This is a genomic window from Thaumasiovibrio subtropicus, assembly GCF_019703835.1.
GTDB classification, from domain to species: domain Bacteria; phylum Pseudomonadota; class Gammaproteobacteria; order Enterobacterales; family Vibrionaceae; genus Thaumasiovibrio; species Thaumasiovibrio subtropicus.
The window spans coordinates 3341217-3398887 of record NZ_AP023054.1 but is presented as its reverse complement, the minus strand read 5'-3'; the positions used below and the strand labels follow the sequence as shown (position 1 = coordinate 3398887).

Genomic DNA, 57671 nt, shown 5'->3' with positions numbered 1-57671 from the left:
GTATTTTGCAAGGTACAGCAACCAAATGGTACTTGGTGCCAGTGGTGGCAGGTATTTGGTTTGCAATGTACTACTTCATCTTCCGCTTCGCGATTATTCGCTTCAATCTGAAAACGCCAGGCCGTGAAGTGGAAACCGCGGAAGATGCGGGTGAAGCAGTTAAAGCGGCAACAACGGCAAGTGGCTACAACAGCGATGTGATTCTTGTTGCGCTGGGTGGGGCTGCAAACATCGTCGCGCTCGATAACTGCATCACACGTTTGCGCATGTCGGTTGAAGATATGTCAAAAGTGGATGATGCCAAACTGAAAGCCAATGGTGCTTTGGGTGTCGTGAAGTTGGATGAACATAACCTTCAGGTGGTGATTGGTCCACAGGTCCACTTAGTGAAAAATGAAATTCAAAATCTCATGCCTGCAACCGCTTAGCGTAGGGATTGAGACGCGAGGGAGCTGCGGCTCCCTCTTTGCGTTTCTTATTTTAGTCAGCCGCGAGATGGTTGCCTAAGCTAAGAGTCGCTTCAGACTGACTCAACTTGATGAGGTACAACAATGTTTGATTTTGATACGCCAATCGACCGCTTAGGCACATATTGCACCCAGTGGGATTATGTAGAAGACCGCTTCGGTAAAAAAGATTTGTTGCCCTTTACGATTTCAGACATGGATTTTGAAACCGCCCCTTGTATTCAGGCGGCGCTGCAAGCGCGCTTAGCGCATGGCGTGCTGGGCTACAGCCGCTGGAATCATGCTGACTTTAAGCAAGCGATCACTGGATGGTTTTTACGACGCTATGGTGCCGATCTCGATGCGGATCACCTCGTATACGGCCCCTCAGTGATCTACATTATTTCTCAACTGATTGAAGAATGGAGTGCGCGAGGGGAAGGTGTTTTGGTGCATACGCCTGCCTATGATGCCTTTGAGAAAATGATCACTGCCAATGGCCGCCACATGTTGGTGAGCCCATTAATCAAAACCGCACAGAGCTATGAAATCAACTGGCCGCAGTTTGAAGCCCAAGCGGCGCGCGAAGATTGCAAGGTTCTGCTCTTGTGTAGCCCTCAGAATCCGACTGGGCGAGTTTGGACCACGGCTGAGTTATTGAGAATGGCCGAGATTTGCCAGCGATACGGTGTAAAAGTGATCTCCGATGATATTCATATGGACATGGCGTTTGAACCGTATGTGCCGTGGTCTGAAGTGGCAGCCGACAACCAGTGGGCGCTTGTGAGCTCGGGGTCTAAATCCTTTAATATTCCTGCTTTGACTGGCGCTTATGCGTTTATTGCAGACCCGAGTGCGCGAGCACAGTACTTGACGCAATTAAAAGCCGCACATGGCCTTTCTTCGCCGAGTATTCTCGGCGTGATTGCACACATCAGCGCTTATACCGAGGGTGATGCATGGCTCGATAGTTTAAAAAGCTATCTGCAGGCTAACTTGCAGTATGTTGAAAAAACGCTAAATCAGGCCTTTCCAGAACTGAACTATCGAGCCCCACAAGGGACCTATTTGGCATGGATAGATTTGTCGCCTCTCCATATCGATATGGACGCGTTACAGCGCTGTTTGATCGATGACTACGAAGTGGCAATCATGCGTGGTGATACTTATGGCGATGAAGGTGAGGGATATGTTCGCCTCAATGTTGGTTGTCCACGGGTCAAGGTAGCGCGTGGTATGGAGGCGCTGATTGGGGCTCTGCAAAAACAGCGGTCACCACAATAAGCGATCTTGACTGGGGAGAGGTGTCACGGCGTGATATTTCTCGAAAATTCACAGGCTTCGCGGTCATCATGTCCCACTAAAGATTCGATTTGCTGCTGCGCTGACTACAATTAAGTGTTTGAGAACGAGATAGGTGAGAGATGGTCAGCTTTTTTTATGTGGCGTTGGTGGGGTGGTTGATCTGTTTTTTGGCGATTCAGGTGATAAAGGCACGGCGAAAAGCACAGGTGAAATATGCTGATGGGGGCGATGCTAGATTACAGCAAGCGCGCTCTGCACATGCTAACTGTATTGAGTATTCGCCAATCGCTCTGATGCTGTTATTCGGTTTGGAGTACAACGGTGGGCCCCTTTGGTTGGTACATGTGTTTGGACTGCTGTTTGTGATTGGGCGCTGCTACCATGCCAGTGGCATTCTCTCTGATCGTTTGCAAGGGCGTGTGATTGGCATGCATGCAACCCTCTGGCCCATCATTGCAATGGGGATATTGAACATGTGGTTACTGCCATGGACGCAGATGCTATAACCGAGGGTGTCATTGGCAGATGACGCGGTGTAGTAGTGGGGAACGGCTACACCGCGCAAGAGGGATTATCCAACCAGTTTTAAGTCACCTTTTTGAGAAGCAAAACGCCCTTCAAGAAACGCACTAAATGCTTCACCTAAACTGTCACTGCGCAAACCGTACTCGACAAATGCTTTCATGTAGCCAAGCTTGTCACCACAGTCGTGTGAGCGGCCTGTCATATGGAAAGCTTCTACCGTTTCATCTTCCATGAGCATCGCAATCGCATCAGTTAACTGAATCTCATCACCCGCGCCTGGAGGCGTGATGGCGAGCTTTTCCCAAATGGCGTCAGACAATATGTAGCGTCCCACTACCGCAAGGTTAGACGGCGCAGCTTCTTGGGCTGGCTTTTCAACCATGTCGACCATAGGGACCGCTTCACCTGGTGTCACCGAGATGCCTTGACAATCAACAACACCGTATTTCGATACTTCTTCCACCGGTACGGGCTCTACCATGATCTGGCTATGGCTGCTCTGGTCGTAGCGCTTCACCATTGCGGCGAGATTTTCACTGCTTTGATCAGCGGTATATTCATCCAAGATGACATCGGGGAGCACCACAGCAAAAGGTGCATTACCCACTAAAGGTTTGGCACACAGTACCGCGTGCCCTAAGCCCTTCGCTTGGCCTTGACGCACGTGCATGATAGTCACATCCGGTGGGCAAATCGATTTCACTTCATCGAGCAGTTGGCGTTTGACGCGTTTTTCTAAGGTAGCCTCTAGTTCAAATGAGGTATCAAAGTGGTTTTCAATGGCGTTTTTTGATGAATGCGTTACCAGAACAATTTCTTTGATTCCCGCCGCGACACACTCATTGACAATGTATTGAATCAGAGGTTTGTCAACGATGGGTAGCATCTCTTTGGGGATGGCTTTGGTCGCTGGTAGCATACGAGTGCCGAGGCCCGCGACAGGGATAACGGCTTTGCGAATCGCACTTTGGGGTGCAGGTTGTTTTTGATGTGGCATCTGAATTCCTTTCCTAGCTCTGGATGGCAAACGCATGTTTGCTTTTCTATTTTTAGTATGACTATTGCATTGCCGCGGCGTGGTTTTGGCACCAACTGCGGGATCTTAACCGCCAAAGGCAGATAGCCACTTTTATTCCTTCCTCTATCAGCATTAAGCTAAAGAGATAATAATGTGGGAGTGCTGTTAGACTGAGGAGCACGCTACACGGCAGTAAAAATGCCCACTGTGCAAATACATCAGTATACAGACAGAATTTTGCATCCCCACCGGCCCTGAGAATGCCAACTATCAACATCATGGCGGCACTTTTTAGTATCACGGATACAGCAACGATATCGAACAATTGTGACGTTAACGTATAGGCCACACTGTGCTGGTGGAAGAAGTGTCCAACGATACTCCCTTTAACCACTAATAATATAGCAAAAATGCTTATCCCTAAACCGCAACTTAAGCGCATCAATCTTGGGACAAGGTGATCAATTTCTTGTTGGGCACCGGCACCGACATGATTCCCGACCATAACGGATGCCGCACTCGCAATCCCGATTAAGAGTGCCATGGCGAGTGATTCTACTGGTGCCAGTACCCCTAATGCAATCAGCAAGTTATCATCTCTGCTGCCGAGTATAGCGTGGAAGGCAAACATGCCTAGCGCCCAAATCACGCTATTGAGTGCCGCAGTAAAGGCGAGTGACATGACAATCTGAATATCAACGCGTCTAATCTGTTTTAATGTTGTCAACGACAGGCCACAGAGTGGGTGGCGTTTGAACATGATATAGCCAATCAGTAGCCCTGTTTCCGCCAATGCACTGAAGAGTGTGCCGAGTGCTGCACCCTTGATGCCCATCGCGGGAATGTCACCAAAACCGAAAATGAACAGGTAATTAAGCACAACGTTTAAGCCGACGCCGACCATGCTGACAACCGTGGCTGGCATGGGTTGCTGCATGACTCGCATACCTGTTGCGAGGCTAGATGTGATGGCAAACAGAAACAAGCTCGGTGCAATCCAGATCAAATAGTCGCTGCCTCGCGCGATGATCTCACTGTTAGCGGTACCTAACGACATCAGTGCTGAACTACCCAGTATCAACGGCAAGAAGAACAGCAGTGAAGCAATCAGGCTGAGCAAGAGCGTTATCATGACTGAGCGCAAAAATTTGCTGTGACTTCTCTCGCCGAGACATTGTGCTGCGATTTGTCCCCCGCCAATGCTAATGCCAATCACGAAGAAGGTGATGACCAATTGAATTTTCGCAGCGAAACCTATTGCGGCCATGTCCTGTTCACCTAAACTGCCCAACATGGCGGTATCGACCATGCTTTTGCTAGAAAATATCGCAGTTTGTAATGCAATAGGCAGGGCAATTTTAAGCAGCGTTGGCAGCCACTGTGTTGTTGGTACAGACATTTTTCTCTTCCAGAACTTTCACAACGCGGGCCGGGTTACCAATGACAATGGCATTATCAGGTACATCCTCATACACCACACTATTGGCGCTGACGACCGCATTCTTTCCAATGGTCACCCCTTTCAAAATGGTCGCGCCGAGGCCAATCCATGCGCCCTGCTTGATAGTCACGGGTGAAGCATAGGTTCGTGCTGCCTCATTGGGTTCACCACGGCCGCGCACAGGATGTCCACTGCAATCCATGATGGTCACTTGAGGACCAAATGCGACCTCATCTTCAATCGTGACCGCTTGATAACAGACGATTGCGGTGCCTTGGAGCAAGACATTGTTGCCGATGGTGATACGGCCCGCAGGGCGGTCATTCGATTTACAGACAGTGAGTCGGACTGGGCGGTTTTCAAACCCCGCATTGTTCTCAGAGTAAAGCACGCTGTTTTCGCCAATGGTGATGTGTTGGAAAAAGTCTTCTGCATTGATGCACTGGCGTTGAACATCTAGTGCGTAGTTCTCGGTGTCACGTACTAATGTGAATCCTAGGTGCGGCTTACCTACCATTGAGCTTGCTGCACCCATAGGGAGGAAGTCCTGATATTCACGCTTGAATGTCGGTGTTGCTGCGTCTTCATCCAACAGCGAGATGTTTTCGTAGATACAAGGCATGATTTAGACTCCTACCGTACGTTGCGGCTGCTCACGGTACAACTGAATGATTTTGTTCAATGGGACGCCATCTTCGCGATGGTCAATGTTGTAGTAGCTGGTTTGCCATAGGTTGTATTTTTGATGAATGCGCTGTGCTGCATCATTGGAGTGATCATCATGATTATTGACTTCTTTCGGATGCGGCCAGTGGAATGAGCAGATCTCTTTTTTCATCACAAACTGATTGTTAGCCATGAAGAGGCGCACTCCCAAGTCGACATCCTCACCACCCCAAGTGTTAAAGTCTTCATCAAACATACCGACTTTCAGCAATTCACTGCGCTCAGCAGAGACATGGCATGTCCAGAAGAGGTCGAACGGTGCAGGCCAGTGGCTGATGTTCTCACCCATATCATCGTATTGGTGTTGACGAATATCGAAGGCTTTCTGCTGCTGAAGCTCGAACAAAATGGAGTCTACGTCATGGGCATCGATCACCGTGTTCATTTTCTTCACGCCTTCTTCGTCTAGGTCGAAGCCGTAAACGTAGCCGATAATGGCAATAGGGTGCGCTGCTGATTCGTGTTGGCGTAAGTGCTCTTCGAGTGTGGTCGTCGCCAGTAAAACGCCGGTATCGACGTAAACGATATACTTGCCTTGGGCAATAGCGGTGCCAATGTTGCGGGCTTTACCTGCGCGGAAGCCATTGTCCTCTTGCCAGAAATACTTCACGTTTATGCGATGAGAGAAACTTTCGACTACCGACTCACTGTGATCTTGTCCGCCATCGTCAACGACAATGATCTCAAACGCCGACTTATCGAGTGTTTGTGCTTCAAGAGATGTCAAAGTGTGTGAAAGTAATTCTGCACGATTGTAAGTTGGAATAACCACGCTGATTTTTGTCATTTTATTTATACCTTCCGAGCTGACTTGTTTGAAATGCATGTTAGTCATCAAAAAAATACAATCAAGATCACATTCGTTAATATTTTATTGCTCAAAAAAACCAAAAAACGACCCAACATCTTTCTAATCAACAGGTTACATATGTCAGGCGCATTTTCAGTGAGATCGTTTTTTTAGGGGAGCATCACAATTTAAAGTAAGCGACTGATTTGTAGTTAATTTTGTTGTGAATGAAAACCGTATTTTCCATCACTTGTACTAGATTTCCTTGTTCGATGAAGGGTGATGTTTACCACTCAACGGGTAAACATGATGAATTGGGGGTAGTTACCTCAGGATTAATTCCTCAAAAGGATATGTATATATTAAGTTAAGCTGTTGTTTTTATTTGTTAAATTGAGGGTGAAACAAAGGTGAATAGCAAAAATAGAGCATGAAATGGTCTGTATGGCAGGATCACTATTCCATTATTTGGCTTTTTAGCTGTTTGATTTCTCATAAGTGAGACTATACATATGTGAAGAAGGTCTATTTCGTGATAGATGAATACGTGAAGTTTTTTAGCGGCCACATACGAAAAAACGCGCAGCCATGCCTTCATGACTCGATTAGGCCACCTATGTTCACTGTTGCCTGTAACAGGCTGTTTTTGTGTGTAATGAGGGAGTAGGGTATAAGCTATGTGCTTAGGATGAGAGGGAAAGTGGCTCGGTCAGAGCAGGTAAACAGACTGATCAGCAGTGGGGGAATCACAAAAAAAAGCTGACATCATTTCTGATATCAGCCTTAAATTTGAATACGTTAAGAAACTGGGATTAGTTCATGCCGTATTTTTTAAGTTTCTTACGAAGCGTACCACGGTTGATACCCATCATGTTTGCAGCGCGAGTTTGGTTACCGCGAGTGTACTGCATGATGGTATCCAATAGTGGTTGCTCTACCTCTGCAAGGACAAGCTCATACAGGTCATTAACGTCCTGGCCATTCAATTGTGCTAGGTAGTTCTTCAACGACGCTTTCACTGAATCACGCAAAGGTTTCTGCGCAATTTGGTCTTGTGAAGTTACTGTGGTCACTGTCAATGGTTCAGACGTCAGGTTTTGTTCGAACATATTCTGTAAGCTCTTCTCAATTCTATGCAACGTTGTCGAAGTAGCCTTGCAGCGCAATTAGCTGCTCGTTGGCGTGCTCAATTGCGTTGAAGGTGCGACGAAAGGCTCTGTCGGTATCATGTGCTTGTAGGTACCAGGACACGTGTTTACGTGCGATTCGAGTACCTGAGTATTCACCATAAAACTGGTGAAGCTCAGCAACATGCGCCAACATAATTTCCCTTACCTCTTCAATTGAAGGGGCAGAAAGCGTTTCGCCAGTTGTTAAGTAATGTTGGATTTCCCGGAAAATCCATGGTCGCCCTTGTGCAGGGCGGCCTATCATCAAAGCGTCCGCACCAGTGTAATCCAGTACGAAGCGGGCTTTTTCTGGTGAATCAATATCACCATTGGCAATCACCGGGATCGATACAGCCTGCTTTACCGCTTTAATAAAATCGTATTCCGCTTCCCCTTTGTACATACAAGCTCGGGTTCGACCGTGAAGGGCGAGAGCTTGAATACCACAATGTTCCGCGATGTGTGCGATTTCGACACAGTTTCGGTTTTCAGTATCCCAACCAGTGCGTGTTTTCAATGTCACTGGTACATCTACTGCATTCACTACCGCGGTCAGAATTTCTTCTACCAAGGCCGGGTGCTGCAGCAGCGCGGAGCCTGCGAGTCTTTTGTTGACCTTCTTCGCTGGACAACCCATGTTGATATCGACCACTTGCGCGCCGTTTTCCACGGCAAAGCGCGCCGCATTTGCCATCTGCACGGGATCAGCACCTGCAATTTGAACCGAGCGGATACCCGATTCGCCTTCATGTACCATCCGTTGCATCGACTTCTGCGTTCCCCAACAATCTGGGTTCGCGGTCATCATTTCACTTACCGCCATCCCTGCACCGTAGCGCAGACACAGTTCGCGAAATGGTCTATCCGTTACACCCGCCATTGGGGCAACAATTAATGGGTTATCGAGTTGATATGAACCAATCTGCAAAAGACGTCACCTTACTATGTCAGCAAGGGCGCGCATTTTACGCATTTTTTTCCCGCCTGAAAAGACCAATTTTTGAGCATTTTGTACTTGACGGCTAAAAAGTGATAAAAATTAGCCAGTTGTATTCAAAAAAACTTCATCAAAGGCAATTTAGTCAGGGTTATCAGACTGTTACTTGTGTCCTGAAATTCGGCACCAGTCCTCTTTTACTGCGACGGGGTCGAGGTTCAGTTCGTCTGCGTAATAGGTCGCGACATCCTCTGCTTGTGTTGCCAGCACACCCGAAATGGCGAGTTTTCCGGCTGGTTTAATGAGGCCTTTAATCGGCGCCGAAAGCTCACGCAAAGGGCCTGCGAGAATATTAGCGACAACGATGTCAGCTTGCAGATCTTCTGGCTGGTCTTTAGGGAGATATAGGGCGAGTTTATCGGCGACGCCGTTGCGTTCAGCGTTATCTTTAGAGGCGATGATAGCTTGGGGATCGATATCGATGCCAATGACTTTGGCAGCACCAAGTTTGATGGCTGCAATGGCAAGAATCCCTGAACCACAACCAAAGTCGACAACGGTTTTACCTTCTAAATCTTGGCCGTCTAACCATTCGAGACATAGCGCGGTTGTCGGGTGTGTGCCAGTGCCAAAAGCCAGGCCTGGATCGAGCATCACGTTGACTGCATTTTCGTCAGGTACATCGCGCCAGCTTGGACAAATCCAGAGGCGCTGACCAAAACGCATTGGGTGGAAGTTATCCATCCATTCGCGCTCCCAGTCTTTGTCCTCGAGCTGTTCCACTTTGTAAGCGAAATCGCTTGCTAACAACGGGCTGGCTTTAAGTTGAGCCACCACCCACTCCATGTCGCTTTCCGCGTCGTAGAGGCCGACGATGTCTGTGTCGCCCCATAATCGGGTCTCACCAGGCAACGGTTCGAAAACCGGTGTGTCCTGTGCGTCGAGGAAGGTGACGGAAAGTGCACCAGACTCTTCCATAAGCATATCGCCAATGGCTTCGGCATTGTCTGCAGTAGCGTTCAGTTTGAGTTGGATCCAAGGCATGGTTAGCTTCTCTTGTTGAGGGCCCAAAAATGAATGGGGCGCAGTCTAGCATGAAAACTGACCTGCGCCCTGTGTTTCGTGTTGGAAAGTGCGAATGGTTAACGTGCGAAATCGGCCTCGGTTTTGGGCTGTGTCATTAGGCTCACAACCACAAAACTCACCAGTCCTAGGGCTAACGTTGGGACCACAATGTGCACACCACCAAAATCAGGTTTGAGTACTGAGCATAGAATATAGCTGCTCAGTCCGACGGTCATTGAGCATAATGCACCAGCCGCGTTAGCTTGCTTCCAATATAGCCCGAGCACCAGAGGCCATAAAAAGACGGTCTGCAATGCACCGATGGCCAGCAAGTTGAGCCAGATGATCATCTGTGGTGGATTGGTCGCGGCAACAAAGACAATGCAGGCAAAAATGGCGGTCGTCCATCGAGAAAGGCGACTGAGTTTGCGTTCGTCATTGACTGCTTGTGGATTGATATAGTTGATGTAGAGATCCTTGATCATGGTGGCTGAGGCTTGAATCAACTGCGAATCGATAGTCGACATGATGGCCGCCATGGGGCCGGCAAGGAAGATCCCGGCGATCACGGGTGGTAAAACCGTGATCATTAAGGTGGGCATGATCTGGTCGGGTGTCGCGATGTCGGGAATAATAGCGCGTCCCAGTGCGCCTGACAGGTGCATGCCTAACATGAGCACGGCCATGACGATCGTACTGATCACCATGCCTCGATGGAAAGCCCGGCTATCTCGATAGGTCATACATCGAAAGGCAGCGTGAGGAAGACCAACGACACCAAAACAGACAAGCACCCAAAAACTCAAAATGAATGGCTGACTGATAAAATTGTCTGGGCCATAAGGGGAAACAAGGCCGGGATCGATGCGATGTAACTCGGTCACTAAGTGGCCTAACCCGCCTCCTGCGATGACGACACCCGCAAAAAGAGCGAAGGTACCAATCAACATCATGATGCCTTGGAGGCTATCTGTCAGCGCGACCGCGCGAAAACCACCAATACTGGTGTAAAGGCCAACAGTAATCGCAAAGAGGGCGAGTGATGGGAGATAGTCGAGCCCTGTGACGGTTTGCAGTAGCCTTGCAGCGCCAACAAATTGCACGACCATGGTGCCCATAAAGGCCAGTAACAGCGCCAATGATGCAAAGATCACGACACCTCGGTGTTTAAAGCGAGCATAGAGCATATCGTTGATGGTTAGCGCATTGTGGCGTCTCGCTTCGATAGCAAATTTTTTACCTAGAACGCCAAGGGTGAGCCAGGCTGCAGGAAGCTGAATCATGGCCAACAGCACCCAACCAAGGCCAAACTGGTAGGCGGCACCCGGGCCGCCAATAAAGGAGCTGGCACTGGCATAAGTTGCGGCGAGTGTCATGGCTAGCATAAAGCCACCCATGGTACGGTTGCCGACTAGGTACTCTTGTAGAAAGCTGCCTTGATTGGCGCGGCGTGACCATATCGCAATAGCAAACATGGCCAAGAGATAGAAAAGAATGGGGATTAACATCGCTTTATTCATCGTCATTCTCCTGCTCTCCATCCATCACGACATTGAGAGGGATTGACTTATAGACGAATTTCACCATCAAAGCGCATGCGAGAGTGAAAATAAGTGGACCAAGGACACAGGCAAGGAGAAACCAAAGTGGCAGGCCAAAATAGAGTGTTGGTAAGCTGCTATCTTGCGGTGAAAAGTGATACGCGGAGATGTACCACCAAAGAAAATAGCCGATTGCAAGGGCGATAGCCCAACACGTTTCTTTGTGTGCTTGGCGAAAACGTTGTGTGAGTGTCTGCATGTAAACTCCTTTACCACGTATGCAGAGCGAACGTGGAGTGACATTCCCAAACTGGCTGAAATGAGACGTTATCCATTCAAGACACAGTGTGACTCGATGCTCGAGAGGGATGACAAGCAATGACTGAAAAGGCGCATTCTGGCAAAAGGGATAGCGGATGGCTACGGTTTCACCGTAAGGAGTTGTAGGTTTGTTGATTTGGAATAAAAAAAAGCAGCCGTTTAGGCTGCCTTTGACAAGATAATGCGACTGATCCGCGAGTATTGATGCTCAACTCAAGCCAAGCTTCTTCTCTAGATAGTGGATATTTGCGCCACCGTGTTGGAAGTTTTCATCTTTCATGATTTCCAATTGCAGTGGGATATTGGTTTTGATGCCGTCGATGATCATCTCACTCAGCGCATTCTTCATGCGAGAGATAGCCACATCGCGGTTCTCGCCGAAGCAGATCAACTTACCAATCATTGAATCGTAATGCGGTGGTACGGTATAGCCAGTGTAGATGTGAGATTCCCAGCGTACACCCATGCCGCCTGGAGCATGGAAACGCTCGATTTTACCCGGACAAGGTAGGAATCGCTCAGGATCTTCAGCATTGATACGACATTCAACCGCATGACCGCGGATTTGGATATCATCTTGGGTGAACGAAAGCGGTTGTCCTGCAGCGACACGCAGTTGCTCTTTGATTAAGTCAACGCCAGTCACCATTTCAGTAACTGGGTGCTCAACCTGAATACGGGTGTTCATTTCGATAAAGTAGAACTCGCCGTTTTCATACAAGAACTCAAACGTACCTGCACCACGATAGCCGATTTCTAGACATGCTCGGGTACAACGTTCGCCAATGTACTTGCGCATCTCTTCTGTGATGCCCGGCGCTGGCGCTTCTTCAACGACCTTCTGGTGACGACGTTGCATTGAGCAGTCACGCTCACCTAGGTGAATCGCACCACCTTGGCCGTCAGCAATCACTTGAACTTCAACGTGACGTGGGTTTTCTAGGAATTTCTCCATGTAAACCATATCGTTGTTGAAGGCCGCTTTTGCTTCAGCTCGGGTCATCGCGATAGCTTCAACCAGCTCTTGTTCGCTACGCACGACACGCATACCACGACCACCACCACCACCTGATGCTTTGATGATCACGGGGTAGCCGATGCGTTTCGCATGGGCTTTGTTTTTCGACTCGTCGTTATCAAGTGGACCATCAGAGCCTGGTACACAAGGGACGCCCGCTTTTTTCATTGCAGTGATGGCAGACACTTTGTCACCCATCATGCGGATCGTATCGGCTTTAGGGCCGACGAAGATAAAGCCAGAGCGTTCAACTTGCTCAGCAAAGTCGGCATTCTCTGAAAGGAAGCCGTAACCCGGGTGAATCGCGACTGCGCCCGTGATTTCTGCTGCAGCAATAATACGTGGAATGTTTAAGTAGCTTTCTAGACCACTTGCCGGACCAATACAGATCGCTTCATCGGCAAGTAATACGTGTTTTAAGTCGCGGTCAGCCGTAGAGTGTACAGCGACAGTTTTGATGCCTAGTTCTTTACAGGCACGCAAAATCCGCAGCGCAATCTCACCTCGGTTCGCGATGACTAATTTATCTAACATGGTCGTCCTCGCGATTATTCAATCACAAACAGTGGTTGATCAAATTCAATCGCGTCGCCGTCTGTTGCAAGAATCGCTTTCACCACACCCGCTTTGTCTGCTTCGATTTGGTTCATCATCTTCATTGCTTCAACGATACATAGCGTATCACCCACATTTACTTGCGAACCAATCTCGACAAATGAGCTCGCGTCTGGGCTTGGTGCACGGTAGAAAGTACCTACCATTGGTGAAAGGACTTGATGGCCCGATACGACTTCAGCAGCGGGTGCCTCTGTGGCTACCGCAGGTGCGGCTTCGACGGCAGGCGCTGCAACTGGCGCTGGTGCTGCTGCGTATTGAACAGGTGCCGCTGCTGCGACAACGTTAGAGGTACGGCTAATGCGTACTGACTCTTCACCTTCAGAAATTTCTAGCTCAGAAATGCCTGATTCCTCAACCAGTTCAATCAGCTTCTTGATTTTACGAATGTCCATGTCTTTATCTCTATAATTTTGTCATGTCAGGCTGACGCGTGTCAGCGGCGTTAATTGTTGGTTGTGTCGAGGTGGCGTACCGCCGCCTGCAACGCAAATTCATAGCCTTGCGCCCCTAAGCCACATATCACCCCCTTCGCTACATCAGAGAGGTAGGAGTGATGGCGGAATGGCTCGCGAGCGTGCACATTAGACAGGTGCACTTCAATAAATGGAATGGCGACACCCAACAAGGCATCACGAATCGCAACGCTGGTATGAGTGAACGCTGCTGGGTTAATCAGAATAAAATCGACCTTGCCATGGGCTTGGTGGATCGCATCAATAAGCGCGTGCTCTGCATTCGACTGAAGGTGATCCAGTGTGTAACCAGCGTGAGCTGCTTGCTCTGTTAATCGACTTACTATGCTCGCTAAGGTGTCACTGCCGTAGTGGCCGGGCTCTCGTAGACCGAGCAAGTTAAGATTTGGTCCATTCAGAAGTAAAATGCGCTTATTTGCTGTCATTTTCGCTTTATTCCATTTATCTGCGGTTAAATGTAGTGAAAATTCACTTTCATCGCGCTAACCCTGAAAGCAGGTTAGTGTTGCTCACTTACTTGTGTTTTCCTGCAATTATAGAGAAATCGCTGCAAATCGCAGCAAAATACTGGTCTTATCTCATCGGCAGGTGGTGTTTTCTATGTCAGTTTGTGAGGGGTAGCCATGTTTTGGCGATATGTTTAAGCATCTTGCGGACAAGCATTTGCCGATTGCAGGTCATTCTTAAGGTTTTCCTCAGCAACATGAGGATATAGGCACTCGATTAGACAGGAAATTCGGTAGAAGTGGAGAGTTCTGTAGCGTAATGAAGCAAACTTGGGCGGCTGGTCACAAAAAAGCCGCTCATTAAGAGCGGCAAAGGAGTCTATTACATTTACTACTAGGGTTTATAAACTGCTTATAGCAGCTGTTGCTTCTCTGCAATGAGTTTATCGACAACACTTGGGTCGGCGAGCGTTGAAGTATCACCTAAGTTGCTTGTGTCACCTGTGGCAATCTTACGCAAGATGCGACGCATGATTTTGCCTGAACGCGTCTTAGGCAATGCATCAGTCCAATGCAAAAAGTCAGGTGTCGCGATAGGGCCGATTTCTTTACGAACCCATTCTTTGACTTCTTTATGAAGCTCAGCACTCGGGACTTCGCCAGCATTTAGCGTGATGTAAGCGTAGATAGCCTGACCTTTAATATCGTGTGGCACACCGACAATGGCGGCTTCTGCAATTTTATCGAACGCGACCAGCGCGGACTCAATCTCTGCAGTACCCATGCGGTGACCAGAGACGTTAAGGACGTCATCAACACGGCCCGTAATCCAGAAGTAACCATCTTCGTCGCGACGTGCACCGTCACCCGTAAAGTACATGCCTTTAAAGGTTGAGAAGTAGGTTTGCTCGAAGCGGTCGTGGTCACCATAAACGGTTCGCATCTGTCCCGGCCATGAATCTAGAATGACGAGGTTACCATCGGTGGCGCCCTCTAGTAGATTACCCATGTTATCGACCAGTGCAGGTTGAACACCAAAGAATGGGCGTGTTGCAGAGCCGGGTTTCAAGGCTGTAGCGCCTGGCAGAGGAGTAATAAGAATACCGCCCGTTTCTGTTTGCCACCACGTATCAACAATCGGGCAGCGTTCGTCCCCAATCGTACGGTGGTACCATTCCCATGCTTCAGGGTTAATAGGTTCACCCACAGAGCCCATGATGCGAAGCGAGCTGCGTGATGTCTCTTTGACCGCTTCGTCGCCCTTCGCCATCAAGGCGCGGATAGCGGTTGGCGCCGTGTAGAGAATCGAAACTTGGTGTTTATCGACCACCTGACTCATGCGATTGACGTCTGGGTAATTCGGTACACCCTCAAAGAGAATGGTCGTTGCACCATTTGAAAGCGGGCCATATACAAGGTAGCTGTGGCCAGTGATCCAACCCACATCGGCAGTACACCAGTAAACATCGCCTTCTTGGTAGTCAAAGACATACTTAAAGGTCATGGTCGCGTAAACAAGGTATCCCCCAGTGGTGTGCATTACACCTTTCGGCTTACCTGTTGAGCCGGAAGTATAGAGAATGAATAAGGGGTCTTCGGCATTCATGGGCTCTGGTGCACAACTTGTTGATGCAACCGCCGTTGCTTCGTGCCACCAAACATCACGATGGCTATGCCATTCCACGTCGCCGCCTGTACGTTTAAATACCACGACTTTTTCAATCGTTTTAACGTCCGGGTTGGTCAATGCCTCATCGACATTTTTCTTCAGCGGCACAGCGCGCCCGCCTCGAATACCTTCGTCAGCGGTCACAACGATTTTGGCGTCGGAGTCGATAATACGACCTGCCAGCGCTTCTGGTGAGAAACCACCGAATACAATGGTGTGAACCGCGCCAATACGCGTACAAGCCAGCATAGCAATCGCCGCTTCAGCAACCATAGGCATGTAAAGGCAAACCACATCGCCTTTGCGAACCCCTTGGCTTTTTAGCGCGTTCGCAAATTGACAAACTTGCTCGTGAAGCTCGTTGTAAGTGAGGGTTGCGTCATCTGCTGGGTCATCGCCTTCCCAGATGATGGCTACTTGGTCGCCACGCTCTTCTAGATGTCGGTCGATACAGTTAACAGAGACATTCAGTTCGCCATCTTCAAACCATTTAATGCTGACATGGCCGGTATCGAATGAGGTTGATTTGACTTTGGTGAAGGGGGTCATCCAGTCGACAATCTGTCCGTGTTCACGCCAAAACCCTTCTGGGTTGACCACAGACTGTTGGTACATCTCACGATATTTTGCATCATCGACATGGGCATTTGCAGCAATCGCAGGTTGTACTGGGTAGATATGACCTTCGCTCATCCTGATCTCCTTTAGCGCCCGGTCCGGGCTGACATTCCTATCGGGTTTAAGATATAAGTTGGGCGATCATTGGCGTTTCGACAATTAGACTTTAGGATAACGAGGCTTAATGCAACTGGGTGATTATTAACCAGATTCCTTTCCGGTTGCAGCTGTTAAAGCAAAGAGACTCGGCATGATTGCCTTTATTGGCTTTGAATTGAAGGCATTCCACCGTGCTTTAGACGAACGTAGATAAGGGCCGCGGCAATCGCGTCTTCCATCGCATCATGACGGTCGGGTAGCGGTAAATTTAGCTGTTTACTCATGCTGTCTAAGCTCAAATCGCAGTAGGCATTGGGCAACATTCGCTCAAGCCGTTCTTGGTAGAGAAAACTCACCTCAACAATTTTGTTAGGCAAGGGAAACCCGAAGTAGCGCTGGAAGTAGCGATCAAGAATCTGTTTGTCATATTGGATGTGGTATCCCACCAGAGGCCGATTGCCAATGAAGTCGAGCAGTTGTGTTAAGGCGTCTTCAATGTCTTGGCCTTGATGTAAATCTTGGTGGCGCAAGCGATGTATGGTGACAGACCCAGCATCAAGACTCCCCGGCGGTCTCAACGTGAGGCTGAGCGATTGGCTGGTGAGGACGCGGTTTGCATGAATTTTCGTTGCAGCGATGGTGACGAGCTCGGCACTATCGGGATTTAGACTGGTGGTTTCGCAGTCGAGGGAAACCAGTTCACTGCCTTGATAGCGTTCGAAAAGCGCTGCATAGTCAGTCTCTTTGAGTTGGTGTCGATACCATAATCGCTGCAATATATTCATTCGGCCCCTTATTTATCTGGGTGTTAGGCAACACAAGTCTTTTGAGTCAGAGACTTAGGTGGGTTACTCACGAAGTTGATAGTGGAAGCCAAGCCACTGCTGAAACTTTTTGACCACATGTAAACTATGGCGCAGTAAATCCCGCTCTGTGCGGTTTAATGCTTCGGTATGGATGCTGGTTCCTGTCTCTGGATGCGTTAGCTGCTCTCGTAAGCGCAGTTTGATAAAGAGCTTCAGCGCTTCACTGAGGTTAGCGACCGTCTCCGGTTCTAAAAAACGTTGTTTTTCCAGTGCATTGAGGCGCGCAAAGGTGTTGTTGACTTCAATACCGGCCTCGAGTGCAATGGTGCGGACCCCATGAACGATGGGGAAGATCCCCCCTTTTTTAATATCTAAACCCGCTTTGCTTTTCTTCAGTTTGCCAAATAAGGTTAGCGGTACATTGAACTGCATAGCGGGGCGGACAAAGGTTGCGAGTAACAGTTGCTGTTCGTGCATCGCATCATGCAGGCATTGTGCAATTGGTTGAAACAGCCCTTTTTGGCCTGCGATTGGATGCGCATCTGCTAGCATCGCCAACGACATCAGGCTCTCTTCTGTGCCTTTGCGTTTATGCTGCAAAATGTGGTTTTGCCATTGTGTTTGTGTTTTCACCCAGTGCGGGTTGTTGACCATGACACTGCCGGGGCAAGGGGGGTAACCAAGCTGCAATAAGGTTTCAGAGAATCTTGCCATGACATCTGCGCAGTCTGGCCAGTCAAGATCATCAGCAAGGATCAGGGCGTTATCTTGATCCGTTTTCAGTATTTGCTCGCCTCGCCCTTCAGACCCCATCACGATAAGGCAGCAACGGGACTGCATCTCTAGCGGTACCACGAGCTGGAAGGCTTTCTCAATGATCTGTTCATTGACCGCCGCGATCAGTTCCATCACAAAGCGAGTGTGAATGCCATTGTTGAGCAAGGTTTCTATTAGCTTAGGCTGGCTATGCGCCGCCTGCGCGAGAGATTCAATGTCTTCGGCGCGGGCAATGCGCAGCGTCAAAACGTGCGAGTGGGTTGAGAATAGACTCAACACTTGGGTGAGATCAAGCATGCCAGCGATGCACCCTTGATCGAGCACCAATACCCGTTTGACCTTTTGTCGTGTCATTGCAATGGTCGCGTTAAACAGGTAGTCGCCTTTATTGACGCTTATCACCGGGGCTGTCGCGATACCGTGCACGGCACTTTCTGGGGCTTGCTTGTCGAGCAGTGTTGCGTGGAGGAGATCCGTCCGCGTAATAATGCCAATGGTATCGGTCGCCTCGGTGGGCATTTCAATGAACGCGCAGTCGATGTTACGTTCTTGCATTGTTAACGTCGCATCATAGAGTGACGTTTGAGCATCCAGCACAATACAAGGCTGAATATGCGCATCATCAATGCGAGTTAAAATAAACTCGGCCAAATTTTGTTGTTGATGTGCCGTTTCTAGCAGTTGGTTGCGATTGGCGAGGTTGGTATCGAAATAGCCCGCAAAGGCTTTGTTGGCGTGATACAAAGACAAAAACGTGTCGTTACTGAGTAGGTAACAGAGCGTGTCTTCAAGGGCGACATAGTGATGTTTGCTTTGAGACTCAAATTGCGCACGCACATCAAAGATATCGTCTTGGGTGTAATGACTGTAGAGTTCTTGATTCGCAGCATCTTGTTCTTCAACCACCCCTTTAATGATAATAAAGAGTGAGTGGCATGCGTCTCCCGCTCGAACAATGATGTCCCCTTCTCGGTAGTAAGCGACATCAAGCGCATGCCGCAGTTGTGTTTGCTGCGACGCGGTGAGGCGGTCAAAAGGCGGTAAGCTGGTATCAAATTTTTCTGGCATAGCATGTCCTCTTCACACGTACATCCTGTCCGCTGGCAAACTGCTTTGCTGGTATTGCGTTATCCTTTTAAGTCAGGGGCGAGGTGACTTAAGGGGCAATCTAAACCGTATTTTTTGCACCGTAGTTTTGTACTTAGATTAGTGTGAACGAGAGTGTGAAATGCCTCTAGGCGACTTTAGTCTATTTTTCTTTGCATGCAATGGAAGCTGCCTCGCACTGTTGGCGAATGAGCTCTTTTGGCGAGGAAATGAGCTCGCCCTAGCCGTTGTACCTAGCATAAAATGCGTTAAAATGTGATCGGTTAGGCAAAATGTGGCAATTAATTGCAATAACTACACACAAAAACGATATGGAAATCTATTTGTCACTGCGCAGGAAAGCGTGCTGAACCTCGATAACTTTTTTCACGTTAACGCTCTTTAGGCTTGCAGCAACAAGGAATGCATCATGCTTTCTCGTACACCATATGGGTGGACTTCCCAGTACCTTTTTGGCTATTTCTTTTCTTATGGCGTCTATTTGCCCTTCTGGGCTATTTGGCTCTCTTATATGGGCATGTCCCCCTCGGAAGTTGGCCTAATTACGGGGGCCGGGTTTGTGACGCGTGCTTTGTGTAACCTTCTTGTCACACCCAAGATCCACCGCCCGGAACAGATGTTTCCAGCACTGCGCTGGGTGACGTGGGGTAGCGTTGCCATCATGGCGCTGCATCTTGTGGTGGGAAACAATTTTTGGGTGTTGGCACTGGCAACGGTGGGCTTCAACTTTTTGAGTGCACCTATTATGCCGCTATCCGATTCTGTCGCTAACCATTACCAGTCGCGCCAGTTGTTAGACTATGGTCGTACCCGATTATGGGGCTCTATCGCATTCGTTGTTGGCACTTGGGTTGTCGGGCGTGCAACTGATAGCTTTGGCGAGAGTACCATTCCGTACTTAGCGTTGGCGGGACTGGCGATGGCGGCGATCCTTTGTGAATGTCCGCCCAAGCAGATGCCTGTTGGCGAAGATAAAGTGTCTGAGCGACCAAACTTATGGCAGATGCTTAAACGTCGCGACGTACAGGTATTTTTGCTGGTGACAGCCCTATTACAAGGCAGCCATGCCGCTTACTATACCTTCGGCTCGATTCACTGGCGCTCCTTTGGGATTAGCGACAGTACGATCAGCAATCTTTGGTCGGTGAGTGTAGTTGCAGAAATCATGATCTTCTTGGTGGGTAAAAATCTCTTTACTCATTGGAGCGTGACCAACATGATGCGCCTGGCTGCTGTTGGGGCGATGGTACGTTGGACAATTCTAGGTACGTCGAGCGATCTTTATCTATTGGCCTTTATGCAGGCGCTGCACTGTATTACGTTTGCCGTTGCGCATTTAGGTGCTATTAAGTTCATTCAACAGCAGGCGGAATCAGAACGTATTGCGTGGCAATCACTTTACAATGCGATTCCTCTCGGCTTGATCATGGGGGGGTTAACCTTCGCGTCGGGCAAGCTTTACGAGCTCTATAATGCGCAGTTGTTTTTGGCGATGGTGGCGTTTGTTGTGCCAGTGTTTTTGTTTAACGTCGTGCCAATAAAGCAAAAAAGCGATGGCAGATCTCAATCTGACGTTGCAGAAGAGGGGAATCACTAGAGCCCCGATCTGAACTTGCTTATCATGGTTTGTAAACAAATTGTTTACGGATGTGAAGCCATGACACAAGGATGGGTCGTCTTTCCGGTCTCGATTATCTATTTGGGGCTGCTATTTTTAATCGCTTGGTATGGCGATAAGCGCGCCAATTGGCTGGCGCGCTGGCGGCCTTGGATTTATAGCTTGTCTATTGCCGTTTACTGCACCTCGTGGACCTTTTATGGCACTGTCGGTCAGGCGAGCAATAACCTTTGGTCTTTCTTACCCATCTATTTTGCTCCGATTCTCGTTTTTACGCTGGGATGGCGCATACTTGCCCGGATTATCTTGACGGCAAAACGCGAGCATATTACCTCCATTGCCGATTTTATTGCTGCCCGCTATGGAAAGTCGCAAGGTATCGCGGTGTTGGTAACCGTGATTGCTGTCGTGGGCATCTTGCCTTATATCGCCTTGCAGCTCCGTGGTATTACGCTCGGAATGGCGCAAGTCGCGCCTGATCTCGTGGTCTTTGATGGTGATGGGGCGAGCTTTTCCGCAGGCATTGTCGCTTTGGCGTTGGCCTTGTTTACCATGCTGTTTGGCACTCGCCATATTGATAGCACTGAGCATCACCGTGGGATGATGATGGCGGTGGCCTTTGAATCCGTGGTGAAGCTGGTGGCGTTTCTGGTGGTTGGTTTGTTTGCCTTTGGTATGTTGGCGGGTTTGCCGTCGGGCATTTTGACACAAACAATGGCGACCCCAGAGCATCAGGTGAACTGGGGGCAGCTTATCATTCATACCTTGTTGACGATGGCGGCGATGTTCTGTTTACCACGTCAGTTTCATACCATTGTTGTCGAGAACAACCATGCGCAGGATTTACATACCGCCCGTTGGGTGTTCCCTGGCTACTTGATCTTGATGGGGCTGTTCGTTGTTCCGCTGGCACTGGTAGGGCAAACCTTATTGCCGGGGATCAGCGCAGATACGTATGTGATTAATCTGCCACTGTTCGCAGAGCAAAATAGCATTGCGATGTTAGCCTTTATTGGCGGGACGTCTGCTGCAAGTGGCATGGTGATTGTGTCGACTATCGCACTCGCTATCATGGTTTCTAATGATCTCGTCTTACCGCTCTTGCTGCGCCGCATGCGTCTTGGTGGGGATGGCTCTGAGAAATTTGCAGGTTGGTTGCTTAACATTCGTCGGGTATTAATCGGTCTGCTGATGTTGGCGGCATGGGGGGTTTATCAAGCGCTGGTCGAAATCCCCTCTCTATCTTCGATTGGGTTTCTTTCGTTTGCGGCGATCGCACAGTTTTTCCCTGCGTTAATCGGTGGCCTTTATTGGCGTCATGGCAATCGAAAAGGGGTGTATTTTGGTTTGATTGGGGGCTTTGCAATATGGCTGATTACGCTCATGGCGCAAACCCAGATGTTAGCGGGTAGCAGTGAAACCAACTTGTTACTTTGGTTGCTTGAGCCTCCAGCCTTGCCTCTGCTTACGGGGTTGACGTATGTCGACTGGGGCATGGTGTTGAGTCTGCTGGTTAACACTTTATTGTTTGTTGCGGTCTCGTTGATGACCCGGCCATCACTGTCTGAACGATTGCAAGCCGCCTCTTTCGTTGGCGCGCCATTGGCTGACACGGAATCAAGTTCTGTCTATCAGAGCCGCGTTACTGTTGCGGAGTTGGAAATTCTGGCGGGACGTTTTGTCGGCCGACCTCGTGCAAAGCAGGCGTTTCAAAACTATTCAGAGCAGCATGGGGTCGAGCTCTTGCCGCAGCAGCAAGCGAATGCCTTATTGATCCGGCACACTGAGCGAGTACTGGCAGGGGTGTTTGGGGCTTCGTCTGCGCGATTGGTTTTGACCTCTGCCCTACAAGGGCGAGACATGCAGCTTGAAGAGATTGCCACTATTGTGGATGAAGCATCAGAGCTGTTTGATTTTAGTCGCGGCCTGTTACAAGGCGCGATTGAGCATATTAGTCAAGGTATTGCCGTTGTTGATAAACAGTTGCGCCTCGTTGCTTGGAATCAGCGTTACTTGCAACTGTTTGAGTTTCCCCCCGGATTGATTCAGGTCGGTAGACCCATTTCCGATGTGATTCGCCACAACGCCTATCGAGGTTTGTGTGGCCCTGGGGATCCGGAAGAGCATGTTCGCAAACGTGTCGCCTATCTTGAAGCGGGCTCGGCGCACACCTCATCGCGCTTGCGACCTGATGGCACGGTTATTGAAGTGCAGGGTAACCCGATGCCAGGTGGTGGCTTTGTGATGAGTTTTACCGATATCACGCAGTTCCGTCAAACGGCGGATATGTTGAAAGAGGCCAATGAAACACTTGAAGCTCGCGTTCAAGCCCGCACCAAAGAGTTGGAATCTCTGAATAAGCGGTTGGTTTCTGCCACGCGCAATGCAGAACAGATGTCCCAGTCTAAGAGTCGCTTCTTGGCTGCAGTGAGTCATGATCTCATGCAGCCGTTAAATGCAGCGCGGTTGTTCTCATCGTCACTGAATGAAGTGGCCAATACAGACGAAACCCGCGAGTTGGCCAAGTATATTGAAAGCTCACTGGGCGCCGCTGAGGATTTAATCAGTGATTTGCTTGATGTGTCACGGTTGGAATCTGGCAAACTGACGGCTCGAGTGGTCGCATTCCCGCTAAGCGAGGTATTTGATACCTTGGGGGCGGAGTTTGGCGTGTTAGCGCGACAACAAGACATCGATTTTCGTGTTGTGACCACAGATGCTGTCGTCTGCTCTGACGCGAAGTTGCTTCGCCGTGCTTTACAGAACTTTTTAACCAATGCTTTTCGCTATAACCCCAAAGGCAAGGTGTTGCTGGGATGCCGTCGTCGAGGCGATAGTGTCCAGATTCAAATTTGGGACAATGGCCCAGGCATTTCAGAAGAGCGACAAGCAGAAATTTTTGATGAGTTTACTCGCGGTGATGTTGGACAAAATACTGAACATGGCTTGGGGTTGGGGCTTGCTATCGCGCGGGGGATTAGTCGAGTCCTAGACCATCCTTTGGATATGTGGTCTGAGTTGGAAAAAGGCACCATGTTTTCGTTGTTTGTGCCGATAGGCAAAGTGAAAGCCACTAAAGTGATACAGGAGACACCAAGTGCAGGGGCATTGGAGAACTTACATGTGCTCTGTATCGACAATGAACCGGATATCCTCGTTGGCATGGAGTCGTTGTTATCGCGTTGGGGCTGCCAAGTGCAAACGGCCGAAACCGTTCAGCAGGTGGCGGCAATTCTCACAAAAGGTTGGCGACCGCATGTGGTACTCAGTGACTATCATCTTGCCAATGAACAAACGGGTTTACAGGCCCTGCAACAGTGCCGACTCGCATTAGGCAATACCTTTATGGGGGTGTTGATCAGTGCTGATCGCACCCAAGAGACACAAGATGCTGCTAAAGCGAATGGTTACCACTTTATGAGCAAACCAGTGAAGCCGATTAAGTTGAGAAATATGCTCAATCAGGTTGAGGTCTAGAGCAAGTCAGGTCGGCGAGTGTTGGAAATGCAAAGAGCGCTTGAGGGCGCTCTTTTTGTTGTTTTACTTCTCGGTAAACAAGGTCTCATAGACGACAAACTCAGTGCTGGTTTCCCCGTAGTAGAGGGTGTTATTCGCACTGATGACGACGCGAAGTTCATCTTGTTCTGAGCTTGGTGCAGCAAGGGTAAGATGCCAGTGTTGTCCAGATTCGTCGCTGCGCAGCATATCGGTGGGAGTCGCTTTCGCTTCGGGGGAGCTGGCAAGGGCAACTTTCACTCCATCTAATGGAAACTCAGTTTTTAGGCTAAGGTCGAGTGCATGTTGCGTGAGCCCTTCGGAGCGAAATTGAATCTTAAAATCGCCGTTTTCCATGCTGCATAAACCGCTGGTGTAGCGGCAGTTAGACTTACTCACCAGTTTATAGGTTTCACCTTCTTGCGCGGCTTGCGGTTTTTCGCTCACAGCCATATCGGTGCCGAAGTAAGCAATGATGGCAAGAATCGGGGCAATCAGTAAGGCGATGATGAAGTGTTTGTTTTTAAACATGTGAGCGGTCCTTGTCTCGAGATGTTTTTCACTACCTTACCCGAGTAAGGTGATAAAAAAAGCCCCTCGCGGGGCTTTTGTGGCCGAGGTTGGATTAGTGGTCTTGTGCTTCACCGGCACCGGCAGGTACACGCACATGTTCGACTAAATCTTTCACCTCTTGCGGTGTATCTGCAGTGACTTTCGAGACGGCTATTGCCACACCAAAGTTAAACACAGCACCAATTGCACCAAAGGCATTCGGCTCAATACCAAGGAACCAGTTACTCCCCCAGCTTTCTAGGTATTTCCAGTCAGCGACAAAGAGAATGCCTTTATGCTGGAATACGTAGAATAGCGTGATACTGATACCTGCGATCATCCCGGCAATGGCGCCTTCCTTATTGATGTTCTTACTGAAGATACCCATCATCAAGGCAGGGAAGATCGAGGAGGCTGCGAGCCCAAAGGCGAGGGCAACCGTACCTGCCGCGAAGCCGGGCGGATTGAGACCGAGATAACCCGCCACCCCGATGGCGACTGCCATGGATATTCGACTTGCCATCAGCTCGTTTTTCTCCGATATCCGTGGATTGATCACCCCTTTTATCAAGTCATGGGATATGGCGGACGAGATGGCGAGCAACAGACCTGCTGCGGTTGAGAGTGCGGCGGCGAGACCACCGGCGGCGACCAGTGCGATTACCCAGTTAGGCAGTTTTGCAATCTCAGGGTTCGCCAGTACCATGATGTCTCGGTCAACACGGAGTTCGTTGGTGGCCGCATCCGAGGTGTATTGGATAGCACCATCACCATTCTTATCATCGAAACCCAGTAGACCCGTTGTTTCCCAGTTCTTGAACCAGTCAGGACGCTCGTCATACTTCAGGTATTGGCCAGAAGCAGGATTGACGGTATCCATTAGGTTTAGACGTGCCATTGCTGCCACAGCAGGTGCCGTCGTATAGAGAATCGCAATGAAGACCAAGGCCCAGCCCGCTGACGTACGCGCGTCACGTACCTTAGGCACCGTAAAGAAGCGAATGATAACGTGTGGCAAGCCTGCGGTACCAATCATCAGTGACATGGTGTACACGAACATGTTGAGCGTATCTCCCCGGACTTGAGTCGTATATTCGCTAAAGCCGAGCTCGGTCACCACTTGGTCTAGCCTATCGAGGAGATAGACGTCGGTACCAACCATGGTACCGCCAAGACCAAATTGCGGTAGTGGGTTACCGGTGAGTTGCAGAGAGATAAAGATTGCAGGAATAGTGTAAGCCAAAATGAGGACGCAATACTGAGCAATCTGCGTGTAGGTGATCCCTTTCATGCCACCCATAACGGCATAGATGAATACGATACACATCCCGATACCAAGGCCAGTTGCGTAGTCCACTTCTAAGAAGCGACCGAATGCAACGCCTACCCCTTTCATCTGACCGATGACATAGGTGACCGAAGCAATGATCAAACAAGCAACCGCGACAACACGGGCGGTTTTGGAGTAGAAACGTTCACCGACAAACTCAGGGACGGTAAATTTACCAAACTTACGCAGATAAGGCGCAAGAAGGAGTGCAAGTAGCACGTAACCACCTGTCCAGCCCATTAGGAAAACCGAACCGCCATAGCCCATAAAGGCAATGAGGCCAGCCATGGATATGAAGGAAGCGGCAGACATCCAGTCAGCAGCAGTCGCCATGCCGTTGGCGATCGGGTTTACCCCACCACCTGCGACATAGAACTCTTTGGTTGAGCCAGCACGGGCCCAAATCGCTATCCCGATGTAGAGAACGAATGTTGCACCGACGACGAGGTATGTTATTGTTTTTAAATCCATTTTAATGGCTCCTTACTCGTCTACGCCAAATTCTTGGTCGATTTTACGCATTTTCCACGCGTAGTAGAAAATGATGCCAAGGAAGCAGTAAATCGAGCCTTGCTGGGCGAACCAGAAGCCGAGTTTATAACCACCTAGTTGAATTTGATTGAGCACATCAACAAACAGAATGCCGCAACCGAATGACACCACGAACCAGATAACCATTAAGGTCACCATGAGTTTTACGTTTTTGTCCCAGTAGGCTTGGGCTCGTTCTTCGTTTTCGAACGCCATGGCCATCTCCTTGTGTTCCACGTTAATAAAATGTTACAGGATGACAATAGCAACGAAAGTGCAAGTGATCTGTGCAACTTTAGTCGGCAGGATCTAGCACAAAAAATGCCCGCGTGGCGGGCATTTAAATGAAAGTGGCGTCAGTGCTGGCTTGTTGCGATGTTGTTAATTTAGCCAAAAGTCTAAGATCGGTTTTTGGTCAATCTCTCTAACCGAGGTAGAAATCACGAATTCCCGCCAACAAGTTGTTGATAGCGACCGCTGATAGAATGAGTCCCATCACGCGGCTGATGATTGCTGCGCCAACGTTGCCGATCAGCCTTTGAATCGGTGTTGCAAGTAACAGCAAGATCAGAGTAATGAGCAAAACCACCACCATCACGGCTGCAGTTATCGCTTGATCGGCGATCGCGAATCGATAGTTATCCGTGAGCATCACAATGGCCATCATGGCACCCGGCGAGGCAATGGAGGGGATGGCGAGCGGGTAGACCGCCAAATTCGCCAGTTCTGAACGGCTTAGCTCTTCGGATAGACGTGTCTCTTGTTCCGGCTTACTCTCGCCAAAGATCATGCTGAGTGCAAACAGTAACAACACTAAGCCGCCCGCAGCTTGAAAAGCGGGGAGCGGAATATCCATGGCTTCCAGTAGCAGCTGACCAGCCACTAAGAAAAAGAAGAGTACCCCCGTGGCTATCGCGACGGCTTTCAATGCAACGAGTCGGCGTTGGGGTTTAGTGAGGTGCTGGGTCTGCGACAAGTAAACAGGCACGGATCCGATAGGATCGATGACCGCCCAAAGCACAACAAACTGAGTAAGAATAAGACTGAACAATGGCTCCTCCAGAGACTGAGAGTGGACGGGGTCATAAGTGGCGTATTCTAGCATTTCGCTTACATCTGATGTGAAATTGTTCACATTCTAATACGGTGTTCTTTTTATCCATTCACTCACTATTCAGCATGATGACTGATTTGTTGGTCGAATATGTCCCAAATATTTTGTATCTAATTGTGTTTTTGCCGCTTGTTTTGTTGTACCGCCTCGCAGTTAGGCGTGTAATGCCAATGTCTGCTTAGTGAGTCGCTGACTCTCCCCATCGTCTTAATTTCTGACTGCCTCAAGACAGTCGTATTCATTTTAAGGAAATCACAATGAGCTTTAGTGTTGTTGGCAATATTGCAGTATTTGTCATGCTGATCATGGTGCTGTATCGGATGCAGTCTACCTATGTCGCCTTTACCAAGCGTGTTTTTGCAGGCTTAGGTATGGGTGTTGTTTTTGGTGCCATTCTCCAACTGCTTTATGGGCAAGGAAGTGAGGTCATCCGTTCATCGATCGAATACTTCGATATCGTCGGTGTAGGGTATGTCCGCTTCCTGCAAATGATCATTTACCCATTGGTGATGGTCTCGATCATTTCGGCGATTTTACGCCTCAAGGATGGTACTTCTCTGGGCAAGATTTCGGGCATGACAATTGGTGTACTTGTGGTGACGACCATGATTTCTGCCATTGTAGGTATTGGTATTGCTAACCTGTTCGGATTGACCGCTGAAGGGTTAACGGCAGGTGCCGCAGAGGTGGCCCGTGGTGAAATGCTAGAGAATCGTTTAGGTGCAGTCGAAGGCGTATCGTTTGCTAAGATGGCCATCGACTTTTTGCCTGCGAATCCTTTCCTTGATATGACGGGTGCGCGCCGCACTTCAACCATTGCGGTTGTTATCTTCTCCGTTTTTGTTGGCGTTGCCGCGACAGGGATAGCGAAGAAAAAAACCGAAGAGTTCGAGTCGTTTGAAAAGTTCATCAAGATGATGCATGCGATAGTGATGCGTATCGTCACGTTGGTCTTACGTCTAACCCCTTATGGTGTCATGGCGCTAATGACAAAAGTGATCTCGGGTTCTAACTATGCGGATATTTTGGAGCTCGGCAATTTTGTTGTGGCTTCATATGCAGCGTTGATCATTATGTTCCTGATCCACTTGGCGATTGTTGCCATGATGGGATTAAACCCAATGCGTCATCTTAAGAAGATAATGCCAGTGCTGACGTTCGCCTTTACGTCACGTACGTCTGCGGGGGCTATTCCGATGAATGTGAAAACCCAAGAAGAGGGGTTAGGGATTCCTTCGGGCATCGCTAACTTTGCAGCATCGTTTGGCTCGACCATTGGTCAAAATGGTTGTGCAGGTATTTATCCCGCGATGTTGGCTGTGATGATTGCACCAACCGTAGGCATCAATCCTCTGGATATGGGTTTCTTGATTCCCTTGATTGCGATCATTACCGTGAGTTCTTTTGGCGTCGCAGGCGTTGGCGGTGGTGCAACTTTTGCGGCATTGATTGTCTTGTCGGCTATGGATTTGCCGGTTGCTTTGGCTGGTTTGTTGATCTCTATCGAGCCGCTGATTGATATGGGGCGCACGGCGCTAAACGTGTCGGGCTCAATTACCGCAGGGACAGTGACATCCAAGTTGTTGGGTGAAACCGATATGGAAGTCTTCAACAATGATGCGCCACTAGAACTCGATGGCGGCGAAGACGCAATGGCATAACGCGATTGTGAGTATTCACTAACACTTAGTCTAGGTTCAGGGGGGCAATGCCTCCCTGATGTTATGAGAGAGAACCTATGAAAATTGTCATCATTGGCGGTGAAGCTGCCGGTATGAGCGCGGCAGCAAAGGCGCGCCGCGTGAATCGTGACGCTGAAATTGTAGTCTATGAAGCCTCTGAAGTGATCTCATTTGGCGCTTGTGGGCTGCCGTATTTTGTTGGGGATGAGTTTCAAGATCACCGCTATATGGCGGAATTTACCCCAGAGCAATTTGCAGAGCGTGGTGTGCAGGTACTTACTTCACATCGAGTGACCAAAGTGGATGCGGAGCAAAAAAAGCTTGAGGTGGAACATAATGGAGCAACCTTTATTACCCACTTCGATCGTCTGATGATAGCGACTGGCGCGAAAGAGGTTATGCCCCCTGTTCCGGGCTTGGATAAGCAAGGTGTACATCGTTTGCGTGTGATGCAAGATGGCTTGGCACTAAAACAAGCGATAGCTGCCGTCGAGCACGTGACTGTCGTAGGGTCTGGCTTTATCGGACTAGAGGTTGTCGAAGCGCTGGTTCACCAAGGCAAGCAAGTACGATTGATTGAGCGTGCTGAGCGACTCATTCCGGATGCCTTTGATGCTGAAATAAGTAGTCACTTCCTGACTGAACTTGAAGCGGCGGGCGTTGAGGTCTTGCTGAGTGAATCGTTGCATGCGGTAATGGGTGAGGACAGCGTTACGGGTATTCAAACCGATAAAGCTGCGTATGCCACTGAGTTGTTAGTCGTGTGTACTGGCGTGAAGCCGAATACCCAGTTCTTAAAAGAAACAGGGATTGAGATGCTGGAAAGCGGTGCGATTGTTGTTGATAGGCAAGGGCGTACATCACTCCCAGATGTCTGGTCAGCAGGAGACTGTGCGACAATCTGGCACAGTGTGCTGCAGCAGCATCGTTACATTCCACTCGCCACGGGTGCAAATAAGATGGGTCGGCTGATTGGCGAAAACATCGCGCTAAGTGATGAGGCTGAGCCACTGATTTTCCCCGGATCGCTAGGAACTAGTTGCGTTAAAGTGCTGAGTTTAGAAGCGGGACGCACTGGTGTGACAGAGCAAGAAGCTCAAGATGCGGGTTTAAACTACAAGACGACGGTTATTAAAGATAAATGTCACACCAACTATTGCGCGGGTCAGTCAGATATTCACATGAAGCTCATTTATGAAGCTGACAGTAAAGTGATTCTCGGTGCGCAAATAATTGGCAGAAAAGGCGCGGTGCATCGCATCGATGCAATGGCTGTTGCGATCAGTATGGGCGTAACCACGCAGCAACTTGGCATGATGGATTTTGCCTATTCACCCCCTTTCGCCCGTACATGGGATGTCATGAATGTTGCCGGAAATGTGGCGAAGTAGAACAGACTGATCGCATCACTGATGAGACGAAAAAGCGAGCGGAAGCTCGCTTTTTTACGACTAGGAAGATGAATCCAGACTCATCTGTTGCAGCAAGATAACGGCCTGTGTTCTGTTTTTAACCCCTAACTTGCGAAATATCGCGGTCATATGCGCTTTAATTGTGGCTTCTGAAACATTGAGCTCATAGGCGATCTGCTTGTTCAGCAAACCATCATTCAGCATACGCAAGACCTTATTTTGTTGCGGCGTGAGTGTGGCTATCTTCTCTTCTAGCGCTTCTGCTTCTGATTGAGGTGCGTCTTCCCAGTCATCAATGTCGTCAGGATAAAAGGGTTCCCCTTCCAGTATTTGGTTGAGGGCTGAGATCAAGGCGCGCATATCACTGGACTTAGGAATAAAGCCAAAGGCGCCATGACGATGGACTTGCTTGACGATGGCGGCTTCTTCACTGGCAGAAACAACAACAATCGGTAAATCAGGGTATTGCTGCCGAAGCTGGATCAAGCCAGACATGCCATTGGCACCGGGCATTTTCAGATCAAGCAGCAGGAGATCAACGTCGGACTCTTTTTCGAGTAACACGAGGAGCGAGTCGAGAGAATCGGCTTCGAGTAGATTGGCTCCGCTGATCGCCATATGCACCGATTGGAACAAGGCATTTCGAAACAGTGGATGATCATCTGCAATGACAATGGTGTAGGAACTGTCCATAGGGCGATAGCTGTTAATAGTTTGTAATAAAGCTAACACCCTGTATGGACTAGGTCAATTTACACTCAATAGAACTATGTCATTGATCGTATTTAGGATCTTTTTCTTATTGTGAGGGGGGCTCATTACTGAGCGCGGCCGCTCGTAAATGGGACGTAAAACGTTCAGCATTGAGAAAACCCGTGACGCGTGCTTCTGGACGGTGGTGGCCTTGAGCATCCCAAAAATCGATAGTTGGTAGCCCTAGCACATCGAGTCCATTCATCATCTCAAAATCTGCGGGCGTATTCCGTGTTACGTCCGCCTGCAGTAAAACAAAGTTTGCCAACAGCGGCTCGACTAGAGGGGCATGGAAGGTGTATTTTTCAAACTCTTTACAGGCGACACACCAATCGGCGTAGAAGTCTAGCATGACCGGTTTGCCTTGTTGTTGTGCCTGTAATAGGGCGGCATCAAGCTCGGCTTGATTGGCAATGCGTTGGAAAGTGATGCTGTGTGTTGTTTGAACTTGAGGGCCAAACCAGCGCATGTAGAGAGGCTGAATCGAGGCGAACATCCCAAGGATAGCGACGATTCCCACCAACGTGCCTTTCCAGCCAAGCGGTAATCGGGTCTTTTGATGATAGATCCAACCGAAGAAGCTTAACCCAAGCGCAGCCCATAGGTAGGGCATGATATCAGTGGGTAAAATACGCTCCAATAAAAGCGTCGGCGCGGCGAGAAGAATAAAGCCGAAGAAAACTTTAACGCGTTCCATCCAATCACCACTGCGTGGTAACAGCTTATTACCAAACACGGCCACCAAAATAAGCGGAATCCCCATCCCCATCGCCAGTGCATAGAGGGCAATGCCGCCAACAAAGAGATCGCCACTTTGCGCGACGTACAATAACGCCCCTGACAAAGGTGCCGTGGTGCACGGAGAGCAAACTAGGCCGGAGATGGCGCCCATTGAAAATACGCCAACCCAGCGTCCACCCGTTTGCTGATTACTCAACTCATTGAGTTTCGTTTGCAGGCTGGCGGGCATTTGCAAGGTATAGACACCAAACATCGACAACGCTAAAAAGACAAATAAGGTACTCAACCCAAGAATGACATACGGATGTTGCATCGCGGCTTGAAATTGCATACCCGCAGAGGCGACAACAAGACCCAGTAAGGTGTAAGTCAGCGCCATACCTTGTACATAGACAAAGGCGAGACCGAATGCTTGACCTTGGCTGCGCTTGCCATTGCCAAGGACGATACCACTGAGAATGGGATACATGGGCAGCACGCAAGGGGTAAACGCAAGGCCAATACCCAGTAAGAAAAAGAGGGCGGGCGTCCAGCGCGAATCTGCGAGTTTTTCTGCTAATGATTGATGATCATTGCTTAAATTCGCCGATGGTTGTGGTGCATTCTCGGTCGGTGACTGGCCGATGACTGTTGCGGGTTTATTGATAAGCGGTGTGGTTGCATCCCCCCTTTCTGAAAGTGCTGACTCTACCGCGCGTAATGGAATAGTGATGATTTCGGGTGGATAACAGAGTCCAGCATCGGCGCAGCCTTGGTAGTTAATGGTGAGCTGGCTATCTTCTTGCGCCGAAAGCAAATCAACACCAAGCACTACAGATTGACGATAAATGGTGACATCACCAAAGAATTCATCCGTGTAAGGGATACCTGCCGGAAACTCGATGTCGCTGACTTTGGCGTCAATACCATTTGCCGAAAAGGCGTGCTGATAAAGATAGTACCCCGGCTTAATTTGCCAATCGAGATAGACGCGATTTCCCTGTTGGTTGAAGTTAAACATAAAGGCTTCATCGACGGGAACAAAGCTGTTGTCGTTACTCAGGCCAGGTAAGTTGAATGCATAGATTGGTAAACTGAAAATAAAAATAAGCGCAAAAAGCAGACGTTGTCTCATTGATACAGTTCCGGCTGACATAGTGAATCTCAAGCTATTTGGTATTGTGATGACTTGAGGGAGTTTGAGTATAAGACCTGAGATTACCATGAATGGTTTCATAGTGAAGTGAATAAAGATGGCGAAAGACTTGGACAAGGGCATGTTGCTGAGGCAATAAAAAAGGCGCCGCAGAGGGCGCCAAAGGTGTGCTAAGGGAAATACGTTACAGTACGATGCCAGCGAAGAGGAAGCCAAACAGGATACTAAAGACCATGCTGAGCAAACCGGGCAGCATAAAGCTGTGATTGAAGATATATTTGCCGATCTTCGTTGTGCCGGTACGGTCAAAGTCGATGGACGCAATGATTGGCCCGTAGTTCGGAATGAAGAAGTAACCATTCACGGCAACGAATGTGGCGAGAATAACGTGCGTTGGTAAGCCAATCGCGATACCTAATGGAATGAGTACTGCAGTGGTTGCCCCTTGCGAGTTCACCATGACAGAGAGTGCAAAGAGGGCGATAGCAAATGCCCATGGTGCGACTTCAACAATGGTCGAAACCGCGACTTTGACTTCTTCAAGGTAAGCGGCTGTGAGGGTATCACCCAACCACGCGATACCGAAAATGGCCACAATGGCGCGCATTCCCGCATGAAAGACTGACCCTTGGGTAATCTTGTTGCCGTCGGGTTTACAGACCAGAATGATCAGTGCAGCGACCGTTAACATCACAATTTCAATGGTGTGCGCCATCCCCATCACTTTCCCGTCGAAAGCCGGACGTAGTGATGGCACTGCCCCCATGATCACGACAGCAATCGCACCGAGTAAGAAAAAGCCAACAGCTTTTTTCGCGGTGGGAGCGATAGCCGTTTCAGTGACAGCTTCTTCCTGCTCCATTTCAGCGCGGAAGGCAGGATCTTGCATACGGCGTTGAAACTCAGGGTCGTCTTTCAGCTCTTTGCCTGTTTTATTGACGATCAAGCAAGCCGCAAAAAGACCGAGGAAAGTTGCAGGTATCGTCACCATAAGCACGTTACCTAGTGTGATACCGCGAGGCTCTAAGAAGCCTACGCAAGCCACAACGGCCGCAGCGATAGGACTCGCGACAATCGCGAATTGAGAGGCGATAACAGCCATACCCAGTGGACGCTCAGGGCGTACCCCACTACGACGGCTAACTTCCGCGATGACAGGCAGTACAGAATAAGCAACATGCCCTGTACCGGCCATCATGGTGAAGAAGTAGGTCACCATAGGTGCGATGAAGGTGATGTGTTTTGGGTTCTTTCTTAGGATGCCGCTGGCGATTTTGATCATGTAATCAAGGCCACCTGCTGCCTGCATCGCTGACGCAGCAGCAACCACAGACATGATCATGAGCATGACGTCAATTGGCGGGCTTGTTGGCTGCAAACCAAAGACAAACGCCAGGATTGCTAAACCCATACCCCCCATAACCCCAAGACCAATACCACCAATACGGGCACCGATAAGGATACAGCCCAGAACGATAAGGAACTGCACTAAAAACATATTAACTCCCTGAATAATGTTTTAAATATTTGCTAAACACCCATTATTTTTGTTGTTAAGATTTGAGTAAAGTGTAATTAACCGCATTTCTTAACACGAGCTGAATAAATAAACAGCAATTGATGAGTATCTGTGTGAAATTATTTTATCGCTTTGCTAAAGGTGTTTGTTTGGTGTTAGATCAAGATTGAAAGCAATGATGATTTTAAATAAGGAAATGGTGATAACCCTCTTGTTTAAATCCGCTTATGTTATCTACTGGTGGAGTAAAGGTTTGTATTAGGTATATAAACGGTATCAGGCTTCTCGTGTGTTTGTGAGTGGTATGTAATAGCGTTTGTGGATTATTTGAAGATATAGCATTACAGTCGATTTTATTAATTATTGGTGGTGAAAAAGATGTGCTTCTTGGTGCGTAAGCGCAAGTGGCATTATTACTTTATTATTTCAGATATAAAAAAAGAGCCTTATAGAAAGGCTCTTTTATAAAAAGACACAAACGGTAAAGTTAGTTGTAACGCTTACCTTTGTACTCTGGGTTCATGAGGTTCTCAATTGAGAAGATATCATCCAATTGCTCTTCTGTGAGAAGACCGCGCTCAAGGACAACTTCGCGTACGCTCTTGCCTGTTTCAGCACAGATCTTACCGACGATGTCACCTTCGTGGTGGCCAATGAATGGGTTTAGGTAAGTAACGATACCGATAGAGCCCATGACGTATTGCTCACACACTTCTTTGTTGACGGTAATGCCTTCAACACACTTCTCACCCAAGTTAACGCATGCATTGCCTAGGATTTCGATCGACTCGAAAAGCGCTTGACCAATGACCGGCTCCATGACGTTTAGCTGAAGCTGGCCAGCTTCTGCTGCGAAAGTGATGGTTGAATCGTTACCGATCACTTTAAAGCAAACTTGGTTAACCACTTCAGGGATAACTGGGTTGACTTTGGCTGGCATGATTGACGAGCCTGCTTGCATCTCAGGCAGGTTGATTTCGTTTAGGCCAGCACGTGGGCCAGAAGACAGTAGACGTAGGTCATTACAGATCTTCGATAGTTTTACTGCGAGACGCTTAAGTGCGCAGTGAACCATAACGTAAGCACCACAGTCAGAGGTTGCTTCGATGAGGTCTTCTGAAGGGACAACATCTAGGCCAGTCACTTCAGCTAAGTGCTTAACCGCAAGCTCTTGGTAACCTGCAGGGGTGTTTAGGCCTGTACCGATAGCGGTCGCGCCGAGGTTAACTTCAAGAAGTAGCTGCGCATTACGCTTTAGACTGCGTACTTCTTCGTTGAGTAGAACACTGAACGCGTGGAACTCTTGGCCGACAGTCATTGGTACGGCATCTTGTAGCTGGGTGCGGCCCATCTTCAAGACATCTTTGAATTCTTCACCCTTGGCATCAAATGCTTTTACAAGGTAAGACAGTTTCTCAACCAGCTTCATCATGCTGTTGTAAACAGCAACGCGGAAACCCGTAGGGTAAGCACAGTTGGTTGACTGGCTCTTGTTGACGTGGTCATTGGGGTTGATAAGTTCGTAATCGCCTTTTTCTTTACCCATTAGCTCAAGTGCTAGGTTGGCGATCACTTCATTGGTGTTCATGTTAACAGAGGTGCCCGCACCGCCTTGATAGACGTCTGACGGGAACTGATCCATGCATTTACCCGTTTCTAGGATGACGTCACATGCCTTAACAATGTACTCACCCACTTCAGTTGGGATAACACCTAGCTCTTTGTTTGCTAGTGCTGCTGCTTTTTTGGTGAATACCATGCCGCGAACGAATTCAGGCACATCTGAGATGGTCGTTGATGAGATATTGAAATTCTCGACTGCACGTAGGGTATGAATGCCGTAGTACGCGTCCGCTGGGATTTGACGTTGGCCCAGGAGATCTTCTTCTACGCGAGTCGCGGTGCTGATTTGATTGTTTTGTGCGTGGGTTTCAATTATCTGTGACATATGTCGCCTTCTAGGATCTATAAAGTTGAAAAACGTGCCAACTCAAATCGTGCATAGAATCCTTTCTTGCGTGTACTTGATAGTTTAAGTACCTGTCTTCTTAGACAACATGGTGGATAATAATCTGCTTTCGGGAGGAAAAACAATATACCTTCCACTGATTTTAATAAGTTAATCATTTTTTGCACGAGTATGTGATTAACATCAATTAATGTAACGTATTTTTCCGACGAATGAATTGCCCCGCATCAAATTTTAGTGACTTTTTTCTCGTTGAAGTTCAGGTGTCATTCAGGGAAAGTTTGTTTGGGTGGGGGAGTTGCAAAAGACATCGATTGTCACCATATTGTCATTATGAGCAGTGCAAGTGACACTGCATCGTTACCCAGATAACAAGAGGTCAATTTTGTTTCCTATACTACTGTTTTTGTTCATTTTTGTGCCAATCATTGAAATAGCGCTGTTTGTGCAAGTCGGTGGAGTGCTAGGGATGTGGCCGACCATTGGTTTAGTCTTGCTGACGGCAGTCGTGGGCGCGTCATTAGTACGTAGCCAAGGCCTCATGACATTGATGTCAGTACAGAGCCGACTGCAGCAAGGCGAAATGCCTGCACAGCAGATTTTAGAAGGCGTGATGTTAGCAGTTTGTGGTGTTTTGTTACTCACCCCGGGCTTTATGACCGATGCCATGGGGATGATAGTGCTCCTGCCTGCGCCACGTGCGGCATTGGCTAAATCACTTATGAAGCGTATGACTATTCAGACGATGAATCCCAACGGCTTTCAAGGTCAGGGGGACTTTCAAGGTCAAAGCGGCTTTCATGGCGGGTTTGGGCAACAGGCTGACCCTTTCCAGCGTCATCGCAAGGATGGAGAAGGGGACGTGTTCGAAGGTGAGTTTGAACATAAATCAGACTCAGATGACGAAAACAATCGTTTGAGATAACGCGTCAAATATCGAGCCCTCAGAGAGGGGGCTCTTTCATTCTTTCCTTACCGTTACAGTGATGCTGTCTCTGATAAGTATTCACGACGTAATCGCAGGGCATAAAGATAAGCGCCTAATCCAGCAATGAGGTTAGCAATCGCAATGCCGACAAAGATCCCTTCTGTTCCCCAATGAGTACTTGCAACCCAAGCCGCAGGTAAGAGCAAACCAAATAGACGTACGATGTTCCAACACATTGCTTGCGTCGATCGCTGCAGTGCGTTGAGCGCAGAGACCAAAATCATTAAGACACCTTGTAAACCGTAGCTGGCTGGCACAATGACCAAATAGAGCCAGAGGTGGTCTTGTACTTGAACGTCCTGAGTAAAAAAGTAAGTAATGGGCCACGTTAAGGGGACAAGCAGGATGTACACAAAGAGCTGGAAAAGAAAGCTAAAACGTAAGGCGACAAACAGCGCCTTAAACGCGCGTGTATACAAACCAGCCCCCATGTTCTGCGCCATAAAAGGGGTAAAAATAGAGGCAAGTGCCATGATCACAATGAGCAAGATAGACTCGATACGTTGCGCAGCGCCATAGGCGGCAACAGCCGCATTACCTTGCGCAGCCAAAATGACCATTAAAATTGCACCGGACAATGGGTTCATGGCGCTAGTCAAGCCTGCCGGGGTGCCAATTTTTAGAATTCGACGCCAATCTTTCAGCATCAAAGCACGTTCAGGCCATGAGAGCAGCTTTTCACGCTTGATGAGTACAATGCCAGAGCAACTCAATGCGCCAGCCCAGCTTATTGCACTCGCAATGGCGGCACCTTGAATCCCAAGAGCAGGGAAAGGACCGAGCCCGAAAATAAGTAGGGGATCAAGCAGGCCATTAAGGCAGCCTGCCACCATCATGATTTTCGCCGGTGTTTTGGTGTCGCCAGTTGCGCGTATAGCGCTATTGCCTGCCATGGGGACAACCAGCAGTGGGATAGTCACGTACCAGATCGCCATGTATTCATGGATCATGGGCACGAGTTCTGAGCTCGCCCCAAGCGCACGAAATAGAGGTTCAATGGTGAAGACACCAACAGTCGAGGCCATACAGACCAAGAGTACTGCCAGCAGCAAGCCGTGGCTGGTGAGTCGCGCTGCCGCATGGTGATTGCCTTGCCCGAGTTGCTGGCCGATGAGCGAAGAGAGCCCAACGCCAATGCCCATGGTGATGCAGTTAACCGCAAAAGTGATCGGGAAAGTAAAACTGATTGCGGCCAGTGCATCGGTGCCTAACATGGCGATAAAAAAGGTATCGACCAAGTTAAACATGAGAATCGCGATCAGCCCGAAGATCATCGGCAGTGTCATTTTTCTCAATACAGGCGTAATCGGTGCGGAGAGAAGGCCGTGTTTATCGCGAGGCGGATTGGGGGCTGAAGGCATGAGAGAAAAATCTGTGACTGCTAAACAAGCCGATACCCTAATCGAATCAGCCTCGAGGTGCAAAGTTTCATCAATGGTTCTGTGTAATAGATAGCGGGCTTTGGCCGAGGAGTCTCATCAAGGAAGTCGCTTCTTTTTCACTAAGCACGATGTCTTAAGTGTGCAATCCGATAAAGTGCCGAATAGGATGGAAAAAACGCCAACTTTGTCCTGCATCGTGAGAGAAAGAGAAAAAAAATCATTTTTCCTCTTGGGTTCTGATTTTTCCATCCCCATAAAGAAGATAACAAATGACGCCTGACAAACAATTGTCGGCACTGTTCTAAATCATGGATATTGAAATCAGGAGAGACGACCGATGAACATTCGTCCTTTACATGACCGCGTTATCGTAGAGCGCCAGGAAGTTGAATCTAAGTCTGCTGGCGGCATCGTGCTGACTGGCTCAGCTGCTGAGAAATCAACTCGTGGCACCGTTCTAGCTGTGGGCAAAGGCCGCATCCTTGAAAACGGTACTGTTCAGCCATTGGACGTAAAAGTTGGTGATACTGTTATTTTCTCTGAAGGCTACAACGCTAAAACTGAGAAGATCGATGGTAAGGAAGTCCTGATCCTGTCAGAGCATGACATCATGGCTATCGTTGAGTAATTCACTTCAATTTGAACAAGAATCTAAGTAAGGAAGAACATCATGGCAGCTAAAGAAGTTAAATTTGGCAATGACGCACGTGTAAAAATGCTAGAAGGCGTGAACGTACTAGCAGACGCGGTAAAAGTAACGTTAGGCCCTAAAGGTCGTAACGTTGTTCTTGATAAATCTTTCGGTGCGCCAACCATCACGAAAGATGGTGTTTCTGTTGCGCGTGAAATTGAACTGGAAGACAAGTTCCAGAACATGGGCGCGCAAATGGTGAAAGAAGTGGCGTCTCAAGCAAACGACGCTGCGGGTGACGGTACCACAACCGCAACCGTACTAGCACAATCGATTGTAAACGAGGGTCTTAAAGCCGTTGCTGCTGGCATGAACCCAATGGATCTTAAGCGCGGTATCGATAAAGCGGTTATCGCTGCGGTTGAAGAGCTGAAAAAGCTTTCTGAACCATGTGCAGATACCAAAGCGATTGCTCAAGTGGGTACTATCTCAGCTAACTCTGATACCACTGTCGGTAACATCATCGCAGAAGCGATGGAAAAAGTGGGTCGTGATGGCGTTATCACTGTTGAAGAAGGTCAAGCACTTCAAGACGAGCTAGACGTGGTTGAAGGTATGCAGTTCGACCGTGGTTACCTATCGCCTTACTTCATCAACAACCAAGAGTCTGGTTCTGTTGATCTAGAAAACCCATTCATCCTGCTTGTTGATAAGAAAGTCTCAAACATTCGTGAGCTACTACCAACGCTAGAAGCGGTTGCGAAGGCATCTCGTCCACTGCTTATCATTGCAGAAGACGTTGAAGGTGAAGCGCTTGCGACATTGGTTGTCAACAACATGCGTGGCATCGTGAAAGTTGCAGCGGTTAAAGCCCCTGGTTTTGGTGATCGTCGTAAAGCAATGCTACAAGACATCGCTATTCTTACTGGCGGTACTGTGATTTCAGAAGAAGTCGGTCTTGAGCTAGAAAAAGCGGCGCTAGAAGATCTTGGTCAAGCTAAGCGCGTGACGATCACTAAAGAGAACACCACCATCATTGATGGTGTAGGCGAAGAAGCCGCTATCGCAGGTCGCGTATCTCAGATCCGTCAGCAAATCGAAGAAGCAACTTCGGATTACGACAAAGAGAAACTACAAGAGCGCGTAGCGAAACTGGCTGGCGGTGTTGCAGTGATCAAAGTTGGCGCAGCGACTGAAGTTGAAATGAAAGAGAAGAAAGACCGCGTTGAAGATGCACTACATGCTACTCGCGCTGCGGTTGAAGAAGGCGTTGTTGCGGGTGGTGGTGTTGCACTTATCCGCGCAGCATCGAAAGTTGTTGACCTACAAGGCGACAACGAAGAGCAGAACGTCGGTATCCGTGTTGCACTCCGTGCAATGGAAGCGCCTATTCGTCAAATCACCAGCAACGCAGGTGACGAAGAGTCTGTTGTGGCAAACAACGTGAAAGCGGGTGAAGGTAACTATGGTTACAACGCTGCGACAGGTGAATACGGTGACATGATTGAGATGGGTATTCTTGATCCAACCAAAGTAACGCGCAGCGCTCTTCAGTTCGCAGCCTCTGTTGCTGGCCTGATGATCACGACTGAAGCGATGGTTGCTGAGCTACCAGCAAAAGATGCACCAGCAATGCCTGATATGGGCGGCATGGGTGGCATGGGTGGTATGCCAGGCATGATGTAATATCAGCCAAACCGAATAAGAGCCCGCCAGTGATGGCGGGTTTTTTTATTCCTGTATTTTATCTTGTTCATGTTGCGGTAGCCGCCGTTTAGCGCGCTGCACTTCCACATGGCGGTGTACCCCTTTTCTGAGCGCTCTGACACTTGCTTCCACTCTATCGACGCCAACCAAAATAAAAAGAATCACGCCTGTCAGCACCAGTGCGGTCGTACCATAGCCAACCGCGATGAGCACGCCTAGTGCGGCAAGTAACCAAACGGAAGCTGCCGACGTAACGCCAATGATTTTCTCATTCTGTGTCATCATGACGCCCGCACCGAGAAACCCGATCCCGGTGATAATTTGTGCAAGCACGCGTGCGTGGTCACCCCGTTGATCAGAAAGTGACATACCAAGAGACATAAACGTATAGGTGCCAATGATAATTAGACTGGCTGTGCGAATGCCTACAGGTTTGCCTCGCCATTGACGCTCGATGCCAAGTAGTGCGCCGCACAATAGACAGCTGGCAATGCCTTGCCAATGGAGTGGAGCGATATCAAATCCAAGATTCATTGTTGCCCTCAGTGCCGATGGAGAAGTGATGAGAAACGGGAGGCAATGTAAGGCTGCAAGCAGTGAAATACGAGTGAATTTTCAATGAATTATTCTGATAGTCACAATCAATCCGTGTTGTTAAAGGGCCGACATCTAAGCCCGTACAAGAAGCTTGTATAGGGTGCATGTTGGGGTTTGATAGCAATACCTTGTATTGAGGTCCGCTACTGAAGCCTGCTCCTTAAGGTGGTTTGAGTCTATTTACACAATTGTAGCGTTTGGGATGAATGGGATTAAGGTGTGTGAGATATCTCTTACAGCATTGTGGGAAGAGGTAAGAATATCCAACCAGAATTATCGTAGAGCATTTTTTTTATCTTTTAAAAACAATCTATTAAGTGGGTTTTTAGCGCTGTTAAATCCTTGTAATGTCATCGATTTGAGTTTGGTGGGGCGATAAAGTGCCAAGATAGGATTATTATTATTGGTGTCGGAAGGATACGACGTAAGGAAGTAGGGATTACCTGACGGAACAGGGCGCTCGGAGAGTGTTAAAGCCAATGGAAATGGCTGACAAGGAAAAGTAGGAACCATATTGGATGTGGAGCAGGAAATCGGATGGCCTGCGCAAGGATGAAATGGATGCGCACTAGGAAAGTGTGAGGACAACTTTAGGATGAAGACTGAGCGATTTAGGATAGATTCGCTCGTCAGGACGACATAGGATTCGCGAGGACAGCGAGCAAGGAAGAGAGCGAACGGATCGCATGCTAATCATGGAATGATGCAGGGAGCATCACAGTAGCTGGACAGCTGCAAGTAAGTCTTAGGGCGCGACCAAGGTCGCGCCCGCTCTTTTTTATCCCCTCTATCTCTCCCCTCTCTTTTCGTCGCTATAGAAGCGTGGGATTTTTCTCCCCCGTTTTCTGAAGTCGCTTATGTCATGGTGTGTTGTGAGAGATCGCTTACAAGGCTGTGGGAGTTATCACTTTTAGTGATTGGCTTTTTCTAAGGTATTCGAACTATTTGCCTTAAAATCAGTGTCTTATGTTTGTTAATTAGAGGTTAAACGCCACTGTCATGAAAATTTTTACTGTTTGTCACGCAAAATGGTAGGGCGATAGTCTAATATTCTCTTCGTCGACAGGATGACGACAGAACGGAACAGGAACTGCTAAGGACTGGTACTTCTCAGGATGAGAAAACAGTGACTCAGGATGAGTAACTGGCAGGGATGTGAAAGGACAGCAACAGGATGTTGCAGACAGCGCCGAGGATAGGCACTGTGTCAGGATGACAAAGGAACACCCTCTAGGACAGAGGTAGGAACCACTTCAGGATGAAGTCAGGGACACCGCCAGGAAAGGTCGAGAGAGTCGGTAAGGATGTATCGACGAGTCAGGATGACTAGGACAACTTCAGGACGAAGTATAAGGAAAGCGCTGAAGGACACAGCATACTAATCATGGAATGATGCAGGGAGCACCACAGTAGCTGGATTGCTGCAAGTAAGACTTAGGGCGCGACGCAAGTCGCGCCCGCTCTTTTATGTGCGTTACGCGTTCGCGTTATCCCCCATTTTGATACCCACCATTATCTCGCCATACCCGTACTAGACTACGCGTTTATTTTGCGATCTGTTTAAATAATAGACATTTGTGGCGATAATTTTCTAAGAAAAATATCAGTAGGGAAATTTCGGGTGAGATTGCCTGATTGCTTGTGAGATATCTCTTACAAGCGCGTGGGACTTTACGCTTTCTCTTTACGATAATTAAGAGGCCACCAGAATAAAAGCATTATAAATTAGTGTCTTATGAGTTCGGGGTGAAAAAGTAATCGATTGCGCGGTGAGATATGTTTGATTATGAGGCGCAAATTAACCCTTAGATCGCCTATTATTTTCTTCGTCGACAGGATGACGACAGAACGGAACAGGAACTGCTAAGGACTGGTACTTCTCAGGATGAGAAAACAGTGACTCAGGATGAGTAACTGGCAGGGATGTGAAAGGACGGCAACAGGATGTTGCAGACAGCGCCGAGGATAGGCACTGTGTCAGGATGACAAAGGAACACCCTCTAGGACAGAGGTAGGAACCACTTCAGGATGAAGTCAGGGACACCGCCAGGAAAGGTCGAGAGAGTCGGTAAGGATGTATCGACGAGTCAGGATGACTAGGACAACTTCAGGACGAAGTATAAGGAAAGCGCTGAAGGACACAGCATACTAATCATGGAATGATGCAGGGAGCACCACAGTAGCTGGATTGCTGCAAGTAAGACTTAGGGCGCGACGCAAGTCGCGCCCGCTCTTTTATGTGGCAAAAACAGACTCTTCCTCTCTTTTATTCTTACATCACCTCAAGACACCTGTTCAACGAGACTTTCTAACTTGTCAGCACGGCACGCCTTTGTCATGGATTTGAGGTGCTAGAGCGTTTTTGTATCCTCCATCTAGAGTTCGGTTGCTTGATTACCTGACAACCACTTCTACCTATCCCACCGTATTTGAAGGTCAAACACTTTGAGGCTGCTTGTGTATTGCCTGTCGCGTTTGCTTGTTGGACGAGATAACCGAATGACGTTTTCTGGTGTTTTTTTCTGACAAACAGAAAATGTGAGCTGGATCTTGTTTTTTTTTGACCGCTTGTAGTGATTAATTCTATCAATTGCCCTTTTGTGTGCTTAGTTTCATTGGTTGGTGAATGGTTTGTCTTCCTATATTGCTACCTGTGTTGTGAGATATCTCTTACAAGCTCGTGGGACTTATTCGATACATGATGCCGATAAATAGGTGGTTTATGTGTTGTTTTCTTTTAAAAACAAAAAGATAGAAAAAATGTATTCGATTTCATCTTTATGACAGTTACCGGTTTTGATTTTTCGGGGTTCAACGGGTCACGAATTCACGTATTCTACTCTCCGTTGTCAGGAAGACGACGGAACGGAACAGGAACCGCCAAGGATAGCGGCATTCTCAGGAAGAGAAATCAGTCACTCAGGATGAGTAACTGGCATGGATGTAAAATGGACCCCTCTAGGATAGAGGAAGGAATACTTCAGGACGAAGTCAGGGACACCGCCAGGATGGTCGAGAGAGTCAATCAGGATGTATTGACGAGTCAGGAAGACTAGGACCACTTCAGGAAGAAGTTACGGATAGCGCTGAAGGAATCAGCACACTAATTATGGATGATGCAGGGAGCACCATAGTAGCCGGACTGCTGCAAGTAAGACCTCAGGGCGCGACGAAAGTCGCGCCCGTTCTTTTTGTATTTAACAAAAAACGATTTCTCTCTTATTCTAAATGCAGGTCGAGTGGTGTTTTACTGGCTCTGCCGCCTATCTCACGCGTTAATCGTGGAACCAGATAGCCCGAAACTTGCTTCATTAACTCCCCCATCAGTACTCTTGCTTCCTCATCACTCACCATAAAGTGTGCAGCGCCTTGTACTTTGTCGAGGACATGTAAGTAATAGGGCAGTATGCCTGCGTCAAAGAGTGCATTAGAGAGAGCGGCAAGCACATCTGCGTCATCGTTGATCCCTTTGAGTAATACGCCTTGGTTAAGCAGTGTGATGCCCGCTGATTTTAGCTTGTACATCGCGGCCTGAAGTGTTGAGTCAAGCTCATGAGGGTGATTGATATGGGTGACGAAAACCACTTGCAGGCGGCTGCTTTCGAGCATCTGACATAGCTCTGTCGTGACTCGTGATGGGATAACAACCGGTAAGCGAGTATGAATACGGAGCCGTCTTAAATGCGGAATACGATCTAATTCATCGAGTAGCCAATTGAGCTCGCTGTCCTTTGCCATTAGCGGGTCACCGCCAGAGAGTATGACTTCATCGAGTTCAGGATGTTGCGCAATATAGTCTAAGGACTCACGCCACGCGCGTTTGCCGCCTGGATTCTCTTGATAAGGGAAGTGACGACGGAAGCAATAGCGACAATTGACGGCACAACCTCCCTTGAGAATCATCAAGCAACGGTTTTTGTATTTGTGCAGCACGCCAGGTTGGTCATTGTCCTGTTCATCAAGGGGATCCTGACTATAGCCGTCGGTGACAGTAAACTCATCAATGACAGGCATGACTTGGCGTAACAGCGGATCATTGGGATTGCCTTTTTCCATTCTGTTGACGAAGCTTTGTGGAACGCGCAAAGCAAAAAGGCGGCGCGCTTCTAGCCCTGCTTGATACGGTGAAGGATCAATCTGAAGCTGAGACAGTAACTTGAGCGGATCCGTGATCGCATTCGCTAACTCAATGAGCCAATTTTGCTCAACAGTTGGTACGTTTCGGGTTATGATGTGCGGCATTAAATTTAACTCGAAGAATAGAAAGAGGAAAAAATGGCGACTGTAAGCACTAATGAATTTAAAGGCGGTCTTAAAATTATGCTTGATAATGAGCCGTGTGTCATTCTCGAAAACGAGTATGTGAAGCCGGGTAAAGGTCAAGCATTCAACCGCGTGAAAATCCGTAAGCTGCTTTCTGGTAAAGTGTTAGAAAAGACTTTCAAGTCTGGCGATAGCGTTGAAGTTGCAGACGTGATGGATCTGGAGCTGGATTATCTCTACAACGACGGTGAGTTCTATCACTTCATGAACAGTGAGTCATTTGAGCAGATCGCCGCGGATACAAAAGCGGTTGGCGAGAACGCGAAGTGGCTAAAAGAGAATGACACTTGTACGCTAACCCTTTGGAATGGCAACCCAATTACAGTGACACCGCCAAACTTCGTTGAACTTGAAGTCACTGAGACGGATCCGGGCCTAAAGGGTGATACTCAGGGTACCGGTGGTAAGCCAGCGACACTGACAACGGGTGCGGTTGTACGTGTGCCTCTATTCATCCAGATTGGCGAAGTGATCAAAGTGGACACTCGCTCGGGTGAGTACGTAAGCCGCGTTAAGTAAGCTTGTTTTTAGATGAAAAAGGCCGCTTTGACAGCGGCCTTCAGACTGCTGACAAAGGTCTAGCTTTCGAGCTAGACCTTTGATCTAATAGGGGTATCGAAATATGGACACTCCGATATGCTTCAAGAGCCTACTCCGCAACAATACGAACTGGAAATGGTGACGATGGAACAGTTAGTTCCTAAAAACCATTTAGTGCGTAAAATCGATAATGCTATCGACTTCGAATTCATTCGAGATGAAGTCGCTCATCTTTACTGTAAAGATAATGGACGCCCACCTGTTGACCCTGTCCGTCTCTTCAAAATCATCTTACTTGGCTACATCTTTGGCATAAAAAGTGAGCGCCAGCTCGTCAAAGAGATTGAAGTGAATGTCGCTTACCGTTGGTTCTTGCGGATGTCATTAACAGAGAAAGTCATTCACGCTTCTACTCTCAGCCAGAACCGCATTCGTCGCTTTAATGGCACGGATGTATTCGAACGTATTTTTATCAATATCGTAGAGCAAGCCATGTCGAAAGGCTTGGTCGCGGGTCAAGAGCTCTTTACGGACAGTACTCATCTCAAAGCGAACGCCAACAAGAATAAACACACCAATAAAGTCACGGCGGTTCGTGCCAGTACCTATCTTGATATGCTGGATGAAGACGTCGCTTTAGACCGAGAAAAAGCAGGTAAGAAGCCACTTAAGGCTCGGGAGTCAGAGCCAAAAACAAAGAATACTAAAACCAGCACCACTGACCCAGAGAGTGGCTTCATGACTCGTGATAATAAGCCTCAAGGCTTCTTTTATCTCGACCATCGAACCGTTGATGGTCAACACGGAATTATTCTCGATACCTATACCACCGCGGGTAACATCAATGACTCACAGCCTTACGTTCAACGCTTAGATTACACGCTTGCCACATTCCAATTGAACCCGATAGCTGTTGGACTGGATGCGGGCTACTTTACTGCTCCAGTGGCGGAGTCACTTGAACGTCGAGCTATTCTTGGCGTGTTCGGTTATCGACGTCCATCTAGAACGAAAAATACGTTCAAAAAGAAACACTTTACTTACGATGCGCAAAGAGACAGCTACCAATGTCCGAATGGTCAGGAGTTGCTTTATAAAACTACCTCACGCGATGCGTATCGAGAATACCACTCAGCCCCCAAAGAATGTGCGTTCTGTCCAATGAGGGATGACTGTACTCAAAGCAGAAATATGAAGAAAGTGATTACACGGCATATCTATAGTGACGCAGTAGAGAGGGCAAACCAAATGCGGCTCTCTTCCTACGGCAAGAAGACTTATAGACGTCGAAGTGAAACAGTAGAACGTAGCTTTGCAGACGCTAAGCAACATCACGGTCATCGTTATGCTCGCTTCCGCGGTCTAGCCAATGTGCAAATGCAATGTTGGTTGGCAGCGGCAGCCCAAAACATCAAGAAGATAGCGCTGGTGATGAACTATCTCCGAAAAATAGGCTTAAACATGGCAGAAATGAGGCAAATACTTGCTTCTGTATGCCTATGTAATGAACGGAAACTTCTGCGCACGACATAGCAAAAAATATCGCGATCGCGACCTACGGTCGCTTCCAAAAAAGAACCCCGCTTAAAAAGCGGGGTTCGTCATCAATCTGAAGGCCGCTTTGACAGCGGCCTTTTTTGTCTGTCTTAGGCTGTATAAGGAAGATAGCCAGTAAAACCACATATTTTCCAGCCTGTGGGCGTTTTCTTGAGGTAGTAAAGTGTTTGCCAGAGTAGCTTATCTTCACTGCCATCTGCTTTTTTAATGGTGCCGTTGAATTGCTTACGAGCGATAGCACGTCCATCCGCGATATCAATTTTCTCGAGTGTAGTTAGACGATGGACAGCCGCTTCTAAAGGCTCGGCATATTGCGTATCCAATCCAATTTTTGCCTGACGCACCCATTCATCTCGATAGTGTGTGAGGGTGGAGAAAGCAAATTGCCAGTTGCCGGGGTCTTGGTCTTTCTGCGCATCCACCGCAAAAAACTCTTCTTCGATAAAGTCATCAGCGACCTGTGACCAATCTGCTTCACAGTATGCGCGAATGTCTCGCGTGACTAACATCTCCCAGATCTCTTGGCGATCGCTATCGGTAAATGGGTTTTGGCTTAGCATCTTGCTCATTACTCCTTATCTGCTTGAAAGCTCAGTTGAATCGATTTTTTTATGTTTGCCTAGATCGAATCGCTGTGAATGAGAGCAATCACCCAGTTTATCTGTCTTATAGGGTGTCGAAAGCACACTTTGAGGGATAGATCCAAGAAGTCAGTTTGCACCACGAACGCCTAACTTGATTAGCATATAATGCCTTCTTTTTTGTGCATTAGGATGTGTGTTATGGATGCAAAAAGGACGGATACTGAAATCGCACCGTCATTTCGTATGTCAGTAAAGACAATTGTCGGTGGCGGATTATTGCTTGCTGCATTGGGGGTGGGGAGCCAGTCAGTATTGATGACGGATGCCGGGTATACCTATGTTCATCAAAATAACATCACAGGTAAACTCGACGTCTTTACAGAGCCGGGCTTACACTTTCGTGTCCCTTTTCTGTCGCGTATTACTAAATATGATCAAGTCATCACTGTCTCGTATGGCAATACGACAGGGGAAGACTTTTATCAGCGCTTGCCACCAATCCAGGTGCGCTTTGCCGATACCTATGTCGGCGAGATCCCCGTCACTTTCCGCTTCAAGCTCTCATTGAACCCTGATGCGGTGAAAAAAATGCATCGCGAATTTCGAAACAATGGCAACTTAATTGATGCACTTTTGGTAAAAAATGCGCGTAACGTGACGGTCATTACGGCAACCCAATATACAGGTGAGGAGTTCTTCCAAGGCGGATTGAATCAGTTCAAAGCGAAGCTGGGTGATCAACTGCGTGATGGAATATACATGACAGAGCGCCGCAAAGTGGAAGTGGAACAGCTAGAGCTTGCGCCTGTGGGGGTTGATCAAGCGAACTCCAAGCAACTGCAGCGTAGCTCACAAGCCGTCTGGAAGACGGTACCGGTGTTGGACCGTAATGATCAACCGATTCGCCAAGAAAACCCGTTGAGCCAGTATGGTATTGAAGTGACCCAAGTAACCATTGGTGACCCTAAACCAGAAGAGCAACTCAATCGCTTACTCGCAGATAAAAAGCGTTTAGTTGCGGATAGAATTCGTGCCATCCAAGAACAAGAGACATCAAAAGCGCAGGCGGAAACGGAGCAGTTGAGAAAGGAAATTCAGCGTACCAAAGAAGTGCAAGATGCGCAGCGTGCCAAAGAGCTCGCGATTATTGCGCAGCAAAAAGAAGTCGAGGTTGCTAAACAAATCGCTGAACGAGAAGTGGTTGAAGTCGAAAAGACCAAGCGCATCTCGGAAGTGGAAAAAGAGAAGGAGCTAGCGGTCGCGGAAGCTAATCTGGCTATTCAGCAAGCGAACGCGCTTGCCGCTGAGTATGAAGCGAAGGCGATTCTTGCTAAAGGGCGTGCAGAGGCTGAGGTACTGCAAGCTAAGTACAGTGTCTTTGGCAATAACAGTGATGTTTATTTGGCAGAGTTAAATCGTGACATTTCAGTCTCGCTCTATAGCAACCTGAAAGAGTACCAAGTAACAATGCCGAAAAACTATTTTGGTGGTGGTGATGGCGGCAAGCTAACCACTAACTTAGATGTCATTACAGGCTTTGGTGCGTTAGGCATACTAGAGCAAGCAGAAAAGATTATTGATGGTCATTCAAACTAACGCCTATGTTTTTTGCGTCTAGGCGCAATACATAAAAAAACACCGCCAGTCTGGCGGTGTTTTTCTTTACCTTGCGTGAGCTTAGACCATGAAGACAAACACAACCGCGAGGATAGAGACAGTGTATGCAGCAACATAACAAGCGATCTTACCAACCACACCTGTGTGGAACTTAAGATCGTGCATGCCGTGGTGAACACGGTGCATTGCGTGCCACATTGGTAGTGCCAACGTACACACAGTGAAGGCCATACCAATCCAGCTGCTAACAAAAGCACTGACGCGCTCGTAGCTCAATGCTTCTGCATTGATAACACCCATAGGTACGAGGATACCCAGTACTAGCACTGTGATCGGTGTGATCATTGCGAACCAAGTACCACCGGCACCGAATAGGCCCCACCAAACTGGTTCGTCTGAACGTTGAGGATTGCGATTTACCACGATAGACTCCTTAAACCAGAACGAGAACAACGAGTGAGATAGCTGCAACGGCTGCCCACTGTGCAAGGACGATGATCTTCTTATCCAGCGCTTTGCCTTTTACTTTAATAGGCATTACCTGAGGCATCATGCTAAAGAAGGTCTGTGCGTGGAATAGGCTACCCGCCAACGCAACAATGTTGATGGCGATAACGACTGGGTTACGCATAAAGCCTAACCAGCCATTCCAAGCCGCTTCACCTAATACCAAACTGCCAAGACCGGCGGTGAGGAAAAGCGTGAATAAGATCAGTGGTAACACGGTGGCTTCACGCACCATGTAGAAGCGGTAGAAAGGGTGATCTTTCCACCAAGTACGTTTCATTTCGCGAACGTAAGGCTTACGATTGCTCATGATTAGGCCTCCGGTTTTAGCATGGCAATAACGAAGTCTTTAGAAGACTCAACTTTACCTTGGTTAACAGCACCTGCTGGGTCAACGCTCTTCGGACAAACTTCAGAACAGTAACCTACGAAGGTACAGCCCCATGCGCCGTTTTCGCCATTGATAAGCTTCATACGCTCTGCTGCACCATTGTCACGACTATCTAGGTTGTAGCGGTGAGCGAGTGTAAGTGCGGCTGGACCGATGAATTCAGGGTTCAAACCAAACTGAGGACATGCTGCGTAGCAGAGGCCACAGTTGATGCAGTTCGCGAACTGCTTGTACTTCGCCATTTGCGCTGGCGTTTGGTTGTTTGGCCCTTCTTCTGGCGTACGATCGTTACCGATGATGTAAGGCTTGATGGCTTCTAGTCGCTCGATGAACGGCGTCATGTCGACGATCAAGTCTTTCTCGATAGCAAAGTTTGCTAACGGCTCAATAGTTAGGCCGTTCGGGTAGTCACGTAGGAAAGTCTTACAGGCCAGTTTTGGCACCTTGTTGACCATCAGACCACAAGAACCACAGATCGCCATACGGCAAGACCAACGGTAAGCCAGATCTTTATCTAGGTTATCTTTGATGTAACCTAGCGCGTCCAGTACTGACATTGTTTCGTCAAACGGGACTTCGAAAGTTTGCAGGTAAGGTTCTGCATCTTTTAATGGGTCGTAACGTAGGATATCGACTTTTTGGATACGATTCGCAGACATGATTAAGCCTCCTTCTCTGCAGCTTCTTTCTTCGCAGCTTTGGCAGCAGCTTCTGCAGCTTCTGCTTCAGCACCGTATAGACGGGCTTTAGGCTGAGACTTAGTGATGGTCACGTCGCTGTATTCAATGCGAGGTGCGTCGTCACCATTGTAGAAAGCTAGAGAGTGTTTTAGGAAGTTCACGTCATCACGCTCAGTACAGCCATCGTCTAGACGTTGGTGAGCACCACGTGATTCACGACGTAAGATGGCTGAGTGTGCCATTGCTTCAGCAACTTCAAGGCCATAGCCCACTTCGATAGCGTAAAGTAGGTCGGTGTTGAACACTTTGCCTTTATCTTTGATGCTGATGTTTTTGAAGCGTGCGCGTAGCTCTGCCAATTTGTCGACAGTCGCTTGCATTAAGTCTTCACGGCGGTAGATACCACAACCTGCTTCCATGGATTTACCCATTTCAGTGCGGATATCAGCCCAGTTTTCATCGCCTTCTTGGTTCATTAGTGCGTCGATACGCGCTTGAACATCAGCAATGGCCGCTTCTACTGCATTGTCATCCCAGCCTTTGAATTCAGCGGTACGAGCAACGGCTTGCTCACCGGCCAAACGGCCAAAGACAACAAGCTCGGCAAGCGAGTTAGAGCCTAAGCGGTTAGCGCCGTGTAGACCAACGGAAGAACACTCACCAACAGCGAACAAGCCTTTGATGCGAGTTTCGTTGTTCTTGTCTGTTTCAATACCACCCATGGTGTAGTGAACCGTTGGGCGAATTGGAATTGGCTCTTTCGCTGGGTCAACGTTGACATACGCTTTAGATAGCTCACAAATGAACGGTAGGCGTTCTTGTAAGTACTCTTCACCGAGGTGGCGAAGATCAAGGTGTACCACGTCACCGAGTGGGTGCTCGATGGTGTTGCCTTTTTGCTGCTCATGCCAGAACGCTTGAGAAACCTTGTCACGAGGACCAAGTTCCATGTATTTGTTCTTTGGTTGGCCAACAGGGGTTTCTGGGCCCATGCCGTAGTCTTGTAGGTAACGGTAACCGTTTTTGTTGACGATGATACCACCTTCACCACGACAACCTTCCGTCATCAAGATACCCGTACCCGGTAGGCCAGTTGGGTGATACTGAACAAACTCCATATCACGCAAAGGTACACCATGGCGATAAGCCATTGCCATACCGTCACCAGTCACGATGCCGCCATTCGTGTTGACGTTGTACACTCGGCCTGCACCACCAGTCGCCAGGACGACGGATTTTGCTTTAATGCAGATCAGTTCACCTTCTGCCATATGAATGGCAATCAGGCCTTGCACTTGGCCATCAGAGACGATCAAATCAACAACGAAGTACTCGTCAAAGCGGTTGATTTGGTCATACTTGATAGACGTTTGGAAGAGGGTGTGCAGCATGTGGAAGCCAGTTTTGTCAGCGGCAAACCACGTACGCTCTACTTTCATACCGCCGAAACGACGCACGTTAACGTCACCGTTTTCTTTGCGGCTCCATGGACAGCCCCACTGTTCAAGTTGGGTCATCTCACGGGTAGCGTTCTCAACAAAATATTCAACCACATCCTGTTCACATAACCAGTCACCACCACCAACGGTATCGTTGAAGTGATTGTCTAGGCTATCTTCATCCTTGATAACCGCTGCAGAGCCGCCTTCGGCTGCTACAGTGTGCGAACGCATTGGGTAAACTTTGGAGATCAGAGCAATCTCGAGCTCTGGGTTTGCTTCAGCAGCAGCAATCGCAGTACGAAGACCTGCGCCGCCAGCACCGACGACAGCGATATCTGTGGTGATTGTTTTCACAGCTATTCTCCGGAGGAAAGACTAATAAAACGAATAAGGCGCGAAATGCGCACCTTTACCTTGAAATCCTGAAAATCATTCTAGAGGACAAAACTTGCGAAATATTTGATTTTGACGCGTGTTTTTGTCCAAAAAGTTCAAATCCGATGAAAAATTGCAACATCTGTGATCTAAATCAATTGATGTCACCAATATCAGTAGGTTACAGAGTTGTGATCAAACATCTAAATGGTTTGTGACCCGTCATTCGCGTGCTTGCGAGGGAGATTAAAAAGAAAGGGAAAGCAATGCGTTAAGCACATTATAGAGAGGGTGCTTAGCGATAGTTTGTTTTTAATTGCTATCTCAGTTCAAATTATTGCGAACATCACTGTTCTAGCAGGGAAAGTGCAAAGGCACTCGATGGCGGTAAGTATAACCTTTGTGCATATTGACCCCAAGAATAGTTCGCTACCCATTCAGCAAGTGTTCAGGGTCGCTGAACAGGCATACTTTGCGATAAAATGCCCTACAAATACGTTTTATTAGGAATAAACATGGCCGACTGGCAACCTTCCGCTTCTATCCACTTTTTACGAAAAAAAGCCAATTTAATTAGGCAAATTAGAGAATTCTTTGAAAATAGGGGCGTTTTGGAGGTGGATACGCCAGCGTTAAGCATGGCAACAGTGACCGATGTTCACTTGCATACTTTCCAAACCCAGTTTGTTGGCCCAGGTTTCGCGAACGGGCAAACATTGAGCATGATGACCAGTCCGGAGTTTCATATGAAGCGGCTTCTGTGTGCGGGAAGTGGCTGTATCTATCAGATAAGTAAAGCCTTTCGGAATGAAGAATCTGGTCGGTATCACAACCCTGAGTTCACCATGTTGGAATGGTATCGTGTTGGCTTCAATCACCATGCATTGATGGATGAGATGGATACACTATTGCAGATGGTATTGAATTGCGGGGCCGCTGAGCGTATGACTTACCAAGAGGCATTCCTTCGCGCATTAAAGGTTTGTCCCTTGGAAGCGACAATGAGCGAGCTAAAGGCTGTTGCCGCAGCGCTTGGGCTTGCTGACATTGCTGAACCAGAAAACCACCGCGATACACTGTTGCAGCTACTCTTCAGCGTAGGTGTCGAGCCCAAGATAGGTCAGGATGCCCCGGCGTTCGTATACCATTTCCCAGCCTCGCAGGCAGCACTCGCTAGAATCAGTGCGGCAGACCCACGAGTAGCAGAACGATTCGAGGTTTACTACCAAGGTATCGAGTTAGCAAATGGCTTCCATGAACTCTCTGATCCTGTAGAACAGCGTTCACGTTTTGAAGCGGACAATCACTATCGACAGGAAAACGGCCTACCTGAGCAGGTGATTGATGAGCATCTATTGTCGGCATTGGAAGCAGGGTTACCTGATTGCGCAGGCGTTGCCCTGGGGGTAGATAGGCTCATCATGTTAGCGCTAGGCTGTGAGCATATCGATCAAGTGATGGCATTCCCTATCAATCGAGCTTGATCGCGTATTGAATACGCACCGCCAGCGAGCCACAGCTGGCGGTTTGGGGGAACAGCGTATTTTGAACCCCTGTCGCTCTCTCCGGTGAGCGAAACAGGTGTTCGTACTGGGTGACTTAAGTTCAGGATTTCAAGTAAACCACAGACAGTGATCTAGTCTATGCTGGGTTAGATCGAAATGCAAACTATTCTCATTAAAATTTCAAGATCATTCCGGTTCCGGCGACGGCAAGTATTGCGCCTACCCAAGAAAGTAAACTTGGGCGTTGGCGAGTAAACAGCCACATCAAAGGTAAAATCATTATCGGTGTGGTAGAGGATAGTAGCCCGACCATGCCGACATCACCGCGGCTTAGTGCGATCATGATGAGAGTCATACCGACCCCCATCGCTAAAAAACCATTCAGTGCGACTTGCCCAAGTATGGACCAGTTCATAGGACTGGATGCTTTGGCTATCTTGAACCCGCAGCAAAAGAGTACACAGTGCGCTGTTAAGGCTGTCGCCATGCGAATAGCTGAAGCCGCAATGGGATCACTGCCACTGCTCATAACGGGTTTGGCAATAATCGCGCCGAGTGATTGGCAGAGCGCAGCGGTGAGACCAAGACTAATCGCAATCCAGAGATTGCCATTCACCTTTTCCCAACTGTGCGCACGCTTGTTTTGACCAAAAAAGACGGCCAGTAAAACGCCACTGAATACTAAGATAGCGCCAACGAGTTTCCAGCCGTACAACGACTCATCAAACAACCAGACGCCAAGAATGGCAGAAAAGACAGCATGGCAAGAAAAGAGAAGGCCTGCGCGACGAGGGCCAACGCGATTAAAACAGGCAAAGAGTGCGGTATCGCCGATAAAAATGCCAATCAATCCAGAGAGTGCCATCACGGCGTAGTCCTGATGAAGTAAGGAGCTCCAACCACTCATGAACGTTGCCGCACTGCAGAGCATGAGCGTGACACATGCCATTCGCCATCGACTGTAGGCAAACGTCCCTAAGTGGCGCGCAGGTGTCACCGAAATCATTGAACTGAATGCCCAGAGAAAGGCAGCGAGTAAGGCGAGCCACTCGTATCCCATAAAACCACTGATGTTTGAAAGAAATAAGGGCTTCACTATGCATGACGCGAGATACGTGTCGCAAGAAAAAAAGCGCTCGGGCAACGCGTGTACTAATAGTGCCAACGACAGTGTCAGGAAATTTGGGGATTATTGGGGATGTTGGTGCATTGACGGGGAAAGAAGCTCACCGTGTTGTGAGCTTCTTGAAAGGAGAATAGCCGGGATCAAGTGATGATTAAGGCTGCCGCATAAACGATAAGTAGACCAACAACCCCGATAATTACCCCCGTCTTTGCCATATCTTTACTTTCGATTAAGCCTGTCGAGTAGGCGAGTGAGTTAGGTGGGGTTGAAACAGGTAGAATCATACCGAGTGATGCTGAGAAGGCGACCACAACGAGGACACCCGTTAGACCACCCATAGAAGCCAGTGACTCCATTGACGCTGCAACGGCGGCGGCAATAGGCACCAACAAGTTTGCCGTGGCGGTGTTTGACATGAAGTTTGCCATTAGCCAACACACAATGGATAGCGTAATGACAACGACAATGGGTGAAAGGGTTGCGTAGTCGATGGAGTGCGCTAACGCTTCAGCAAGGCCTGTTTTTCCGAGTGCCATACCAATCGCGATACCCCCCGCAACCAACCAAAGTACGTCCCAGTTAATGAGCTTTAGCTCTTCTTTACCCATGATGCCCGTTAGGGTGAAAGCAGCGAGCGGGATGACAGAGACGACATACACGTTCATACCGTGAAAGGACGAGGTCATCCAGAGTAAAATCGTGATCGCGAAGGTAATGTAGACCACGATCGCTTGCCAGCTTTTCTGGAACTTACCCTCAAGGTTGAGTTCAATTTTGTCCATGGTGGTTGGAAAGAGCTTTTGGAGTAACCACCATGCAAAAGCAAGCTGAACAATAACAAAGGGTAAGCCCATCATCATCCATCCACCAAAGGTGATAGCGTGCTCACCTTGAAGGTATTGGAGCGCAATAGCGTTGGGTGGGGTACCAATTGGTGTTGCAATCCCGCCGGT

47 protein-coding genes (2 of these 47 cut by a window edge) are annotated in these 57671 nt (G+C 48.4%); 14 read left to right on the top strand and 33 right to left on the bottom strand.

From position 1 onward, the window contains the following. The 3 genes from malX to TSUB_RS15175 form a co-directional block, all read left to right on the top strand. Positions 1-428 carry the 3' portion of a maltose/glucose-specific PTS transporter subunit IIBC gene (malX, locus tag TSUB_RS15185; protein WP_087026752.1) on the top strand. 1150 nt of this gene lie to the left of the window's left edge, so 428 of the gene's 1578 nt are visible here — the last part of the coding sequence; its start codon lies off the left edge, out of view; the stop codon is at positions 426-428. A 123-nt stretch (positions 429-551) separates the two neighbouring features. Next, entirely contained in the window at positions 552-1730 is a 1179-nt protein-coding gene (locus TSUB_RS15180; protein WP_087026755.1) for a MalY/PatB family protein, read from the top strand. Positions 1731-1870: 140 nt separating this feature from the next. Beyond that, on the top strand, positions 1871-2257 hold the full coding sequence (locus tag TSUB_RS15175) for an MAPEG family protein (RefSeq protein ID WP_087026758.1): 387 nt from the start codon (positions 1871-1873) through the stop codon (positions 2255-2257). Between the two features lie 65 nt (positions 2258-2322). Here TSUB_RS15175 and galU read toward each other — a convergent pair whose 3' ends face one another. The 15 genes from galU to TSUB_RS15100 form a co-directional block, all read right to left on the bottom strand. After that, positions 2323-3273 carry a UTP--glucose-1-phosphate uridylyltransferase GalU gene (gene galU, locus TSUB_RS15170; RefSeq protein WP_087026760.1) on the bottom strand — a complete coding sequence of 317 codons (951 nt, stop codon included), beginning with the start codon at positions 3271-3273 and terminating at the stop codon, positions 2323-2325. 61 nt (positions 3274-3334) lie between these two features. Next, positions 3335-4693 carry an MATE family efflux transporter gene (locus tag TSUB_RS15165; RefSeq protein ID WP_087026763.1) on the bottom strand — a complete coding sequence of 453 codons (1359 nt, stop codon included), beginning with the start codon at positions 4691-4693 and terminating at the stop codon, positions 3335-3337. After that, positions 4653-5357, bottom strand: a complete 705-nt coding sequence (locus tag TSUB_RS15160) for an acyltransferase (RefSeq protein WP_087026766.1) — start codon at positions 5355-5357, stop codon at positions 4653-4655. Before TSUB_RS15160 ends, TSUB_RS15165 begins: the two co-directional genes overlap by 41 nt. Positions 5358-5360: 3 nt before the next feature. After that, on the bottom strand, positions 5361-6248 hold the full coding sequence (locus tag TSUB_RS15155) for a glycosyltransferase (RefSeq protein ID WP_087026770.1): 888 nt from the start codon (positions 6246-6248) through the stop codon (positions 5361-5363). 815 nt (positions 6249-7063) lie between these two features. Next, positions 7064-7360 carry a DNA-binding transcriptional regulator Fis gene (fis, locus tag TSUB_RS15150; RefSeq protein WP_086938104.1) on the bottom strand — a complete coding sequence of 99 codons (297 nt, stop codon included), beginning with the start codon at positions 7358-7360 and terminating at the stop codon, positions 7064-7066. A gap of 22 nt (positions 7361-7382) precedes the next feature. Further along, entirely contained in the window at positions 7383-8348 is a 966-nt protein-coding gene (dusB, locus tag TSUB_RS15145) for a tRNA dihydrouridine synthase DusB (RefSeq protein ID WP_087026773.1), read from the bottom strand. 171 nt (positions 8349-8519) lie between these two features. Continuing rightward, the gene (gene prmA, locus TSUB_RS15140) at positions 8520-9401 is read right to left on the bottom strand and encodes a 50S ribosomal protein L11 methyltransferase (protein ID WP_087026776.1); all 882 of its coding nucleotides are present in this window, start codon (positions 9399-9401) and stop codon (positions 8520-8522) included. A 98-nt stretch (positions 9402-9499) separates the two neighbouring features. Continuing rightward, positions 9500-10942, bottom strand: coding sequence for a sodium/pantothenate symporter (gene panF, locus TSUB_RS15135; protein WP_087026778.1), 1443 nt, complete (start codon positions 10940-10942; stop codon positions 9500-9502). Next, positions 10935-11222 (bottom strand): YhdT family protein, encoded by a 288-nt coding sequence (locus TSUB_RS15130; RefSeq protein WP_087026781.1) that lies wholly within the window; start codon positions 11220-11222, stop codon positions 10935-10937. Before TSUB_RS15130 ends, panF begins: the two co-directional genes overlap by 8 nt. Before the next feature lie 270 nt (positions 11223-11492). After that, positions 11493-12836: an acetyl-CoA carboxylase biotin carboxylase subunit gene (gene accC / locus TSUB_RS15125; RefSeq protein ID WP_087026783.1), complete on the bottom strand. Its 1344-nt coding sequence runs from the start codon at positions 12834-12836 to the stop codon at positions 11493-11495. 14 nt (positions 12837-12850) lie between these two features. Beyond that, entirely contained in the window at positions 12851-13312 is a 462-nt protein-coding gene (gene accB, locus TSUB_RS15120) for an acetyl-CoA carboxylase biotin carboxyl carrier protein (protein ID WP_087026787.1), read from the bottom strand. Positions 13313-13362: 50 nt separating this feature from the next. Continuing rightward, positions 13363-13818 (bottom strand): type II 3-dehydroquinate dehydratase, encoded by a 456-nt coding sequence (aroQ, locus tag TSUB_RS15115; RefSeq protein WP_087026788.1) that lies wholly within the window; start codon positions 13816-13818, stop codon positions 13363-13365. A gap of 433 nt (positions 13819-14251) precedes the next feature. Then, positions 14252-16201, bottom strand: a complete 1950-nt coding sequence (acs, locus tag TSUB_RS15110; RefSeq protein WP_087026791.1) for an acetate--CoA ligase — start codon at positions 16199-16201, stop codon at positions 14252-14254. A 185-nt stretch (positions 16202-16386) separates the two neighbouring features. Beyond that, positions 16387-17010 carry a 3'-5' exonuclease gene (locus TSUB_RS15105; RefSeq protein ID WP_087026794.1) on the bottom strand — a complete coding sequence of 208 codons (624 nt, stop codon included), beginning with the start codon at positions 17008-17010 and terminating at the stop codon, positions 16387-16389. A 63-nt stretch (positions 17011-17073) separates the two neighbouring features. After that, positions 17074-18876, bottom strand: a complete 1803-nt coding sequence (locus tag TSUB_RS15100; protein ID WP_087026796.1) for a DUF294 nucleotidyltransferase-like domain-containing protein — start codon at positions 18874-18876, stop codon at positions 17074-17076. 448 nt (positions 18877-19324) lie between these two features. On the opposite strand from TSUB_RS15100, the gene TSUB_RS15095 reads away from it, so the two are divergent. Together TSUB_RS15095 and TSUB_RS15090 are read left to right on the top strand one after the other, a co-directional pair. After that, positions 19325-20512, top strand: coding sequence for a 3-phenylpropionate MFS transporter (locus tag TSUB_RS15095; RefSeq protein WP_087026799.1), 1188 nt, complete (start codon positions 19325-19327; stop codon positions 20510-20512). Between the two features lie 60 nt (positions 20513-20572). Then, positions 20573-24010 carry a PAS domain-containing hybrid sensor histidine kinase/response regulator gene (locus TSUB_RS15090; protein ID WP_087026802.1) on the top strand — a complete coding sequence of 1146 codons (3438 nt, stop codon included), beginning with the start codon at positions 20573-20575 and terminating at the stop codon, positions 24008-24010. Positions 24011-24073: 63 nt separating this feature from the next. On the opposite strand, the gene TSUB_RS15085 is transcribed toward TSUB_RS15090, so the two are convergent. The 4 genes from TSUB_RS15085 to TSUB_RS15070 form a co-directional block, all read right to left on the bottom strand. Next, a complete protein-coding gene (locus TSUB_RS15085; protein ID WP_087026804.1) occupies positions 24074-24559 on the bottom strand; it encodes a hypothetical protein in 486 nt (161 codons plus the stop codon). Between the two features lie 94 nt (positions 24560-24653). After that, complete coding sequence (locus tag TSUB_RS15080; RefSeq protein WP_087026807.1) at positions 24654-26381, bottom strand: sodium:solute symporter family protein; 1728 nt, start codon at positions 26379-26381, stop codon at positions 24654-24656. 12 nt (positions 26382-26393) lie between these two features. Further along, positions 26394-26657 carry a DUF4212 domain-containing protein gene (locus tag TSUB_RS15075; protein WP_087026811.1) on the bottom strand — a complete coding sequence of 88 codons (264 nt, stop codon included), beginning with the start codon at positions 26655-26657 and terminating at the stop codon, positions 26394-26396. A gap of 208 nt (positions 26658-26865) precedes the next feature. Beyond that, a complete protein-coding gene (locus TSUB_RS15070; protein ID WP_087026814.1) occupies positions 26866-27492 on the bottom strand; it encodes a MarC family protein in 627 nt (208 codons plus the stop codon). Positions 27493-27812: 320 nt separating this feature from the next. Here TSUB_RS15070 and TSUB_RS15065 point away from each other — a divergent pair, with 320 nt between their 5' ends. After that, the gene (locus TSUB_RS15065; RefSeq protein ID WP_087026817.1) at positions 27813-29216 is read left to right on the top strand and encodes an L-cystine transporter; all 1404 of its coding nucleotides are present in this window, start codon (positions 27813-27815) and stop codon (positions 29214-29216) included. A gap of 77 nt (positions 29217-29293) precedes the next feature. Next, positions 29294-30628, top strand: a complete 1335-nt coding sequence (locus TSUB_RS15060) for a CoA-disulfide reductase (RefSeq protein ID WP_087026819.1) — start codon at positions 29294-29296, stop codon at positions 30626-30628. Between the two features lie 60 nt (positions 30629-30688). Here the strand turns inward: TSUB_RS15060 and TSUB_RS15055 are convergent, their stop codons facing one another. The 4 genes from TSUB_RS15055 to aspA form a co-directional block, all read right to left on the bottom strand. Further along, the gene (locus tag TSUB_RS15055; RefSeq protein WP_087026851.1) at positions 30689-31342 is read right to left on the bottom strand and encodes a response regulator transcription factor; all 654 of its coding nucleotides are present in this window, start codon (positions 31340-31342) and stop codon (positions 30689-30691) included. 106 nt (positions 31343-31448) lie between these two features. After that, complete coding sequence (locus tag TSUB_RS15050; RefSeq protein WP_087026822.1) at positions 31449-33257, bottom strand: protein-disulfide reductase DsbD; 1809 nt, start codon at positions 33255-33257, stop codon at positions 31449-31451. Positions 33258-33462: 205 nt separating this feature from the next. Then, entirely contained in the window at positions 33463-34776 is a 1314-nt protein-coding gene (locus TSUB_RS15045; RefSeq protein WP_087026825.1) for an anaerobic C4-dicarboxylate transporter family protein, read from the bottom strand. A gap of 508 nt (positions 34777-35284) precedes the next feature. Continuing rightward, on the bottom strand, positions 35285-36745 hold the full coding sequence (gene aspA / locus TSUB_RS15040; protein ID WP_087026828.1) for an aspartate ammonia-lyase: 1461 nt from the start codon (positions 36743-36745) through the stop codon (positions 35285-35287). A gap of 406 nt (positions 36746-37151) precedes the next feature. Between aspA and TSUB_RS15035 the strand changes: the two genes are divergently transcribed. Further along, positions 37152-37691, top strand: a complete 540-nt coding sequence (locus TSUB_RS15035; protein WP_087026854.1) for an FxsA family protein — start codon at positions 37152-37154, stop codon at positions 37689-37691. A 53-nt stretch (positions 37692-37744) separates the two neighbouring features. On the opposite strand, the gene TSUB_RS15030 is transcribed toward TSUB_RS15035, so the two are convergent. Further along, positions 37745-39115: an MATE family efflux transporter gene (locus tag TSUB_RS15030; RefSeq protein WP_087026831.1), complete on the bottom strand. Its 1371-nt coding sequence runs from the start codon at positions 39113-39115 to the stop codon at positions 37745-37747. 358 nt (positions 39116-39473) lie between these two features. Here TSUB_RS15030 and TSUB_RS15025 point away from each other — a divergent pair, with 358 nt between their 5' ends. Together TSUB_RS15025 and groL are read left to right on the top strand one after the other, a co-directional pair. Then, positions 39474-39764, top strand: coding sequence for a co-chaperone GroES (locus tag TSUB_RS15025; protein ID WP_087026834.1), 291 nt, complete (start codon positions 39474-39476; stop codon positions 39762-39764). Positions 39765-39806: 42 nt separating this feature from the next. Next, the gene (gene groL / locus TSUB_RS15020) at positions 39807-41453 is read left to right on the top strand and encodes a chaperonin GroEL (RefSeq protein ID WP_087026837.1); all 1647 of its coding nucleotides are present in this window, start codon (positions 39807-39809) and stop codon (positions 41451-41453) included. Between the two features lie 45 nt (positions 41454-41498). Here groL and TSUB_RS15015 read toward each other — a convergent pair whose 3' ends face one another. Further along, on the bottom strand, positions 41499-42008 hold the full coding sequence (locus TSUB_RS15015) for an MgtC/SapB family protein (protein WP_087026840.1): 510 nt from the start codon (positions 42006-42008) through the stop codon (positions 41499-41501). 3282 nt (positions 42009-45290) lie between these two features. Beyond that, positions 45291-46313 (bottom strand): EF-P beta-lysylation protein EpmB, encoded by a 1023-nt coding sequence (gene epmB / locus TSUB_RS15010; RefSeq protein WP_087026842.1) that lies wholly within the window; start codon positions 46311-46313, stop codon positions 45291-45293. A gap of 33 nt (positions 46314-46346) precedes the next feature. Between epmB and efp the strand changes: the two genes are divergently transcribed. Both efp and TSUB_RS15000 read left to right on the top strand, forming a co-directional pair. Next, positions 46347-46913, top strand: a complete 567-nt coding sequence (gene efp / locus TSUB_RS15005) for an elongation factor P (RefSeq protein WP_087026845.1) — start codon at positions 46347-46349, stop codon at positions 46911-46913. Between the two features lie 117 nt (positions 46914-47030). After that, the gene (locus tag TSUB_RS15000) at positions 47031-48467 is read left to right on the top strand and encodes an IS1182 family transposase (protein WP_221274547.1); all 1437 of its coding nucleotides are present in this window, start codon (positions 47031-47033) and stop codon (positions 48465-48467) included. A gap of 113 nt (positions 48468-48580) precedes the next feature. On the opposite strand, the gene TSUB_RS14995 is transcribed toward TSUB_RS15000, so the two are convergent. Further along, a complete protein-coding gene (locus tag TSUB_RS14995; RefSeq protein ID WP_246616378.1) occupies positions 48581-49060 on the bottom strand; it encodes a hypothetical protein in 480 nt (159 codons plus the stop codon). Between the two features lie 258 nt (positions 49061-49318). Here TSUB_RS14995 and TSUB_RS14990 point away from each other — a divergent pair, with 258 nt between their 5' ends. Then, complete coding sequence (locus TSUB_RS14990; protein ID WP_414718385.1) at positions 49319-50671, top strand: SPFH domain-containing protein; 1353 nt, start codon at positions 49319-49321, stop codon at positions 50669-50671. Positions 50672-50752: 81 nt separating this feature from the next. Here TSUB_RS14990 and frdD read toward each other — a convergent pair whose 3' ends face one another. Genes frdD through frdA form a run of 4 tightly spaced genes read right to left on the bottom strand, consistent with a single transcriptional unit; the run spans position 50753 to position 54066 of the window. After that, positions 50753-51115, bottom strand: a complete 363-nt coding sequence (gene frdD, locus TSUB_RS14985) for a fumarate reductase subunit FrdD (RefSeq protein ID WP_192867873.1) — start codon at positions 51113-51115, stop codon at positions 50753-50755. Between the two features lie 10 nt (positions 51116-51125). Beyond that, entirely contained in the window at positions 51126-51509 is a 384-nt protein-coding gene (gene frdC / locus TSUB_RS14980; protein ID WP_087024534.1) for a fumarate reductase subunit FrdC, read from the bottom strand. A 2-nt stretch (positions 51510-51511) separates the two neighbouring features. After that, the gene (locus TSUB_RS14975; protein ID WP_087024532.1) at positions 51512-52249 is read right to left on the bottom strand and encodes a succinate dehydrogenase/fumarate reductase iron-sulfur subunit; all 738 of its coding nucleotides are present in this window, start codon (positions 52247-52249) and stop codon (positions 51512-51514) included. 2 nt (positions 52250-52251) lie between these two features. Continuing rightward, positions 52252-54066: a fumarate reductase (quinol) flavoprotein subunit gene (gene frdA, locus TSUB_RS14970; protein WP_087024530.1), complete on the bottom strand. Its 1815-nt coding sequence runs from the start codon at positions 54064-54066 to the stop codon at positions 52252-52254. A gap of 536 nt (positions 54067-54602) precedes the next feature. On the opposite strand from frdA, the gene epmA reads away from it, so the two are divergent. Then, positions 54603-55571: an elongation factor P--(R)-beta-lysine ligase gene (epmA, locus tag TSUB_RS14965; RefSeq protein WP_087024526.1), complete on the top strand. Its 969-nt coding sequence runs from the start codon at positions 54603-54605 to the stop codon at positions 55569-55571. 193 nt (positions 55572-55764) lie between these two features. Here epmA and TSUB_RS14960 read toward each other — a convergent pair whose 3' ends face one another. Both TSUB_RS14960 and TSUB_RS14955 read right to left on the bottom strand, forming a co-directional pair. Further along, entirely contained in the window at positions 55765-56652 is an 888-nt protein-coding gene (locus TSUB_RS14960) for a DMT family transporter (protein ID WP_087024524.1), read from the bottom strand. Between the two features lie 206 nt (positions 56653-56858). After that, positions 56859-57671 carry the 3' portion of an SLC13 family permease gene (locus tag TSUB_RS14955; protein ID WP_087024522.1) on the bottom strand. Its footprint extends 594 nt past the window's final position, so the window shows 813 of its 1407 coding nt (coding positions 595-1407); its start codon lies off the right edge, out of view — the gene reads right to left on this strand; the stop codon is at positions 56859-56861.

Bases quoted from the DNA above. Each gene is read 5' to 3' on its own strand.
- TSUB_RS15175 (WP_087026758.1), top strand. From the start codon at position 1,871: ATGGTCAGCTTTTTTTATGTGGCGTTGGTGGGGTGGTTGATCTGTTTT.
- TSUB_RS15045 (WP_087026825.1), bottom strand. From the start codon at position 34,776: ATGTTTTTAGTGCAGTTCCTTATCGTTCTGGGCTGTATCCTTATCGGT.
- TSUB_RS15090 (WP_087026802.1), top strand. From the start codon at position 20,573: ATGACACAAGGATGGGTCGTCTTTCCGGTCTCGATTATCTATTTGGGG.
- TSUB_RS14995 (WP_246616378.1), bottom strand. From the start codon at position 49,060: ATGAGCAAGATGCTAAGCCAAAACCCATTTACCGATAGCGATCGCCAA.
- efp (WP_087026845.1), top strand. From the start codon at position 46,347: ATGGCGACTGTAAGCACTAATGAATTTAAAGGCGGTCTTAAAATTATG.
- TSUB_RS15155 (WP_087026770.1), bottom strand. From the start codon at position 6,248: ATGACAAAAATCAGCGTGGTTATTCCAACTTACAATCGTGCAGAATTA.
- epmA (WP_087024526.1), top strand. From the start codon at position 54,603: ATGGCCGACTGGCAACCTTCCGCTTCTATCCACTTTTTACGAAAAAAA.
- panF (WP_087026778.1), bottom strand. From the start codon at position 10,942: ATGAATAAAGCGATGTTAATCCCCATTCTTTTCTATCTCTTGGCCATG.
- TSUB_RS15000 (WP_221274547.1), top strand. From the start codon at position 47,031: ATGCTTCAAGAGCCTACTCCGCAACAATACGAACTGGAAATGGTGACG.
- accB (WP_087026787.1), bottom strand. From the start codon at position 13,312: ATGGACATTCGTAAAATCAAGAAGCTGATTGAACTGGTTGAGGAATCA.
- TSUB_RS15165 (WP_087026763.1), bottom strand. From the start codon at position 4,693: ATGTCTGTACCAACAACACAGTGGCTGCCAACGCTGCTTAAAATTGCC.
- TSUB_RS15100 (WP_087026796.1), bottom strand. From the start codon at position 18,876: ATGCCAGAAAAATTTGATACCAGCTTACCGCCTTTTGACCGCCTCACC.
- TSUB_RS15050 (WP_087026822.1), bottom strand. From the start codon at position 33,257: ATGAGACAACGTCTGCTTTTTGCGCTTATTTTTATTTTCAGTTTACCA.
- accC (WP_087026783.1), bottom strand. From the start codon at position 12,836: ATGTTAGATAAATTAGTCATCGCGAACCGAGGTGAGATTGCGCTGCGG.
- TSUB_RS15160 (WP_087026766.1), bottom strand. From the start codon at position 5,357: ATGCCTTGTATCTACGAAAACATCTCGCTGTTGGATGAAGACGCAGCA.
- TSUB_RS15025 (WP_087026834.1), top strand. From the start codon at position 39,474: ATGAACATTCGTCCTTTACATGACCGCGTTATCGTAGAGCGCCAGGAA.
- TSUB_RS15095 (WP_087026799.1), top strand. From the start codon at position 19,325: ATGCTTTCTCGTACACCATATGGGTGGACTTCCCAGTACCTTTTTGGC.
- TSUB_RS14975 (WP_087024532.1), bottom strand. From the start codon at position 52,249: ATGTCTGCGAATCGTATCCAAAAAGTCGATATCCTACGTTACGACCCA.
- TSUB_RS15075 (WP_087026811.1), bottom strand. From the start codon at position 26,657: ATGGCGTTCGAAAACGAAGAACGAGCCCAAGCCTACTGGGACAAAAAC.
- aroQ (WP_087026788.1), bottom strand. From the start codon at position 13,818: ATGACAGCAAATAAGCGCATTTTACTTCTGAATGGACCAAATCTTAAC.
- acs (WP_087026791.1), bottom strand. From the start codon at position 16,201: ATGAGCGAAGGTCATATCTACCCAGTACAACCTGCGATTGCTGCAAAT.
- TSUB_RS15130 (WP_087026781.1), bottom strand. From the start codon at position 11,222: ATGCAGACACTCACACAACGTTTTCGCCAAGCACACAAAGAAACGTGT.
- TSUB_RS15065 (WP_087026817.1), top strand. From the start codon at position 27,813: ATGAGCTTTAGTGTTGTTGGCAATATTGCAGTATTTGTCATGCTGATC.
- frdC (WP_087024534.1), bottom strand. From the start codon at position 51,509: ATGAGCAATCGTAAGCCTTACGTTCGCGAAATGAAACGTACTTGGTGG.
- TSUB_RS14990 (WP_414718385.1), top strand. From the start codon at position 49,319: ATGTCAGTAAAGACAATTGTCGGTGGCGGATTATTGCTTGCTGCATTG.
- TSUB_RS15055 (WP_087026851.1), bottom strand. From the start codon at position 31,342: ATGGACAGTTCCTACACCATTGTCATTGCAGATGATCATCCACTGTTT.
- TSUB_RS15060 (WP_087026819.1), top strand. From the start codon at position 29,294: ATGAAAATTGTCATCATTGGCGGTGAAGCTGCCGGTATGAGCGCGGCA.
- epmB (WP_087026842.1), bottom strand. From the start codon at position 46,313: ATGCCGCACATCATAACCCGAAACGTACCAACTGTTGAGCAAAATTGG.
- TSUB_RS15080 (WP_087026807.1), bottom strand. From the start codon at position 26,381: ATGGATTTAAAAACAATAACATACCTCGTCGTCGGTGCAACATTCGTT.
- galU (WP_087026760.1), bottom strand. From the start codon at position 3,273: ATGCCACATCAAAAACAACCTGCACCCCAAAGTGCGATTCGCAAAGCC.
- groL (WP_087026837.1), top strand. From the start codon at position 39,807: ATGGCAGCTAAAGAAGTTAAATTTGGCAATGACGCACGTGTAAAAATG.
- TSUB_RS15180 (WP_087026755.1), top strand. From the start codon at position 552: ATGTTTGATTTTGATACGCCAATCGACCGCTTAGGCACATATTGCACC.
- TSUB_RS15105 (WP_087026794.1), bottom strand. From the start codon at position 17,010: ATGAATATATTGCAGCGATTATGGTATCGACACCAACTCAAAGAGACT.
- TSUB_RS15030 (WP_087026831.1), bottom strand. From the start codon at position 39,115: ATGCCTTCAGCCCCCAATCCGCCTCGCGATAAACACGGCCTTCTCTCC.
- prmA (WP_087026776.1), bottom strand. From the start codon at position 9,401: ATGCCTTGGATCCAACTCAAACTGAACGCTACTGCAGACAATGCCGAA.
- fis (WP_086938104.1), bottom strand. From the start codon at position 7,360: ATGTTCGAACAAAACCTGACGTCTGAACCATTGACAGTGACCACAGTA.
- TSUB_RS15085 (WP_087026804.1), bottom strand. From the start codon at position 24,559: ATGTTTAAAAACAAACACTTCATCATCGCCTTACTGATTGCCCCGATT.
- TSUB_RS14960 (WP_087024524.1), bottom strand. From the start codon at position 56,652: ATGGGATACGAGTGGCTCGCCTTACTCGCTGCCTTTCTCTGGGCATTC.
- aspA (WP_087026828.1), bottom strand. From the start codon at position 36,745: ATGTCACAGATAATTGAAACCCACGCACAAAACAATCAAATCAGCACC.
- TSUB_RS15015 (WP_087026840.1), bottom strand. From the start codon at position 42,008: ATGAATCTTGGATTTGATATCGCTCCACTCCATTGGCAAGGCATTGCC.